Here is a 55327-nt window from a genome sequence, read left to right on the forward strand (position 1 = left end):
ACGAGCTGGATGCTTTGCGCAAGGAGTTCGACATCCTGGCGGACAAGGCCCGCCAGGCCGAGAATGCCAAGCCGAGCTGACCACCAGCATCTGAGGCGGGAGGGAGCGATTAAGCCCGCCCGCCGCCCAAGCCTTAACCTTAGCCTTTGTGCTTGTTTTTGGCCCCGCCTTGGCGCGCCTTGAAGCGCGGGTTGCTCTTGCAGATCACATAGATACGGCCACGGCGCTTGACCACCTGGCAATCACGGTGGCGCTTCTTGGCTTCTTTGAGCGAGGACAGAACTTGCATGCAGTGCTTCTCCAAAACAGGAACAGAAGCCAAAATGATAATGCATTCTCATTATCATTTCAACCCTGCATCTTTCGAGGGATGTAAAGCCCTGCATCCGCCAGCCTGGGTTCAGGATTCGCCCACGCTCCCCGTCACCGGCAACACGATGCCCGAGATATAGCTGGAGCAGACCTGCGAGGCCAGAAATACATAGGCGGGGGCGAGTTCCTCGGGCTGGGCGGGCCGGCCCATCTGGGTGTCGGCACCAAATTCGCGCAGGTCCTCGCCGCTTTTGTCGGCCGGGTTCAAAGGCGTCCAGACCGGGCCGGGGGCCACGGCATTGACGCGTATGCCGCGCTCCATCAGGTTCTGCGCCAGCGCCTTGGTAAAGGCATGGATGGCGCCCTTGGTCGCAGAGTAGTCCAGCAGCTGCTTGCTGCCCTTCAGGCCGGTGACCGATCCGGTGTTCACAATCGCGTCGCCGCGCTGCAGATACGGCATGGCGGCCTTCACCATATGGAAGTAGCCAAAGATATTGGTGCGAAAGGTCTCGTCCAGGCGCTCGGTGTTCAGGTCTTCAATATCGGCCGCATGCTGCTGGAACGCCGCATTGTTGACCAGCACATTCAGTGCACCAAACTGCTTGAGCACCTGCTTTACCGCCGTCTCGCAAAACTGCGGATCCTGCACATTGCCGGAGATTGCCAGGCTTTGCCGGCCCTCGTCCTCGATCAAACGGCAGGTCTCCTTGGCATCGTCGTGCTCATTCAAATACAGGATCGCCACATTGGCGCCTTCGCGGGCAAACAGCACCGCCACCGCGCGGCCAATGCCCGAATCCCCGCCGGTGATGACCGCCGTCTTTCCCTCCAGCTTGCCGCTGCCCTGGTAGTTTTCTGCCAGGTAGAGCGGCTGCAGATCCAGCGCTTTTTCATGCCCGGGCTTGGCCAGTTTTTTGGCGGGCATCGGCGGTGTGGGCACCTCATGCCCTGGGCCCGGTGCCGTCTTTTTGCTGCTTTTGTCGTCCTTGCTGCCCTTGGTTTTTTTCGGTGCCTTGGCTGCCTTGGCCGCCTTGTCCCGGGCATCGTTCTTGGTTTGCTGCTCTTGGATGCGCTGCTGCGCAGCCACCACTTCCTCTACCGAGCGCTTGTCCGTCTTGCGCTCTGTCGATGGTTTTTTGGTTTTGCTGGATGGGCTCATGCTGGCACTCCTTGGATATTTAAAAAAATTGAAAAATGAAACGATGGGCGCAATGGCTAAAGCGCTTTCGCTTTAGCTATTGCCATTGCCGTCGCAAACTGCTGCAACACCATGCAGCGCGGCTCTACATGCGCTTACCGGCTAACAAGCTTGTCCGACACACACGCGCTGCAGGCAGGGGTAAAAACAAGGGCAGAAAGGAGGCTGCTATGCCCACCCCTACGACTCCCCCGCAACCCCCGGTGGCGCCACCGCCACCCGATCTGCCCAAGCCCGAGCCCATTGATCCGCCCGATAGCACCTTGCCGATCGAGGAGCCCGGGAACGAGCCACCGGTCAAAGACCCGGAGCCGGTTTAGGCAGACATACCAACAGGCCAGCACACCGCAAGGTGGCTGGCCTGTTTTGCATGCCTACTTTTTCTTGGCAGCGGCATTGCGTTTGCGGGTAGCGGCCGCCTTTTTGGCCGATGCCGACCGCGCCTCGGGGCTGCGGCTAGCAGCCGCCTTTTTGGCAGCTGCCGAGCGCACGGCGGCAAGCCGCGATCCTGGCCCGGTCGCCTTGCCCCGGCCTGATCCGGAGAGCTTGCCGCCCCCCGTTTCCTTGTTCACCGTGGCCCAGGCGCGTGCAGCGGCTTCGTCTTCCGACACGCCTTTTTTCTCGTAGCTTTTCTCGATATGGCGGGCCATGCGTTTTTGCTTATCGGTATAAGCAGATTTATCTCCTTGGGGCATCACGGATCTCCTTGGGTAATGCGTTGAGGCGAGGTGGCGCGGGATGGATGGACCTTACTGCGATGGATCACCATCGGCAGGCGGCCCGCCACCACCTGGTTGGGGCTTTTTGGGGGTACTGGGTACGGGCTTTTGCGCCTGGGGCAACGCAAACGCCTTGTACATGTGCTGCATCGTGTGCATGGCATCCTCCTGATACGGGTTGAAGCTTTCAGCGTAGCGCTGCCGCCAAAGCTGCCATGTGGGAGAAATGCTTTGCTGTACCTTGTTCCGCTTCACACATGGCGTAACGGCGATGCGCGTACCTTGGCGTGCTACCGGGGCCTACACGCCAGCGCTGAGGTGCTTGCCACACTGGGCTTTTGCCAAGGGCTTGCTTGCACAGGCAGCCAGGCCCGCCACAGGAGGACGACCATGCCCCAGCCCTACGACCCCAGCCAATCCCATACCCAGCCCCCTATCCCAGGCCAGCCGCAACCCGCGCCGGGTGAGCCGGGTACGTACGAGCCCAGCCCCCTGCACCCCTACCCGGGCAACCCACAGCATCCGTATCCGAGTGAGCCGGTACACCCCTACCCCGGCAACCCCGAGCACCCCTACCCCGGCACGCAGCCAGACCCGGCGCCTGATACGACGACGAGCTAGTCAGTGTGTGGGGATGCAGCGCTTGAGGGGCTGCCGATAGAGGCTTATTTCTGCGTGGCCTGCAGCAGATCCAGCCGGCGCTGCACTTGGTCGGCCAGCGCCGTATCGCCCAGCTCTCGGGCCAGGCGTTGCTGGTTGATCAGCCAGGCCATCACTGCACGGCGCCAGCCCTGCGCAGAGGCGGTATCGACCGCCTGGGTGACGATGGCCATAGACACCGGCCCGCGCACCGCCAGCACGCCGGCAGCAACCAGGCGCGACAGCGGGTCTTCAATGGCAGCCAGCGAAGCGGCTGCCTGCTCCGGCGCCAAGGGCGCCACCGCCTGTTGCGCCTTGGGCAGCAGGGCCACATCAGCAGCAGCCAGTTGGCCAGCTAGATAGCGGGCATAGGCCTGCTCGGCATCGGCGGCATCCTGGGCCAGCGCCTCAAAGCCGGTGCAAGGGGCAGCATCCAAGGCAGCCACTTGCGCGGCGCAGCGCGCCAGCTCCAGCCGGGCCAGCAGATCGGGCCTGGCTGTGCGGGCGACCTCGTCACGTGCACGCCTCCATTCGGCATCGGCCACCCGGCTGTTGCCAGACAGATAAGCATCGGTCGCGCGCTCGGCAGCGCCTTGCTCGTTGATGGCCCAGTCAGGCGCCTTTTTGCTGCTGGCGCAGCCGCCCAGCACAGCGGCGGCCAGCAGTGCGGCGGCCAGGCGGGTGGTCATAGTCATCGTGGTGCTCATGGCAGTCGCACCTCGGCATCTTTTTTGGCAAACGGCCATTTGCGGTTCAGCTCGGTCAGCATGCCTTCCACCTTGCGCAGATTGGCCTCTACATCAGCGCGCAAATCGCCCAGCTGGTTGGTGGCATCCTTGGCATTGGCGCCCACGGCCTGGGCCTCCACCAGCACGGCATCCACCTTCTTCAAGCTGCCACGCACATCGCCCAGCACGGCATTGAGTTGTTGCACGGTGGCGCGCACCTCAGGCATCACGCCATCGGCACCAAACACCTGCTTGTCGGCATTCTTGGCCAGGCCATCCAAACGCGCCAGCAGCTGGTTGGTGCGGTCCAGGGTCTGCGATATTTTGCGGGCCTCGGCGTCGCCGCCCATCACCACGCCCAGCGCGCCACTGGGGCCGTTGAGCTTGGTGCTCAGGTCGCGCAGCTGCTCCAGGGTGCCGCCCAAGGCCGAGCCGGCCGAGGTCATCATGTTTAGGTTCTCCAGCAGCTGGCGGGCATTGCTCATCAGCTGCGGCAGCTCGGCCGTCGCATCGCCCGACAGCACGGCGCGCACGGCGCCATCCTCCAACTGCGGGTCGTCCAGAATGCCCGAGTAGGCCTTGATGGTCGTGCCGCCCACAAGGCCCTTGACCAAGGTAAACACGCTGCTGCTGCGCAACCAGTGCGCATCTTTCTCCGGCACGTTGACATGGATGCGCACGGTGCCATCGGGCGCCAGCTCGATCTTGCTGACCTTGCCGATCGCAAAGCCGGAGAAGGTCATGTCCAGACCGATGGAGACACCTTCGGAATCATCGGCTGTCAGGACCAGTGACTGCTGGGGCTCAAACACGCCGCGCGCATACATCAGGTAAAAGGCTGATCCCAGAATCAGCAGCAAGGTAAACAGCAGCAATGCCCCGGCCTTGCGCTCCAAGTGCGGCACCGGCGTCAGGCCATCCACCGCCACGCCATCCACCACGGCCGAACGCCGCGCAGAGGCGGCAGAAGACGGTGGCGCGGGGCGGTCCGCAGAGTCGTGGGGTTCGGGTATTTGCATGTACCGCGATCTTACCCGGCTGGCTGTCCGCTTCAAAACAAAGCTGCAGTGGCTTGTTTTCAAAGAGATACACAGGCTTTGCCGTCCTACAGTGCGGCGCAGACCCGCCCGCTGTTACACATAAGCCAGGCGCAAGCTCTTATACTGTACATATATACAGTTATTTGCCATGCATAAACTCGATGCCCTGTCCCTGCCGCCCACAGTCACCGCCCAGCTCTGGCGCGGTGACCACCTGGTGCGCGCGCCGATGGCAGGCATCCCCACCGGCTGGGCTGCGCTGGATGCAGAGCTGCCCGGCAAAGGCTGGCCCAGCCAGTGCCTGACCGAAGTGCTGCAGCCCCAGGCCGGCACCCTGGAATGGCGTTTGACCGGCATGGCCTTGCGCCAGCAGTGCCAGCCGCACAAACCCGTCATCGCGCTGGGCCCGCCGCTACCGCCCCATGCCAGCGGGCTGGCCCAGTGCGGCTTGGCGCCGGCGCAGCTGGTGTGGATCCACAGCAGCCGCCCGCAAGACCAGCTCTGGGCGCTGGAGCAGCTGCTCAAGGCCAATGCCGCAGCGGCCGTGCTGGCCTGGCTGCCCCAGGTGCAGCCCGAGCAGATGCGCCGCCTGCAGATCAGCGCCCAGCAGTTTGAAGGCCTGGCCTTTATTTTTCGGCCCGAGAGCAGCCGCCACCAGGCCTCGGCCGCACCGCTGCGGCTGTTGGTGCGCAGCAGCCAGCCCTGGTCGCTGCAGCTGGAGCTGCTCAAACGCCGGGGCCCCGCGCACAGCGGCCTGCTGGAGCTGCCGGCCATACCGCCCAGCCTGCAAGCGGTGCTGCCCACCCGCCTGCTGCCCGGCAACGCGCCGCTCTCGCCCACTGCCATCCCCATCCCTGCCACCGCCATCCACTTGCCAGACCATGACTCCGATCTGGGCCGCGCTGCTGCCCCATCTACCCCGCTCCGCCGCCAGCGCGCACGCCCCACCAGCTTGCAGCACTGAGGCCGCCAGCGCCATGCCATCGGCCAATGTGCCGGGCCTGGCGCTGTGGGCGCAGCAGTTCACGCCGCGCCTGGCCTGTGTGCCCTCGGACAGTGTGTTTGGCGATGCGCTGGTGCTGGAGCTGTCGGCCAGCGAGCGCCTGTTTGGCGGGCGCCAGCAACTGGCCCGGCGCCTGCTGCGCGAGAGCCGGCAGCTGGGCGTGCAGGCCATCAGCTGGGCCCCCACCAGCCTGGCCGCCATTGCGCTGGCGCGCTGCGGCATCCGCCACGGCATGGGCCATCCGCTGCCCCAGGTGCTGGCGCCCTTGCCGCTGCATGCGATCGATGCGGTGGCCCGCCATGCCGAGCTGCTGAGCCAGCTGGGCTGCCAAAGCCTGGGCGCCGTCCATGCGCTGCCCCGGGGGGCGCTGGCCCGGCGCATGGATACCGGCATCCTCAGCGCGCTCGACCAGGCCCACGGCCTGCTGCCCGACCGCTACCCCTGGATCAGCCTGCCCGCCCGCTTTGATGCCCGGCTGGAGCTGCCCATGCGCATTGACCAGGCCGATGCGCTGATGCATGGCGCACGCCACCTGCTGCTGCAGCTGTGCGGCTGGCTGGCGGCGCAGCGGGCGGGGGTGCGCAGTTTTAGGCTGGGCTGGTGCCATGATGCGATGCGCTCCCGCCATGTGGGCGATGGCGGCGAGCTGACGGTCCACACCGCCAGCACCACGCGCGATCTGCAGCACCTCTGCCGCCTGCTGCAAGAGCACTTGGCCCATGTGCAGCTGCAAGCCCCGGTCGGCGAGCTGCGCCTGCATGCCGATGCGCCCGAAGCGCTGCAAGAGCGCAGTGCCAGCCTGCTGCCCGACAAAACCGCCGATGGCGAAAGCCTGGAACAGGTGCTCGAACGCATCACCGCCCGCCTGGGCGCCGACCTGGTGCAACGCCCCTTGCTGCGGCCCGACCACCGCCCCGAATGGCAGGTGCAGTGGCTGCCCGCCCAGCCAGCACAGCCGGCCAGCAAGGCCAAGGCGGCACCACCCTCGGCACTGCCGCCGCTTCCGCAACCCAGCTTTTTGCTGCCCGCTCCCTTGCAGCTGTTGCAAGACAATCACAGCCGCCCGCTCTACCACGGGCCTTTGCAGCTGCTGCTGGGCCCGCAGCGCATCGAAGGCGGCTGGTGGCACCGCAGCCCCGGCTTTTTACCAGTGGCAGCACCTGCCACAGAAGCAGCACCCAGCGATGCAGCGGATCCCAGCATCGACACGCCGGCCCCCGCCAGCGCGCAAGACCCTGCCCCCAGCGAACAAACCGCCCACACCGCACTGCGCGATTACTGGGTCGCCCACAGCGCCCATGCCGGCCTGCTGTGGATTTTTCATACCCGGCTGTCTGCGCACAGCAGCGCCTGGTTTTTGCACGGCCGCTTTGCCTGAGCCGCGCTGCATCCTGCTTGCACCATGGCCACGCGCCCTCCCCTCCCCATCCCCGACTACGCCGAGTTGTGGTGCCTGAGCAATTTCAGCTTTCTGCGCGGCGCCAGCCACCCGCATGAGCTGGTCGAGCGCGCCCAGGCCCAGGGCTACCGCGCGCTGGCTCTGACCGATGAATGCTCGCTCGCCGGCATCGTGCGCGCCCATGTCGCAGCGCGCGACTGCGGGCTGCCGCTGGTGGTGGGCGCGCAGTTTGAGGTGCAGCCCAGCGATGCCGACGCACCTGCCTTCACCCTGGTGGCACTGGCCTGCAACCTGCACGGCTACGGCAACCTCTGCGCGCTCATCACCCAGCTGCGGCGCAAGTCGCCCAAGGGCAGCTATGCGCTGGCGCAATCGGCCATCCAGCCGCGCGCGCTACAAGACTGCCTGCTGCTGCTGGCCCCCAGCCGCCAGGCCAGCCCGGTGCACACCCAGGCCCAGGCCGCCTGGCTGCAACAGCACTTTGCCGGCCGCTGCTGGCTGGCTGTGCAACTGGACCGCAGCCTGGGCGACGAGGCCTGGCTGGCGCAGATGCGCTCAGCGGGCAGCAGCAGTGGCGTGCCGCTGGTAGCCGCCGGCAATGTACACATGCATGTGCGCTCCCGCAAGCCCGTGCAGGATGTGCTGACCGCCATCCGCATGCGCAGCCCGCTGACCGACTGCGGCTACGCGCTGCAGCCCAATGCCGAGCTGCACCTGCGCAGCCGGCTGCGGCTGGCGCAGATGTACCCGCCCGATTTGTTGGAGGCCAGCCTGGGCATTGCCGCGCGCTGCCAGTTCTCGCTGACCGAGCTGCGCTACCAGTACCCCGACGAGGTGGTGCCACCCCAGCTCACACCGGCCGCCTACCTGCGCCAGCTCACCTACGAAGGGGCCGCCCGCCGCTGGCCCCAAGGCACGCCGACACGCATACAGGCCACCTTGGAAAAAGAGCTGGCCCTGATCTCCGAGCTGCAGTACGAGCACTATTTTCTGACCGTCTACGACATCGTGCGCTTTGCCCGCAGCAAGGACATCCTCTGCCAGGGCCGGGGCTCGGCCGCCAACTCGGCCGTCTGCTTTTGCCTGCACATCACCGAGGTTGATCCGGACAAGACCCGGCTGCTGTTTGAGCGCTTCATCAGCAAAGAGCGCAACGAGCCACCCGATATCGATGTGGACTTTGAGCATGCGCGGCGCGAAGAGGTCATCCAGTACCTCTACAAAAAATACGGCCTGCACCGCGCAGGCCTCACCGCCGTGGTCATCCGCTACCGGCGCAAATCTGCGCTCCGCGATGTGGCCAAGGCGCTGGGCTTTGCACTGCCCAGCATCGAGCTGCTGGCCCGCGACCATTCACGCTGGGACGATGAACTGCTGCGCGACGCCGCGCTGGCCCAGTGCGGCCTGCAGGCCGGCGACCTGGCGGTGCGCCAGCTGCAGGAGCTGGTCGAGATCCTGCGCGATTTTCCGCGCCACCTGTCCCAGCACGTGGGCGGCTTTGTGCTCACGCGCGGCCCGCTCTCGCGCATCGTGCCGATCGAGCGCGCCAGCATGGAGAACCGCACCGTCATCCAATGGGACAAGGACGACCTCGATGCCGTCGGCCTGCTCAAGGTCGATGTGCTGGCGCTGGGCATGCTCACCGCGCTGCAAAAAATGTTGCGTTTGGTGGGCGCTCGCCAGGGCCGCAGCTTTGCGCTGGGCGATATCCCGCACGACGACCGCCCCACCTACGACATGATCTGCGCGGCCGACACCATCGGCGTCTTCCAGATCGAGAGCCGCGCCCAGATGAGCATGCTGCCGCGCCTGCGCCCGCAAAAGTTCTACGACCTGGTGATCGAAGTCGCGCTGGTGCGGCCCGGCCCCATCCAGGGCGGCATGGTCCACCCCTATCTGCGCCGCCGCCAGGGGCTGGAAGCAGTGCATTACGAAAGCGAGCTGCTGCGCCCCGCCTTGGAGCGCACCCTGGGCGTACCCATCTTCCAGGAGCAGGTGATGCAGATCGCCATTGATGCGGCCGGCTTCAGCCCCGGCGAGGCCGACCAGCTGCGCCGCTCCATGGCCGCCTGGCGCCGTACTGGCAACTTGCACAAGCACTACGACAAGATCATCAACGGCATGACTGGCAACGGCTACTCACGCGCCTTTGCCGAATCGATTTTTCAGCAGATCCAGGGCTTTTCGGAATACGGTTTTCCTGAGAGCCATGCTGCCAGCTTTGCCATCCTGGTGTACTTCAGCGCCTGGATCAAATGCCACTACCCTGCCGAATTTTTGGTGGCCATGGTCAACAGCCAACCGCTGGGCTTTTACAGCAACAGCCAGTTGGTGCAAGATGCCAAACGCCATGGCGTGCAGGTGCTGCCCGTCGATGTGATGCACAGCAACATGGACTGCACCACCGAAGCGGCCAGCGGCCCCCACCCCGCCGTGCGCCTGGGCCTGCGCCTGGTCAAGCAGCTATCACAGGCGCAAAGCGCGCGCCTGCTGCAGGCCCGCGAAGCGGCCCCCTTTGTCAGCGCGCAAGACCTCGCCCGCCGCGCCCAGCTGGACGCCCCCGCAATGAAGTACCTGGCCGCCGCCGACGCACTGGCCAGCCTCGAAGGCCACCGCCGCCACCAGCTCTGGCAGGCCTCGGCCCCGCTGCACCACAGCCCCTTGCTGCACGCCGCCCCCATCGATGAGGACGAGCTGCAACTGCCCGCCGCCAGCGAGCAGGAAGACATTCACTGGGACTACGGCGCGCTGGGCCTGAGCCTGCGCCGCCACCCCATGGCCCTGCTGCGCGAGCGCCTGCAACGCCACCGCTTCCAAACCCAGGCAGAACTGCGCGAAGCCCGCGACGGCAGCTGGGTGCGCGCCTGCGGCATCGTCACCCTGCGCCAGCAACCGCCCACCGCCAAGGGCGTCGTCTTTATCACCCTGGAGGACGAAACCGGCAACCTGCAAGTCATCTGCTGGCCCCACCTGCGCAGCGCCCAGCGCGATGCCCTGCTGCACGCCCAGTTCCTGGCCGTGCAAGGCCGCTGGCAGCGCAGCGGCGAGGTGGGCAACCTGATCGCGCACCAGCTGCGGGATGTGTCGGATTGGTATGACAGCCTGCGGATTCGGAGCCGGGATTTTCGGTGAGGGGGTGTGCTGCGAAGCAACGCCGCTGCCTTCCCGTACCCGTCGCAGATCAGTGGCCCACCACCGCCGTGTTGGATGCACGGTGGCCCGATGGAAAGCCTTGAGAGCGCGCCGACCAAGCCATTCCGAAACCGACCAGCAACAGCGCCAACACGGCCCAAGGCAGAGCACCAACCCCTTGCATTTCCAAAATGACACCACCCAGAATGCCGCCGCCGGCAATGGCGCTGTTCCAAGCCACCACATTCATGGACAAGGCCACGTCCGCGCCCTCACCAGCCGTATCGGCCAAGGCCGTCTGCAACAACGTAGCTGCGCCGCCAAAGGTGAGGCCCCAGACGGCCACCCCTGCATAGACAACCCATGCTGACGCCCCCCATAGCCCTAAAGCCAGAGCCGTCAGCGCGAAGGTCGCCAGGCTGACGAGCACCACTGCGCGCAGGCAGCGATCCACCAGCCGCCCAACAATCCAGATGCTCAGCAGTGCCGCGACGCCAAACACCAGCAGCACAAGATCCACTTGGCCGGCCAAACCGGCCAGCGCCGAAAACGGTGCCACATAGGTGTACAAAAGGTTGTGTGCCAGCATCCAGGCGATCACCACCGCCAGCACCGGGCGGACGCCTGGCGTGGTAAACACCCTGCGCAGTGGCATCGTCTCGCGGCCCGGTTGGCCTGGGTAGTCAGGCACCTTCGCCTGCACCCAGACGATCAGCGCCAAGGTCAGCAAAGACATGATGCCGAACGCCGTGCGCCAACCTACCAGCGCGCCAAGCCAGGTGCCCACTGGCACCCCCAGCGACAGTGCAATGGGCGTTCCCACCATGGCGATGGCCATCGCCCGTCCCTGTAAATGCGGCGCGACCATGCGGCGCGCATAGCCAGCCAGCAGGCTCCATGCCAATCCCGCAGCCATGCCCGCGCAAAAGCGCGAAGCGAGTGTCAGCCAGTAGTTCGAGGACAGCGCAGTCAGAGAGTTGAAGGCCAGAAAGCCGACGATCGTCAGCAGCAGCACGTTGCGCCGCCGCCAGCCACGGGTGGCGATGGTCAGCGGAATCGCTGCCAGCAGCGAGCCCAGCGCATAAGCGGTGATCATTTGCCCCGCCAACGACTGCGACACGCCAAGCCCTTCACTGATCTGCGGCAAAAGGCCTGCTGGCAACGTCTCCGTCACGATGCAGATAAACCCAGTCATCGCAAGCGCCAGCAGTGCGGATATCGGCAGGCGCTCAGCGGCTGCTGGCGGTGTGTGCGCCTCGGGTGGGGGCAAGGTCGTCTTGGTCATCGAGAGGATTCCATGTGAGAGGTTGTGGTGGGATAAAAGCTGCGCAAGGTACGCGCCCGCTGTAGAGGAGCCTGCCCCGGGCAGGTCAGGTCGATGGGTCCACCATCGCCTGCGCTCCGACTTATATATCGATTGGTATAAATGTAGCGAAACCTGAACGCACTTGTCAACGACTTTTGTATCGATTAGTATTTAAGTCCTTGTCATCAGGAGAGCGCCATGGCGCAAATGGGCCGTCCCCGCAGCTTTGATCGTGAAGAAGCCATCCACCAGGCGATGCATCTGTTTTGGGAGCATGGCTATGAAGCCACCTCGCTGACGCAGCTCAAGGCCGGCATCGGCGGAGGCATCACGGCACCCAGCTTTTATGCCGCATTCGGCTCGAAGGAGGGATTGTTCAAGGAAGTCGTGGCGCACTACCTGGCGACCCATGGACAGGTCGAATCCAGCTTGTGGGATAAAAGCCTGCCACCGCGCGAAGCCGTTGAACTGACTTTGCGCCGCTCGGCAAAAATGCAAAGCGAGCGCGGCCATCCCAAGGGCTGCCTGATGGTGGTTTCAGCCGCGGGCTGCACCGACGAACAGGATCCGATTCAAAAGATGCTGGCGCATGCACGCAAACGAACACGTGATGGGATTGCCTCTTGCGTGGAGCGCGCTATAGCGTCGGGCGAATTGCCCGCAGAGACCGACGCGCGCGCGCTGTCGATGGTGTTCGGAGGCTTTTTGGTCGGCCTGACCACGTTGGCCCGGGATGGGGTGACATCGGTCGCCCTGAACAACGCGGTGACCGAAATCATGCATGTATGGGATGCGGGCATGCACAGGGCCAAGGCGCGCTGATGGCCCACGGTGGGCGAGGATAACATCAACAGCCATGAGGCTTATAGCCTTGCAGCCGCCCGGCTCTAGCAGCAGTTCGGGTTCATATCAATGCGGGCTCGCCGTAGGCCGCATGATGATCTCGCTGGTGTCCACATCCGCCGGCTGTGAGATTGCAAAATGGATGGCCCGCGCGATCGCCGATGCGCTGATGGCCACCTTGCGAAACGCCTTCATCTCTTCGCGGCCAGCGGCATCCGTGATGGTCTCCGCCAACTCCGACTCCGTCACCCCGGGGCTGATCGTGGTCACGCGGATGTCGCTGCTTTCCTGCCGCAGGCCTTCCGAGATGGCCCATACGGCGTACTTGGTGGCGCAGTAAACGGCTGCAGTCGGAGACACCGCATGCGCACCGATGGAGGCGATGTTCACGACATGCCCAAAGCCCTGCTGGCGCATGCTGGGCAACACCGCCGCAATGCCGTGCAGGACACCGCGTATGTTCACATCGATCATCCAGTCCCACTCCTCCACCCGCAATGCGGCAAGCGGTGACAGCGGCATCACGCCAGCGTTGTTGATGATGGCGTCGATGCGCCCATGGCGCGCCAGCGCATGGTCGGCAAAGGCCTGCAGCTGCGCACGCTGGGTCACATCCAGCGCCAGCGCTTCGGCCATACTGCCTGCGTTCTGGATATCGGCCACGATCTGGCCCAGTTTGTCGACCCGGCGGGCGCCCAGCACGACGGTGGCGCCGTGCGCGGCCAGCAGCTTGGCGGTGGCCTCACCGATACCGCTGCTGGCACCGGTGATCAAAATGACTTTGTCGAGCAAGTTTTTCATGGATAACTTTCTGCACATGGCGTTGGAAAGTTCAAACTGTAGGCAGCTTGGCCTGATAAGAGAAGTGCACCAATGCTGCACAATTTGGTTAGACTTTCTAACCAATGAAAGACGAACTCCAGCTGCTCCACTGCTTTTTGGCGGTGGCCAAAGCGCAAAACTTCCGTGCTGCCGCCGACCAGCTGGGCGTGACACGCTCTGCCGTCAGCCAAGCCATGCGCAAGCTGGAAGACCAACTGGGCATCGCCCTGGTCCACCGCACCACCCGCCATGTGCGCCTGACCGAGGCCGGCCAAACGCTGCACCAGCAAATCAGCGGCCCCTTGGCTGCCGTGCAGTTAGCGCTTGAAGAAGTATCCGAAGAAGGCCCGGTGCGCGGGCTGTTGCGCGTGGCGGTCACTTCCATCGCCGAGCGCTTTCTGTCCGGCCCCTTGATCAGCGCCTTTGCCGCCGCGCACCCGCATATCACCTTGGATGTCACCGTCACCGATGACGAATCCGACATCATTGCCGGTGGCTTCGATGCCGGCCTGCGTCTCGGTGAAGTCATCGAGCAGGACATGATCGCCATCCCGCTGACGGGACCGCAACGGCAGGTGGTCGTCGCCACCCCCTCCTACCTGTCCGCGCAGGGAACGCCCCAGCACCCCAATGATCTGCTGGGCCACCGCTGCATCGGCTGGCGTGCGGGGTTGGAACTGGCCCCTTACCGCTGGGAATTCCAAGAAAACGGCCGAGACTTCAGCCTTGCGGTTGCTCCCCGTGTCACCACCAACGACATGCTGCTGATGGTGCGCACCGCACTGGCCGACGGCGGCATCACCATCGGCATGGAGGAGACCTTTGCGCCCTACCTGGAGCGCGGGGAGCTGGTCTCGGTGCTGGACAGCTATCTGCCCTACTTCCCTGGTTTTTACCTCTACTACCCCAACCGCAGAAACCAGCCGCGTAAGCTGCGGGCCTTGGTGGAGCATGTCAAAGGCTGGGAGCAGGTGGCCGGATCTTTGCCAGGGTCCACGGCAATTTGAGCGAAAAAGCGAGCCGGCGGCTTTTGGAGACAAGCAATACACCGATGAAATCGCCAAACCGCAGGCGTTTGATCTGGCCCTGGTGCATTACCGCCCAGACGCATGGGGAACCCATGTGATGGTCGGTGTGGAGAGCCATCTGTTCCTGCACCTTTCGATCCGCATTGCCAGTGCGCTCAATCAACGACCACGCAAAACTCTGGGATATCGAACCCCTGCTGAAATGTTCGATGCGTGTGTTGCGTCGACCGGTTGAATCCACAGCCGAATGCGGTCTCCGGTTAAAAGTGTCTAAGTTCTTTACCCACTTTGGGCTGAGCAAATTCGCAAAAATGCTTCGGTCCCACAGGGTTTTCATGATGCACAACTATGGCCGTCCTTCGTAACCTGAGATACGACAGAATCGTTCCGCTGTGGATCACTGACTTCCTCAGATCGTGATCGGCACAGAAATCGCATACGAATTCTGTGTTTTCCAGAGGTGCACCATGCAGCGACCCGTTCCCCTTTCGTCAAAACTGGCTGCCACGGCCGAATATGGCTTCGCTTTGAGGCAGAGCCGCCAGCCCAAATACAGTTTTGACTGGCACATTCACGACTGCGCAATGTTGCTCTGGCCCCAAATCGGTGCATTGGAAAGCTGTTGGGTATCCGCACCTGGTGCAGATACGGAATCTCTTCAGCTCGTCCGTCACACTGCACTGCTCTTGCCTGCATCAGCCGCTCACAGCACTCGCTCAAGGGCAATGCGGCAGCGCCATGGCGAGCTGTACCTCCGTCCAGAGCTGCTTGGGCAAGGAGTGACCTTCGGGATTCTCCAGCTTGATGGTGCCGCATTTGCCATGCTGGAAGCGCTTTCATCACCGACGTTGACACCAAGAGCAGGGGAGCCGCTCATCGACGCAGTAATGAAGCAGTTGAGGACGCTACGGCCTGCACAGAAAACTCTTCCTCGAGAACAGAAGCTCTCGCAGAGGATGATTGGCTTGTACTACAGCGCACTTGATGCGGAGACAGCCATGCCGACAGTCGAAACTGTGGCGCTAAAGCTAGGTGTTTCCGCGCGACAGTTGGAGCGGGCCTGCGCCGTCGAGCTGGGCGTCAGTCCAGTGATGGTGCGGCGGCGCTTGGTCGCGGCGAGAGCGCGAGAGCTACTTGCGCAAGGAATTCCCACCTCACTGGTAAGCCAACAACTCTGCTTCTCACACAGCGGGCATCTGACGCGGCTGCTGCGAGAAGTTCCCGCCTAAACCTAACAGGCAAGCTCGGCTCAAAAAGGGGTGTCGCAAAACGGTTGGGAGATGTCGTGTTCCGGTTAGTACCTCGATGGCTTGGTTCATATGATGAGCCATCCCTACCCATCGGAGTTCCCAGTGAACGATCTTTCAAACGCCCTCTCGCGCAGAAGGTCCCTAAAAGTGGCCATCGCAGCAAGCGGTGTCCTCTTCGGTGTCCTAGTCCCTGGCCTTGCGGCGGCCCAAACATGGCCCACCCGTTCTCTCACCATCGTGGTGCCATTTCCAGCCGGCGGCGGAACTGACATGGTCATACGCGGCATCCAGCCACAGTTGCAGAAGGAACTGGGCCAGCCAGTCGTGATTGACAACCGTGCAGGTGCCGGCGGCACCATAGGCTCGGCATATGTAGCCAAAGCAACGCCAGACGGATACACAGCCGGTCTTGTTACTACCAGCACCCATGCGGTTAGCGTTAGCGTCTATCCAAACCTGCCTTACAACCCGCAGCGCGATTTCGTCTATGCAGGCTTTATTGGCACATCGCCCTATGTGCTGGCAACCAATGCGTCAGTGAAGAGCTCCGACGTGAAATCTCTGGTGGCAAACCTCCAGAAAAATCCTCAGCGGTACAGTTTTGCCTCCGTTGGTGCAGGAACGGTTTCGCATCTCCTGGGTGAGCAGTTCAAGGCCTATGCCGGGGTGCCGCTCGTGCATGTCCCTTACCGAGGTGCAGCGCCTGCCTACACCGACCTCTTGGGTGACCAGGTCCAACTGATGTTCGACAATCCCACGGGCCTTGCTCCCTATATCAAGAGTGGCAAACTGACCGCTGTAGCCACCACCGCCCATAACGCACTGCTGACTGGCATTCCCACCTTCCAAGAGCAGGGTATCCCAAACTTCACGCAGTCACTTTGGTACGGCGTTGCCTTTCCAAAAGGAACACCTTCACCCATTGTTGAACGCTTCAACCAAGCCCTTAACAAGATTCTGACGGACCGCGCGGTTGCTGCAGATTTTGCATCCAAGGGTATTAATGTTCGTCCGAGCACTCCCGCCGAGCTTCAGGCCACAGTAGTAGCCGATATTCCCTATTGGGGGCGGATTGCACAAGCAGTTGGAGCCAAAATTGACTGAGCGCACGTCGACTTTTCCTGAGCCACCTCTGCCAGCATTGGGCGTGCTGAACACAGTCAACGTCTTCGTCGGTGGTCCGGGCGGTGGCAATCCTGTTCCCTTTGTGGCCGACGCATCCGCAATGACCTCCGACGAGATGCTCGCCATCGCAAAATCAACGGGTCATGAGTCCGCCTTCGTACTGGCCCCTGTTGCAAGTGGTGCAAGTTGGCGAATGCGTTTTTTTGTGCCAAAGCACGAAATGGAGATGTGTGGCCATGCAACCGTAGGCACCCTATGGGCGTTGAGGCAATGGGGCCTGTGGGATGGAGCCACTATCTGCGTTGAAACGCTCAGCGGCCTGGTTGACGCGATCTGGGATGCCGGCGTGTCTCGCGTCTGGATTTCTCAGCCTGCGGTGCAGCGAGAAACCTTGACAGAAGAACAACGCAGAGGCATTGCCGAGGTGTTGGGTTTGCCGCCAGGACTCGTCCCGGTAATGACTAATGCCTCAACTAGCCGTATTAAGACTCTTATTGAGATGCCGGATGTCGCCTCTCTAAACGCGATCAGTCCAGACTTTACGGCCATGGAAGCTCTTTGTGCATCCATAGGCTCGACAGGGCTCTATCCCTTCGCCATGGCTGGGCACGACGATGAGGGACAACCGATCGTGGCTGCGCGCCAGTTTCCCAAATCCTCCGGATATCCAGAAGATGCAGCAACAGGAATCGCGGCTGCCGCTCTGTGGGGCCACTTGGCTGCAACTGGCGCAGTGTCCGTTGGGACTTCCAGCTCTCCCGTTATGTGCACGATCCGTCAAGGGGAAGCAATGGGGCGACCCTCTGCCATAGAGGTGCGTGCTCGGTTTAGTGGAGCGACCAGCACGGCGGGTTGCTGGCTCAGTGGTCTCGTGACTTGGGATTCGCTCTGATGAACGCTAACTCACCTGAGGAGAGGCTTGCACAAGCAGGCCTTGCTCTGCCGCCGCCGCCTCAACCACGCGGCAACTACGCTCCCTTTCATTTGCATCCCTTACGGGGTGGCGACTACCAACTCACATTCAGTGGGCAGACATGTCGCGTCAACGGTGTCGCCATTGCTGGAATGTGTACGCCAGCTGAGTCGATTGAGCCCGCTCGCGAAGCAGCTAAGACGGCCATGCTCAATCTCTTGGCCGCTGTTTCAGTAGCTTGCGATGGTGCGTTGCCTGCAAGGCTTGTTGTCACGCGCCTTCGAGGCTTCATACGCTCATCGGTCGAATTCACAGCCCACACGCGTGTCCTTGACGCCGCATCTGAAATGTTGACCATTGCATGGCCCGAAGTCGCTCGCCCGGCTAGAACTGCGGTGGGCGTGTCAAGTCTTCCGGACGGCGCATTCATCGAGATTGAAATGGATGCCATCCTTCCTTTTGACGATCAATCGGAATGTAGGTCGACGGCGCCTGGCTGAAGCTCATCGCCCCGCCCTTGTGCCAAAAGCGAGGGCTGAGCGATAGCTTCACCGCGCAAGCATTCTCTGAAATTTTTCGGCCCATACGCTTATGTGTACAACACGGGCTCTGGGTGAAACCGCCAAAGTGCCCTTCGCCGTGGCCCGACGCCGCCCCTCAAAGACCGAGTTCCGACAGTCCCGGATGGTCGTCGGGACGGAGTCAAAGTGGCCAGTGGAATTGGCATATGGCCGCCTGGCCCAGCAAAAAGCTGCATGGGCCAGGTCAGGCTGAACACAACCCTATTCAGAGCCGTTAGCACTCAAAAGTCGGCATACGCCAATGAAGCGCCCTCCTCCACTCAATCCAGCGCAATCTGCGTCTTGGCCGCCACATCCTTCCAGCGTGCCACTTCCGCCTCGGTATGCCGGCCCAGCGCCTGGCCGCTGTACTGCTCGGGCGGCAGCAGCTGGATGGCCTGGCTGACGAGCTTGTCGGTGTATTCCTTGTCGCCCATGACTTTCAGGTAGGCCGTCTGAAACTTGTCCAGCGCTTCTGGTGGCGTGCCTTTGGGCGCGTAGATGCCGTACCAGGTGCTGGCCTCAAAGCCTGGCAAGGCGGTCTCGTCCAAGGTCGGCACATCCTTGAGCTGCGGCAAGCGCTGCCTGGAGGTGACGGCCAGGGGGCGCAGTTTGGCGTCCTTGAGCTGTGGCAGGGCCGTGTTGGTCTGGTCGAACATGCCATCGACCTGGCCGCCGATGACATCGAGCAATGCCGGGCCCGCGCCCTTGTAGGGCACCAGGGTGACCTTGATACCGGCCGAGGTCGCAAACAAGGCAGCGATCAGGTGGGAGCTGGAGCCAATGCCTGCGTTGCTGATGTAGAGCTTGTACGGGTGGGCCTTACCCCATTCGACCAGGGCCTTGATGTCCTTGGCCGGGTGTTCCTTGCGTACCATCAGCACCAAGGGCGTATCCGGAAAACGGAACACCGGCGCGAAATCCTTCACCGGGTCGTAGCTGAGCTTTTTGTACAGCGCGGGCGCCGCGCCCATATAGCCCATGTGGCCGACCAGCATGGTGTAACCATCGGGCTTGGCGCGCGCGGCCTTGGCCGATCCCACCGTACCACCCGCGCCCGGTGCGTTGTCGATGATGATGGGCTGGCCCACCTCCCGCGCCACCCGCTCGGCCACGCTGCGGGCCAGCGCATCGGTGGGGCCACCGGCGGCAAACGGCACGATCCAGGTGATGGGTTTGGACGGGTAGCCCTGCGCCCCGGCCCCGGCCGCAGCGCTGATGAGGGCAAGCGCCGCCATACCGTTCTTGATCAACGATGTCATTTTTGTCTCCTTGTCGTTAGAAAAATCAGGGCGCTGGATGGGGCCGCGCCAAGGCCTTGGCATCCACATGCCGGTCGTAGTCTTCGCCGCTGAGCAGGCCCAGCGCCAGGGCCACCTCACGCGGGGGCCGGCCGGTGGCCAGGCTCTCGCGCACAATGCGTGCGACCTGGTCGTAACCCAGCACGGGGTTGAGGGCGGTCACCACCAGCAACGAGCTGCCCACATTCGCCGCCAGCCGCTCTTCGTTCAAACCCAGGCCATCGACCAGGCGGGTCGCAAAGACGCGCGCCGCATCGCTCAGCACCCGGATCGACTGCAGCAGGTTATGGATGAGCACGGGCTTGGCCACGTTCAGCTCAAACAGCCCGGAGGCATTGGCCATGGTGATGGTGCTGTGGTTGCCCATCACCTGCAGGCAGGCCTGCACCAACGCTTCGGCAATGGTGGGGTTGCGCTTGCCGGGCATGATCGATGAGGTCAAGCCATCGTCGGGAATGTGCAGCTCGCCCAGGCCGCAGCGCGGGCCCGATCCCAGCAGGCGCAGGTCGTTGGCGATCTTGACCAGCGAGCTGGCCAGGGTGTTGAGCGCGCCCGAGGCCTCCACCAGCGCGTCGTGCACGGCCATGCCTTCAAACTTGCTGGGGTTGGGCACAAAGGCCAGCCCGGTCAGGCTCTGCAGTTCCTCGCAAAAGGCGGCATCAAAACCCGGCGGCGCATTGAGGCCGGTGCCCGCTGCCGTGCCGCCCTGGGGCAGCACCAGCAGGCGCGGCAATGTCGCCCGCACCCGCTCCATGCCCCGCGCCAGCTGCCGGGCATAGGCGTCAAAGGCCTGGTCCACCATCATCGGCACGGCATCCATCAGATGGGTGCGCGCGATCTTGACCACGCCCGCAAAGGCCTGCGCCCTGCCGGCCAGGCTGGCCTGCAGCACCGCCAGCGCTGGCAGCAGGCGCTGCTCCAGATCCCGCACCGTGGCGATGTGCATCACCGTCGGAAAGCTGTCATTCGATGACTGCGAGGCATTGACATGGTCGTTCGGGTGTACCGGCGCCTTGCTGCCGCGCGGCTCGCCCAGCAGCTCGTTGGCGCGGTTGGCGATGACCTCGTTGGCATTCATATTGGTCTGGGTGCCCGAGCCCGTCTGCCAGACCGTCAGCGGAAAATCCGCATCATGCGCACCGTCGCGCAGCAGCGCTGCCGCCTGCACGATGGCGTCGGCAAGCCGCGCATCCAGCGCGCCGCAGCGCTGGTTGGCTTTGGCGGCGGCCATCTTCTGCAGGCCAAACGCCTGGATCAGGCAGCTGGGAAAGCGCTCGGTGCCGATGGCAAAAACGCCCAGCGCGCGCTGCGTCTGGGCCCCCCAGTAACGCGCGGCGGGCACCTCCACCGGCCCAAAGGCGTCATGCTCGATACGGCTGTCGTTCATGCTGTGTCTCCAGTGGGCATGCCAGCGGTGCATGCCTGGGGTTCAGTGGGCTCAGCCTGCGCTGGGGCTGCGTTGCAGGGCGGGGCTGGCAGCGCTGTCGTGGGCGTCGGCTGCCAGCAGGTTGCCGTCATCCATCGCCTCGTCGGCCGCCTGGGTTTGCGGGAAGCGTTCGGGGTACAGATGGCGCTCGGCAGCCTGCGCATCGAAGGTGCCCGACCACTTGGCCACCACCACCGTCGCCACGCTGTTGCCCAGGGTGTTGCAGGTGGCAATCGCCATCGACAGGAAGCGGTACACGCCAAAGATCACGGCCAGGCCTTCCACAGGCAGGATGCCGGTGGAGGTGACGGTGGCCGCAAACACCACGAACGAGCCGCCCGACACGGTGGCCGCGCCCTTCGAGGTGAGCAGCATCAGCAGCAGGATGCCGATCTGGTGGTCCAGGCTCAAGGGCACGCCGTAGGCATGCGAGATAAACATCACGCCCATGGCCATGAACAGCGAGGTGCCGTCCAGGTTGAAGGCATAACCGGTGGGCAGCACCAGGCCCACGGTCTGCTTGGCGCAGCCCAGGCGCTCCAGCTTGATCAGCAGGCGCGGCAGTGCGCTCTCGGACGAGGCCGTGCCCAGCACGATCAGGATCTCATCCTTGATGTAGCGTACAAAGCGCCAGAGGCTAAAGCCGGCAATGCGCGCCACCAGCCCCATCACCACGGCGATGAACAGCGCCACCAGCACATAAAAGCCCAGCACAAACTGCGCCAGTGCAATCAGCACCGCCGTGCCATTGCTGCCGACCGAGTAGGCCACCGCCCCAAAAGTGCCGATGGGCGCGAGCTTCATCACCAGGTTGATGAAGGCGAACAGCACTTCGGAGATGCCATCGAGCGCGGCATTGATGGGCTTGCGGCGCGCATCGGGGATGGCCAGGATGCCAATGCCCACCATGACGGCCAGCACCACCACCTGCAGCAGCTCGCCCTTGGCAAAGGCGCCCACAAAGTTGTCCGGCACGATGTGCGCCATGAACTCCAGAAAGCCCTGGGGCGCCGCCGCCTTGGCCACCGGCGCAGCCGTGCTGGCCGTCACATGGGCCATGCCCTTGCCGATCTCGATCAGATTGCCCGCCAGCAGGCCCACCACCAGCGCGATGGTGGACACGATCTCAAAATAGACAATCGCGCGCCAGCCCACGCGGCCCGCGCTTTTGACATCGCCGGCCGAGGCAATGCCGTGCACGATGGTCAAAAACACCAGCGGCGCCACGCCGGCCTTGATCAGCGACAGAAACATGTCGCCCAGCAGCTTGAGCTTGGAGGCAAAGGCCGGGAACACAAAGCCCACGGCAATGCCCAGCAAGAGGGATACCAGCACCTGCATGCCGAGCTTGCGGTACCAGGGCAGTTTGCGCACAGGCGCCAGAGATTGGGAATTTGTCATTGTTGTCTCCTCCACCTCAGGTTCAGGCCTGCACCTGCGCCGACAGTTCCAGCGCGCGGTCCACCATCTGTGGCGCCAGGCCCAGGTAGTTGGTCGGATCGGTCAGGCGGTCGATGGTGGCGCGGTCAAAGTGCTGGGTCACCTCGGGCAGCGCGGCCAGTGCCTCGGCCAGGGTGCCGCCCTTGTCGTTGACGGTGCGGCATGCGTCGTACACCACATCGTGCGCCTGCTGGCGGCCAATGTACGGTGCCATGCCCATCATCACGGCCTCGGCCACGATCAGGCCTCGGCTGATGCCCAGGTTGTGCTTCATGCGGTCCTCATCGACGATCAGGCCGCCCAGCGCAAACTTGGCTTGGTGCAGCGCACCGGAGCTGAGGATGAAGCTCTCGGGGATGGCAATCCATTCCGCATGCCAGGGGCCGGTGGCGCGTTCAAAGTCTTGCACCATCGCATCCACCATCAGGCCGGCATGCTGGCGCACGGCCTTGGAGGCGGCCAGCATCAGCTCGCTGGAGATGGGGTTGCGCTTTTGCGGCATGGTGCTGCTGGCGCCACGGCCCTTGACGAAGGGCTCATACACCTCGGCGAACTCGGTGGAGGCCATGATCATGATGTCCAGCGCAATCTTGCCCAGCGAGCCGGTGATGAGCGCCAGCAGGTTGATGGTCTCGGCAAAGCCATCGCGGGCCACATGCCAGGTAGTGGCCGGCACGCCCAGGCCCAGCTCCTCAGCCAGTGCCTTCTGGATCGCAAAGCCCTGCTCGCCCACCGAGGCCAAGGTGCCGGCAGCGCCCGCGAACTCAACCACCGCCACACGCGGGCGGAGCTCGGCCAGGCGCTGCTGGTGGCGGTCAAACATGGCCAGCCAGATGGCGACCTTGTAGCCGAAGGTCACCGGTAGCGCCTGCTGCAGGTGGGTGCGGCCCGCCATCGGCGTGTCGCGGTGCTTCTTGGCCAGGGTGGCAAGGATGGCGCGCAGCTCGCGCACATCGGCATCGATGCTGTCGATTGCATCGCGCACCTGCAGTGCCACGGCGCTGTCCATGATGTCCTGCGTGGTGGCGCCCCAGTGCACATAGCGGCCGGCTTCGCCGCACATCGCCACCAGCTGGTGCACCAGCGGCAGGATGGGGTAGCCCACAATGTCGGTCTCATGGCGCATGTGGTCAAAGTCGATGCGCGAGAGCTGCGATTCGCGCGCGATCACCTCGGCGGCATCGGCAGGGATCACGCCCACCCGCGCCTCGGCCTTGGCCAGGGCCACCTCCACATCGATATAGCGCTGGATCAGGGCCTGGTCCGAGAAGATGTCGCGCATCTTCTGGGTGCCAAAGGCGTCACGGAACAGGATGGAGTCGACGACCGTGCTAGAGAGAGGAAGGGAGGTGGCGCTCATGGTACGTGCTGTAGTGCGTTAGAGTAGATGACATGCTATGTCCGGACCAATTATGTCCGGACATATAAACTATAAATATGTTCGGACATATCCATTACAGGGTATACCCTTGACTCCATGAATGACGCCACTGCCCGCAAACTGAACTTCAGCGATATCGCCAACCACCTGACCGATGCCATCACCTCGGGGCATTTCGCGGTGGGGGCGCTGCTGCCCACCGAGCTGGAGCTGTGCGAGCACTACAGCACTAGCCGCCACACCGTGCGGGCGGCGCTGGCAGCGCTGCAGGAGCGCGGTCTGGTATCGCGTAAGAAGAACGTGGGCACACGCGTGGAGGCCTCCAAGCCCAAGAGCCCGTTCCGCCCTACCCTGGCCTCGGTGGATGATCTGGTGCAGTTCGGCGCCGAGCATTTGCGCCAGGTGCAGCGCATTGAAGAAACCGTGGCCAGCGCCAGCCTGGCGCAGGAGCTGGAATGCCCGCCCGGCGCGCGCTGGCTGTGCATCGCCAGCCTGCGTCTGGAAGGCGACCGCCAGGCCCCGCCCATTGGCTGGACCGATGTCTATGTGGATCCGCAGTATCAGGACATTGGCGAGCTGGTGCGTGCCACCCCCGGCGTGCTGATCAGCAGCCTGATCGAGGAGCGCTATGGCCGGCAGATTGCAGAAATCCGCCAGGACATCCAGGCCGTGCAGATCGACGATGCCGCGCTCGCCAAGGTGCTGGAAGTACCGCTGGGCGCCCCGGCGCTGAAGATTGTGCGGCGCTACCTGGATTTGGACGGCGAGCTGTTCGAGGCCAGTGTCACCACCCACCCGGCCGAGCGCTTTCGGGTGTCGATGCGGCTGCAGCGGATGAAGTAGGCAGCGGCGTGCGCCAGGGCGGCACTCCGCTGCCGCACGCCTGGCATCAGCGGCTCAGGGCCGTCTCATGCAGGTAGTGCCAACGCACGGCCCCATCGGCGCAATCCACAATCGCCGTGGCCCAGCGCGCCGTGGCGCTGCCGTTCAGATGGTGCGTCTCCTGGTAACGCAGCGCCACGCTGCTGGCGGCCTGCCAGACAGTGGTCACCTCGCTGATCTCAATCCGCAGCCCGGGCCTGCCGCCAGCGGCCTGCTGGAGCATAGCGGCCACCTGCGGCAGCCGAACCACGGCACCCGCGGTGGTCACCATGCTGAAGCCTTCCGCAAACACGGGCATTAGCTGGCCAATAGCATCTCGCGCCATGCCCGGCTCGCCGGCAAAAATGGTTTGGATCAGTGCGTGCACGTCGTGAACGCTGCGCTCGGCAGCCTGGGTGTAGGTCTTATTCATGGTGGGTATTTTCTGCAGGCAAGCTGCGCAGTTGAAGAAGGGGAAGCAGGCCCAGCAAGGCGGCGATGGCAAATGTGAGGTGGTAGGCCTGGGGTGCCGGCCAGCGCTGGGCGAGGCCATTGAAGACCATCAGCAGCAGCGCCGCGCCCACGCTGAAGGCCATTTGGCGGTTGATGTTCCACAGCACACTGGCCTTGTGGGTTTGGGCGCCGTCAAAATCCATCAGCGCCGTGGTCTGCGCTCTGTTGGCACCCAGCCCGCCGCCCATGCCCATCAGCGCATAGGCCAGGATGAGGACCGGCAGATCCTGGGTGGAATCCACCGCCGCCAGCGCTGCAATGCCCAGGCTGTGCAGCAGCATCGCCAGCAGAAACAAGCGCCCGGCCCCCACCCGGTTGTACAGGCGCCCGCACAGCAGCATGGCCGCCAGGGCCCCTGCGGCATACACCACCATGAAGCGCCCGGTTTGCGCGGCACCCATCTGGAGCAGGTCTTGCAGATAAAAGATATTGAGCAGGTTCACCCCGGTAAAAATGCCGGGGATGGCGTAGTACACCCAGATCGACAGCGCGAGCCGGGGGCTTTGGAGCAAACGCAAATCCACGATGGCATCGGCCACCTGGCGGAAATGCCTGGCATAGAGGCCGGAAAACCCCAGCGCAGCGCCCAAGCAAGCCAGTGCCACCATGCCTGCTTGGCCAGCCCCATAGAGCGACATGCCCAGCAAGGCACTGGCCAGCGCGGCGCTGATCAGCAGCAGGCCCAGCAGGTCGGGCCTTGTCTGCGTTGGCGAAGGCTCCTCGCGCAACCACAGCCATGACAAGGCAGCCGCCGCCAGCGCCAGCGGAATATTGGCGTGGAACACCCAGCGCCAGGAGGCCTGGTCCACGATCCAGCCGCCCAGGCTGGGAGACAGCGCGGGCGCCAGCAGGGCCACCGCCATCACCAGGGTCGAGATACGGGCGCGCTCGCTGCCTTGGAAGCGGTTGAAGGTCATCGCCTGGCCCACGGGGATCAGCAGGCCGCCCGCCATGCCCTGCACAAAGCGCCAACCCACCATCTGGCCAAAGCTGCTAGCCTCGCCGCAGGCCCACACGGCCCCCGCAAACACCAGCATCGATGCGGCCAGCAAACGCCGTGCGCCCCAGCGGCTTGCCAGCCAGGGGCTGAGCGGAATGACCAGGGTCAGCCCCAGGATGTAGGCATTCGCGACCCAGGCGCTGGCCGCGCTGCCGATCTGGAATGCGGCGGCCATGCGCGGCAAGGCCACGGCAGGCATGAAGATGTTGATGCAGTCAATGAAAAATCCCAGCAAGAATACGGAGGCAATGCGGTAGCGGTACGTCATCTTGGATCCCTTTGGCCCAGGATGGTAGGCAGCGCTGCACGGCCCGTCGATACCGCTATGCTTGAATCTTTGTTTGGCCAGATTGAACAATGAACCGCATCGCCCTCTCCACCCAGCTCCACCGCGTGCAGACCTTTCTGGCCGTTGTCGAGCTGGGCTCCTACACCAAGGCGGCCGATTACTTGTCCATCAGCAAGGCCATGGCCAGCCTGCATGTCAAAGCCCTGGAAGAGGCCCTGGCCGTCACGCTGCTGCTGCGCAGCACCCGCAGCATTGCGCTGACCGAAGCGGGCCAGGACTTCTACGATGAGTTCAAGGAGCTGGTTGGCCAGCTGGAAAACAAGTTTGAAATGGCCATGCAGGGGCGCAAGCGCATCGCCGGCACCCTGCGCCTGAGCACCACGGGCGAATATGGCGAACGCTTCATCCTGCCGCTGGTGGCCAGGTTTGTGCAGCAGTACCCTGCCATCTCCATCCGCTACGACACCAACTCCTCGCTCAGCGACCTGATTGCCGAAAAGCTGGACCTGGTGGTGCGCCTGGGCAGCCTGGCCGATTCCGACTTCAAGAGCCGCAAGCTGGACGACTATGACATCCTGTTGGTTGCCTCGCCCGCCTTGCTCAAAAAGCATCCAGTGCGGCAGCCTGCGGATCTGGCCCAACTCCCCTGGATTGCCAACAGCAACCTCCAAAGCCCCACGCAATGGACCCTGCGCGGCCCCCAGAACAAGAGCACTGAGGTCAAGGGCAGCGCCGCCCACCATGCCAACACCTCCGCCGCCATCCGCCTGATGGCGCTGTCGTCGATGGGTGTTGCCGTGCTACCCGCCTGGCTGATCGAGCAGGACCTGCACAGCGGCGCCCTGCAACAGCTGCTGCCAGGCTACAGCCTGCCACGCCAGTCGATCAGCGCAGTCTTCCCCAACAGCAGCCACCTGCCGCACAAGACCCGCGCCTTTATCGACTTTCTCAGCAAGAACCTGGGGCCCTCTGCCAAACGCCCTGCGCTGGTCTGAACGCGGTCCCGGACGATCCGCGTCCTTCCCGCTTCGCTCATCCGCATGAAAAAGCCCTCCGAAGAGGGCTGTGCAATCAGGCCAGGTTGCGCTTTCTGCTCAGGAACCCGGCCACACCCATGGTCAGCATCGACAGCAGGCCGATACCCCAGCCAGCCAGGCCTGGGACAGCGGTGGCTGTGCCGGGGTTGGGCGGCGTGACCTTGGCAGGAATGTGCAAGGTCACGGTGACTGGATCGGCCGTGCAGGCGGGCGTGGGCGTCGACGTGTCGCAGACCCGGTACTGGAAAGTCACATCGCCGGAATACACACCGTCAGGGGTATAGAGAATCAGCTCGGGATGGCTGGGGTCGGGGATGCTCAGCGCACCGTACTGCGGAGCGCTCAGCAACTGGACCGATGCCTTGTTGATGGTCGTGCCGCCGCCGTCCACATAGTCATTGGTGGTGACATCGGGAATGGCAAAGGCATCCGAAATATTGGGCAGCGTGTGCTCATCATCAACGCCCTTGACGACTTCGGTCGCGGGCACTTGAGAGGCGGTTACCAGGATATTGTCGAACCCGGCATACGAGTTGTCCGAATCCAGTGCCCAGACGACACCCAGACGCTGGGTAGCGCTGCTAAAACCCATTTCGGCCATGTCCAGCGCGTAGTGCATGGCATGCCAGTCATACGACAGGCCATCGGCCGAGATGCTGGAAAACGAAAACACCTCTGTACGTACAGGGGTGGCGGGCACCCCATTGATATTCACGATGGCATCTGATGCCGCGTTGTTCACCAAGCCCAGCGTTTCGCCAGCTTCAAGCCGGAAAAAGCGGAATTTGACGCTGTAATCTTTGTTCGGGCGATTGACCCACAGCTTGTTGTAGAAGTCCGTCGGGCTCGCCGGATCTGCACCCGCCAATTGCACGGCAAGCCCAGACCAATCCATGGACAGATCCATGAACTGCTGACCTTGCGTGGGGAAAACCAGGCCAATCGTTTCGATATAGCGGTAATCACCAGATTGGCGAACCATGCCACCGGTGAACTTGTTGGCAGGCCGCAGGTCATCGGCATAACCCGTGCCCTGCCAAGCGGGTGAATGCGTTGCGTTGTCCGTGGCGTTATTGATGGACTTGGTGCACAGGCGATCAGCGGTATTGATCTGGCTGTAGATGAAGCCATTGGCCACATCGTCATAGTTTTGGGAGAAGGTGCCGTAGCTGCCACTCGAAGGGGTTCCACCGCCATCCCGGCAAATTTCTGCGGCCAGTTGCGCAGCATTGGGCGTTTCAAAATCGTTCTGATACACCGTAATCAGCCCCTGGGCAAACAGGCTGGAAGTGGCAAGCAACATGGCCGAGGAAACAACGATGTTCCTGGCACTCCGCTGACAAGTCATATAACGTCCTTGGCAATGATGTTAGACACGATCAATACATTCGATCGAGCTAATAAAGCAAAAGTCGAAGTCTATTTAGCAAAGCGCGACGAAACGCATGATGAAGGTCAAAGAAGGTGAATCAATGACGGTTAGCTACGGTTTGTCGCGCGAAGTGCACATGTGACATAGTGTAAATGTATTTATTTGTTTCTACCCCCGCTTGGCGGTGTGCCGGACCAATGAATACACACCAAAAAAAATGCACCACCGGCCCTTCAAGGCCCGTGGTGCATGACTGGAAAAAACAGCGCTTAGAACTTGTAGTTCAAGCTCACATTCACCGTCCGTGGCTCACCCCAGGTGTAGGTGCTGTACCAGTTGAAGATGGTGTAGTACTTCTTGTCAAACAGGTTCTTCACGCTGAGCGAGGCGGAGAGCTGTTTGTTGAAGTCGTAGCGGGCCATGGCGTCCCAGACCCAGTAGTTGGGCACGGTATGCACGGCATTGCCACCGGTGGGCACACTGATGGTGCCCCAGGTCTTGTCCTGCCAGCGGGCGCCGCCGCCGACGGTCAAACCGCTGAGGCTGCCGGCCATTTTGTAGCTGGTGTACAGGTTGAACTGGTTGGAGGGCGTGAGGGTGGAGACGCGCTCGCCGTCCTTGCGGGCAATGCTGTGTGAGTAGCCGGCCTGGATCTGCCAGGCAGGGGTGATCTGGCCGGAGACCTCGGCTTCCCAGCCTCGGGTTTTCACGCCTTGGATGGCGCGGTAGGCGGGGTTGCCGCTGGGGGTGATGCCGCCGCTTTCCACGGCAAAGTTGTCCTGCAGGGTTTGGAAGACGGCGGCGCTGGCGTTGAGGCGGCCGCCCAGGAACGATGCCTTGGCGCCCAGTTCATAGTTTTTGCCTTCCAGCGGATCCAGGGTGCGGCCTTGCTCGGTCTGGTAGGACTGCGGTTTGAAGATGCCGCTGTAGCTGGCGTAGACCGAGTAGTTCTGGTTCAGGTCATAGACGGCACCCAGGTACGGGGTGAAGGCATTCTTTTCATCTTGCTCCTGCACCCGGTTTTTGTAGTTGGAGAAGCGCCCGCCGGTGATCAGCTTCAGGTCGTCGCGCAGGTTCCAGCGGGCCGTCGTGTAGATGCCGCTCTCATGCGTGGTTTCGTCGTCCGTGTAGTCGGGCTTGCTATTCCAGATGGGGGCGGGCACATTGCCGTTCCACTGGTAGTAGTTGCTGACCGAGCCATCAAAGCCGCTGTTGTCGTTGTAGTAGCCGTCGTTCTTCCAACGGCTTTTGGCCATGCTGCCGCCGACCACCAGCTCGTGCTGGCGGCCCAGCAGCGAGAAGGGGCCGCTGGCGTACAGGTCTGCCGCATCGCTGGTGGTGCGGCCAATGTACTGGCCGCGCCACATGCTCACGCCGCTGCCAGTCACTGGATCGGGGTTGCCACCCGCTGCTGCGCCCAGGTTGGCGTTGTAGCCGTTGATCTGGTGGTTGAGCTGCAGCTTGGTCACCCAGCCGCTGGCAAAGTTGTGCTCCAGGGTGGCAAAGGTGGTGCGCGTGTACTGGTCCCAATGGCTCCAGTCGGCACCGTTGTTGAACGAGCGCGGCATGGCGTTGAAGTTACCCTTGGCATCGAGCAAGGGGATACCGCCCCAGGTCGATGCGGTGGGCTTGTTGTCCTGGCGGTCGGCACCCACCGTCAGCAGGGTTTGGGGTGTCAGGTCCATCTCGACAATGCCGTACAGCACGCCCGTCTTGCGCTCGTAGCGGTCCAGCTGCGAATGCTTGTCCTGGTAGGTCGCCACACCGCGCGCGCGGATGCTGCCGCTCTCATTGAGCGCACCGCTGACGTCCAGCTCACCCCGGTAGTTCTGGTAGCTGCCCGCGCTGATCGTGGCATGGCCGCTGAACTCCTTGGTCGGCTTTTTGCGCACCAGGTTGATGGTGGCGCCCGGGTCACCGCTGCCGGTGAGCAGGCCGGTGGCGCCCTTGAGCACTTCCACCCGGTCGTAGATCGACATATCGGTCAGCGTATTGCCAGCAGAGTAGGCCGAGTTGCGCGACATCGGGATGCCATCGTACTGGAAGTTCTGGATCGCAAAGCCGCGCGCATAGTACTCCGTGCGCTCGCTGTCATAGGTCACGATGCTCACGCCCGGCGTGTGGTTGATGACATCGTCGATGGAATGGAGCTGAAAATCGTCCATCACTTGGCGGGTGACAACGCTGACGGACTGCGGCGTCTCGCGCGGCGTCAGCACCAGGCGGGTTGCCGTTGCAATCGCCCCCGGGGTGTACGAGCCCGAGCCTTCGGTGATCTCGCCGAGCTGATTGGTACGCACCGTCACCTCGGACAGCGTGACTTCGGCACCGGTTGCGGATGCTGCCGATGGTGTAGCGGCTGGCGCTGGGGCGGCTGCCTGTACCGTCAACACGCCGCCCTCCACCCGCCCTTGCAAGCCTGAGCCCTGCAGCAATGCCGTCAACGCCTGCGACACATCCTGCGCGCCGTGTAGCGCCGGCGCCTGGCGGCTCTGCGCGGCTTCGGGCGCTGCGCTAAAGCTGAGGTTCGCTTGGCGGGCAAATTGCGTCAGCGCGCTGGCCATCGGTTGCGCAGGAATATCAAAGCTGGCGGTTTGCGCCATCGATGCCTGCAGATGCAAGGCCAGACCCAGGCAGACAGCCGCATGCGCCAGCACGGTACGGCGGGGCTTAAAGGTGAAGGAAGACATGAAAGGTGTTCTCGTCCGATAAATAGCAATGACAGGACGAGACAGCACCGCTTGTTGCGTGCTGCACGCTGAAAGCAAGCCACCAGAGCGAAGCGCATGCGGCGCTGTCACCGTCCGATGGATTTCTGCGTGGATGGCGTGGGCTGGTCAGCGCCGGAAATCCTCAAAGCCTTGCAGCGACTGCCCCGCTTGGATTAAGGACAGCAGCCTGCAAAAGGCGGTCCCCATGGTACTTATCAAATACGAATCAGTCTCATACTCAATATCATTTTGTGACGTATTAGCAACAGTTCTGTGACATTGCAGGCCGATCCCATCGCTGATGCGCGGAGCAGCAGGCCGCGGCCTAGCAAGCGCCAGCCACCGTGTGCTGACAAAGCAAGCGCCCCAGCGATGCCGCTGCCATAATGGCCCGCCATGACCATCGCCCTCAGCACCCTGCTCATCTACGCCAAAGACATGCAACGCACGGCGCGCTTTTATGTCGATCATTTTGGCTATGCCTCTGACTGCAAGGTGGTCGACGGCCTGATCAGCCTCCAGCCCCTGCACGGCGGCGCGGAGATCCTGATCCACCAGGCCGCCAAGAGCCTGAAGTTTGGCTCTGCGGTGCTCAAGCTCAGCTTTAGCGTGGCCGACGTTGAGCAGTTTGTGGCACAGGCCGCCGCCAAGGGGCTGGCATTTGGCAGCCTGCACCAGGCCAATGGCTATGCCTTCGCCAACACCAAGGACCCGGACGGCAATTCCATCAGCGTGTCGAGCCGCCAGTACCGGACGAGCTGAGCAACAGGTCAAACGATCGGCATCGTCACCGGCAAGCGGCGCAATTCCAGGCCAAGGGTTTGGCTAGAATCCCCCCTCTTTGCCCGTGAGCAGCACAGCGGGCCACAACCCGGCAAAGGATGGAGATGCGCTATCTGGTGGTAGGCACAAGTGGTGCAGGCAAATCAACCCTTGCCCAAGCGCTGGCAGAGCTGACGGCGTCCCGCTATATCGAGCTGGACGCGCTGTACTGGGGGCCGGACTGGCAGGCCGTGCCGACGGAGCAATTCCGGCAACGGGTGGCGCAGGCCACGCAAGGCGAGCACTGGGTGGCCGATGGCAACTACAGCGATGTGCGCGACATCCTCTGGCCGCAAGCCAGCCATGTGCTGTGGCTCAACTACAGCCGCTTTACCGTTTTCTCGCGCCTGCTGTGGCGCACGCTCCGGCACAGCATCACGCGCCAGCGCCTGTCGCACGGCAACCGGGAGTCGCTGGCGATGGCCTTGTTCTCCAAGGATTCGATCCTGCTGTGGGCCTGGACCACCTATGCCAAAAACCAGCGCAAGTTTGCAGCGCTGCGCGACGACCCTGCGTTTGCGCATCTGCAGTGGGTAGAGATCCGCAAGCCTTCGCAAGCAGCAAAGGCGCTTCAGGCCATCGCAGCATCACCAAACCGGTAACACAGCACCGCACCGCCTTACTGCAGTCCCAAGAACTTGAACGGTTCCGCCGGCTGGAACGACCCCGTCGCATCGCCCGCAAATGCATGGTTCTGGTTGGGCCCCAGATCGAGCTTCATCACCTTGCCCGCGTCAGCGCTGAAGTTCAGCGCCTTCAGGTCCACCCAGAAGGTATTGGGCGTCAGGGCCGATTCAAAAAAGTAGAGCTTGCGCTTGTGGTCAAACACCGTGCGCCAGCGCGTCGATGAGATATTGGGCTCGCCGGGCGTCGTCAGGCCATAGGGCACGGAGACATTGCGGATGACGCTGAACACACTGGCCAGCGCCTTATTGGGCGCCTGGTCCTGCGGCACGGCATTGATATAGAAGGCAGCGCGGGCATAGCGGTCAGCCGCGCGGTTGGTGCCCGGCAGCATGACGGTGCCGCCAATCTGCTGCCAGTAGCTGTTCAGCGCCAGCTGCTGGTCAAAAATGGGGGAGTTGGTCATCACCTGGTACTGGCGGCTGTGGTGGATGACCTGGCGGCCGCCGATGTATTCGACGATAGCGCTGTCGCCGCTCGCATCCGACATCGACAGGTGCAAGGTGGTGAGCCGGTCTTCGCCGGGCACGCTGTCCGAGACGATGGTGAAGGGTTGCTGCTCCAGCACCTTCACGGCCTCGGCCACAGTGGCAAAGTTATCCAGCACATACTGCGCCCAGGCGGCAATCGTCAGGCCGGGCTTGCTCTTGTCATCAAACTTGGGGTACTCCGATTCCACCAACCACAGCAGGTTGGCGCTCAGGCCCGCCTCGTTGACGCCATCGGTCGTCGAGATGTCATAGCCCGAGGTCACCACGCTGCCGTAGCGCGATGTCCAGCGCAGTGAGTTGGGCCCTGCCTGGCCCGTGCGCTCCATGCCGCGTGGCAGCACCCAGAGGTTGCTGGTGATATCGCTCTTCCAGTCCATCGAGCGCGCGGTAATCACCTGGTCATTCGCGCCCAGGTAGACCACGCGTGTGCAGGCCATGGCGCTGCTGAGGGCGCTGAGGCCCAGCACGCTCGCCAACATGGCCGCAGCCAGCTTGCGCGCAGGCAGCAGATTCTTCTTGTTCGTCATTGGTCTCTCCCTCCCATCGGTTGGTTTGGCTTTTTTAGGACAAGCCCGCAGGCCGCGCCTACCGCATCGGGCAGGAGCGACCCTGCTGCTGGTTTACTGCGCGCTGGCCTTCCAGGTTCCGTTGGGCTGCTTGCAGAACCAGAACTGCCATTCCTCCTTGAGCTTGCCGGAGGGGCGGCTGGCTTCCACATTCAGCAGGCGGCAGGTGTCGGCCTTCTGGGTCTGGCTGGTTTGCAGCGGGGTCAGGGCCATCTGTACTTGGCGCGAGCGCGGGCCCTGGCTGCTGGTCCACTGCGTGGTGCTCTTGTCGGCGGCGTTGTTCAGCACATCGCCCACGGCCTTGCGCAGCGCAGGCACATCCTTGGCGGGCACGCTGGCGGTGATGGTCTGGTTCAAAAACGACAGCGGTGCGGCAGAAGCGGCAAAGGCCAGGCCACCCAACATGGTGGCCAGCACGGCGGAAGACAGGTGGCGTGCAGCAGGCTTTTTCATGGTGTCATATCCTCTCGTTGAATTTTTCGGTGCGATCAGGTGCGCCGCTTCTGGTCTGCCCGGCAGACATGCATAGCGGACGTCGCCCGGACCGCGTTATCAGCGAGTTGATCATATTCCATATAGTCTGATCAACCCACCCTATGACACCGACTTCCATCCCTGGCCACAGGCCCCAAGCAGGACCGCTCCATGCCCCGCGAAAACATCAATGACTTGCTGGCCTTTGTTGCGGTGGCGCGGGAAGGCAGCTTTACCAAGGCCGCTGCGCAACTGGGCGTGTCGCAGTCAGCGCTGAGCCACACCATCCGGGGCCTGGAGGCCCGCATGGGCGTGCGCCTGCTCAGCCGCACCACACGCAGCGTCTCACCCACTGAAGCGGGCAGTTACCTGCTGGCCCGCATCGGCCCGGGCTTTGACGAGATTGAATCGGGCGTCGCCGCGCTCAGCGATTTTCGGGATACACCACGAGGCCATGTCCGCATCACCACGGCCGAGCATGCGGCCAACACCGTGCTCTGGCCCAAGCTCGCGCCGGTGATGCAGCGCTACCCCGATATCTCCATCGAGATCAATGTCGACTACGGCCTGGGTGACATCGTCGCGCAGCGCTTTGACATGGGCATACGCCTGGGCGACCAGGTCGCCAAGGACATGATCGCGGTGCGCATCGGGCCCGATTGGCGCATGGCGATTGTGGCAACGCCCCACTACCTGGAACGCATGCCCGCACCCCAAACGCCGCAGGACCTGGCCGCCCACCAGTGCATCACCATGCGCCTGCCCACCCATGGCGGGCTGATGGCCTGGGAGCTGGAGAAAGACGGCGCTGCGGTGCAGGTGCGCGTGCAAGGCCAGTGGGTGTTCAACGGCAGCCGCGCCATGCTGCGCGCTGCGCTGGCTGGATTTGGTCTGACCTATGTGCCCGAAGACATGGCAGCCCCCCATCTTGCGCAGGGTGAGCTGGTACGGGTTATGGATGACTGGTGCCAGCCCTTCAGCGGCTACCACCTGTACTACCCGCACCGGCGTGGCATGTCGCCTGCGATGCGTGTGGTGGTGGATGCCTTGCGCCACAGCGAGGTTCCTGCCTTGCCTACAGTGTTGTAGAAGTGAGCAAATGCAAGAGAATCGACGCAAATGATAATCATTTTCATATAGAATCGCATTTTTCAGGCGCCAGCAATAACAAAACCATGCCATAAGGGCCTGCTGCAAACCTCGTTCTGAGGGCTCTGCAGCGGACCCCTCAGCCTGCATCATCCGCATGCAGCACAGGTCAGTAGCCAGCAGTCTTTCCTTCCCCTCTTGCTTTAACTGGCTGGACCCTATGGCTTCTCGCACCTCTTCCCAGGCGCAGCGTATCTCTGCGCGCGCCACTTCCACTTTCCAACCCCGTTACCTGGCCGCCGCTGTCGCCGCGCTGGTATCCGCCGGCGCCCTGGCACAGCAGGCTGCCCCAGACCAGGCGGTGCTACTGGCACAGGCCGAATCGACGATGCCCCAAGTGACGGTGCAGGCCAAGGCAGAAAAGGCCCCCGGCACGATCACCGTGATCTCCGGCGAGGAGCTGGAAAAAGCCAACAGCATGGCCGACATCTCGCGCTACCAGCCTCTGGTGTCGGCCCCCGGCACGGCATCGGGCACCAGTCGCAACCGCAGCAGCTTTGACCGCTCGGGCACCACGGGCTACAACATTCGCGGTATCGAAGGCAATCGCATCGGCATGGATGTGGACGGCATTGAGATGCCTGACGCCAGCACCCGCCCCTACGTCAGCCGCGCCGGCAACAACAGCTTTGGCATTGGCCGTGACTTTATCGACCCCGAGATGTTCTCCTCGGTCGGTATCCAGTCGGGCACTACCACGGCCCGGCGCGCAGCCGGTGGCATTGGCGGCGCTGTCAGCTTCAAGACCAAGTCGGCCAGCGACTTTCTGCGCAATGGCAATAACAGCTACTTTGGTGGCAAGCTCGGCTTTGACTCTGCCGACCACTCCTGGAACGAAAGCATCACCGCAGCGGGCAAATCCGGCAGTCTGGATGGCCTGATCGCCTTCTCGCGCCGCGATGGCAAGGAGACCCAGAACAACAGCGCCCTGGGCATCAAGGCATCGCTGGAAGACTGGCATTCCAACGCACTGCTGATGAAAGGCGGCCTGCAGATCGATGCCGAGAACCGCCTGGAGCTGTCTGCCGACCTGTACCGCCGCAGCAACCAGAGCCAGTTCTATGGCTGGAGCACCGACAACAGTTCCATCACGCAAAACAATAGGCAGGACAGCGACACCAGCCGCAACACGCTGCAGCTGTCGCACCTGTGGACGCCCACCGACGCCTTTGTGGATCAACTGGACACGCGCCTGTTCTTCCAGAACACCGATACCAAGGACGTGACCGACACCACCACCTTGGCGAGCGGCGCCGTCACGCGCAACCTGTCGCAAAACAAGACCAAGGCCTGGGGCCTCTCGACCACCGGCGACAAGCGCATCGACCGCCACCGCTTGAGCTTTGGCTTCAATGCACAGACGCAGAGCCAGGAGCGCCCCTGGGACGTGGCTGGCTACATGAAGCCGCAGCCCGACACCGACACCACGCGCCTGGGCGCCTTCATCCAGGATGACATTGGTTTTGACGTCGGCGGCAAGCGCCTGGGCGTGATCCCGGCGCTGCGCGTTGACCGTGTCAAGGTGGAACCCAAGCACCTGGGCGATTTTGCCGAAGGTGCGTTGACCGAAGACGCCGCCTCCAAGCTGTACAGCAACCTCAGCAGCACCATCTGGAGCCCGAGCCTGGGTGTTACCTATGAGCTGACACCCAAGTTCATCGCCTACGGCCAGTACAAGCGCAGTGGCCGTGCACCGACGGCTGGCGAAGTGTTCGGCTCTTGGAACATGGACCAGAGCTACGCCGGTTCTGCCCAGTACGCGCTGATCGGCAACAGCAACCTCAAGCAAGAGACCAGCAACGCCTTTGAGCTGGGCGTCAAGGGATCGCCCACCGACGGCGTGCTGTTCAATGCATCGACCTTCTACACGCGCTACAAGGACTTCATCGGCTACACCCGCTACACCCGCGCCAGCGCGCCCGACAAGTTCAGCAACGTACCCGCACACATCGGCACCATCTACCAGGCCGAGAACCGCGACGAAGCGACCATCTACGGCCTGGAAATGAGCGCCCGTCTGGACCACGGCCAGTGGGCCCCCGCCGTCAAGGGCCTCTACTCGACCTGGGCGCTGGGCCTCGCCCATGGCACTTCCAAGTCCAATTATGCGGGTGACAAGGATGTGGCGCTGGATACCGTCCAGCCGCGCAAGGCCGTCATCGGCGTGGGCTATGACGCACCGATGCGCGCCTGGGGCGTCAACATGACTGGAACCTTTGTGGCCGGCAAGCAGGCGCAGGCCACCAACCGCGAGAGCTATTCCAATGCCGGCACTGAAATTGCCGACTCCAGCATCGAGCAGTTCCGCGTGCCCGGTTATGCGCTGTTCGATCTGTCGGGCTACTGGCAGATCAACAAGAATGCCCGCTTGAACGTCGGCATCTATAACCTGGCAGACAAGCGCTACTGGGATTACGCCAGCAGCCGCAGCCTGCAGCCATCCGTCGCCAAAGACCAGCGCGACATCCAACTGCTGACCAACCCCGGTCGCACCTACGCCGTTTCGTTGAACGTCAATTTCTAAGCTTTTTTCCCACTACGAAAGGACCCCAGCATGAACCGCTTTTCCGCCGCCATGACCGCAGTCGCAGCCGCCGCGCTGCTGACGGCCTGCGCCAGCAACGACAGCAAGACCGCAGCCCCCGCCGCTGCTGCCAAGACCGAAGCCAAGGGCCCCGCCACCCCCGTGGGCGGCCACGGCCACAATGCCTTTATCGGCGGCTATGACGCCAATCGCGACGGCGTTGTCACCCGCGAGGAATACGACACGCTGCGCAAACAGCGCTTTGTCGCCGCCGACACCAACAAGGATGGCTGGCTGAGCGAGGCCGAATACGTGGCCGAGTTTGAAGGGCGACTCAAGGCCCAATACGCCGCCGCAGGCAAGAAGCCCGACCAGCAGTACGAAGGCAGCATCAAGCAGGCCCATGTGCGCTTCCACATCCTCGACACCAACAAGGATGGCAAGCTGAGCATCGAAGAGGAAATCGACATCGCCAACAAGACCTTCAAGAACGCCGACCGCAACGGCGACGGCGTGGTCAATGCAGCCGACATGGCAGGCCAGTAAGCCATGCAAGCGCGCCATCTGTTTGCTGCGCTTGCCGCTACGTTCAGCCTGAACGTCGCCCAGGCCCACATGCCCTTTTTGCTGCCCAGCGTGTTTGATGTGCAGCCCAAGTCCACCATCAGTGTGGATGCGGGCTTTGCAGAAAAACTCTTCCTGTCCGAAGTGCAATTTGGCGAAACGCCGTTCAGCATCACCACGCCCTCGGGCACCGTGCTGCCGTTTGGCGATGTGCACCAGTTCAAGACCCGCACGGTGGCGGAGCAAAAGCTGCCCGACGAGAAAGGTAGCTACCGCCTCTCCAGCGGCCCGCGCCTGGGCGCCATCTTCCGCAGCTGGGAAGTGAATGGCAAAACCACCGTCGTGCGCGACCCCAAGGCCGTCATGCCCGAAGGTGGCGTGATGAAGGTGCACTACCAGTCGCTGTCGGTCTCCGATGCCTATGTCACTGCCGGTGCGCCCACCCCCATCAAGCCTTATGGCAAGGGGCTGGAGATCGTGCCCAGCACGCACCCCAGCGATGTGTTCGCCGCAGAGAAATTCAACTTTGCAGTGCACTTTGATGGCAAGCCGCTGGCAGACCACAAGATCAGCATCTACCGCTCGCCGATGGACCTGCAAGGCCAGAACAGCGTGGATGAGCTCAGCACCGACGCGCAGGGCGACATCAGCTGGACCCCGAGCAAACCGGGCATCTACATGGCCCTGGTACGCCATCGCGCCCCAGCCCCCGAAGGCGCTGCCGCGCCGACCTATGGCTACAACTACACGCTGACCTTCCGGGTACTGGCGCAGTAGTGTTGCTCAGGGCTGCGGCACGCGAAGGGCTTGCTCCGTCCCGAGCAAGCTCCCCGCAGGGCCACGGCCCGCTTTTCATCGCCCATCACCAGCGGGCATCCGCCCTCCCCGGCGGGCGCTGCGGCGCGAACACCTCGACCAGATGGTCCACCAGGGCCTTGGTCTTGGCGGGCAGATGGGCCCCGCCATGGAACTGCACATAGATATCAGCGGGCGGCAGCCGCCATTCCGGCAGCACCGGCAGAAGCTGGCCCCCGCGCAGCAGGGGGCCGACCTCCCACGCGGAGCGCATCAAGATGCCGTGCCCCGCCATCGCCCAGGCCGTGGCCGATTCCCCATCGTTGGCACTCAGCGGCCCCCGCACCTTCACGGTTTCCGTCTGCGCCCCATTGCGCAGATGCCAGGTGCCAAACGCCTCATCGCCCTCGCGGATGAAAAGGCAGGCGTGGCACGTCAAATCTTGCGGTGAGGATGGCACGCCCATCGCCTGCAGATAGCGCGGCGAGGCACAAAGCACACGGCGGTTGCGAGCCAGCACCCGCGCCGTCCAGCGGGAATCCGGCATATCACCCATCCGGACCACCAGGTCAAAACGGTCCTCCAGCAGGTCGGCAGGCCGGTCGCTCAGTTGCAGCTGCACCTCCACTTCAGGAAAGCGCTGTGCGAATGTCCCCAGCGCTGGCGCAATATGCCGACGGCCAAAGCCGAAGGTGGCATTGACCCGCAACAGGCCCTGCGGCACGGCAGCAGCCCCGCCAATGGCGCGTTCCAGCGACCCGAGTTCGGAGAGCAGGCGCGCACCCTCCACCAGGTAGCGCTCGCCCTCAGGCGTCAAGCTCATGCGGCGGGTGGTTCTTTGCATCAGCCGGGCACCCAGCCGCGCTTCCAGTGCCGCAAGGCGCTTGCTGACGGCCGGACCGGTGATACCCAGCTGCTGGGCCGCACTGCGCATGCTGCCCTCTTTGCTGAGCAGCGCAAAAAAGGCGATGTCAGAAAATCCATCCATTCGTAACTCCAGCGACCGAAAGTCATGCTTTGCCGCGCATTGTATATTTCCGCCTCAGCTGTGAGACTCGGAGCCATCGCGTACACAGAGCCCCCCCCATGCACCGCACCCTTTACCGCAAGCTGGTCGACGCCCATACCGTCACCCAGCTCGACGCGCAGAACGTCCTGCTGTTCTGCGACCTGCACTTGATGAACGAGTACACCAGCCCCCAGGCCTTTGCCGGCCTGGACGAGCAAGGCCGCCAGGTGCTGGTGCCCGGCCAGAACATGGCCGTGGTCAGCCACGTTATTCCCACCGACCCGGGTGCTATCCGCATCATCCGCGATGCCGCGCCTGCCCTCCAGGCCAGCAACCTGCGCAAGAACTGCGACCAGCATGGCATCCCTCTGTTCGACACCCAGGATGCGCTGCAAGGCATCGAGCATGTGGTGGCGCCTGAGCACGGCATGGTCCGGCCTGGCATGGTGGTCATTTGCGGCGATTCGCACACGACCACCTACGGTGCGCTGGGCGCGCTGGGCTTTGGCATCGGCACCTCGGAGGTCGAGCATGTGCTGGCCACGCAGACCTTGGTGTACCGGCTGGCCAAGGACATGCGCATCCAGGTCGATGGCCTGCTGCCACTGGGCACCACCGCCAAGGACCTGATCCTCATGGTCATCGGCCATATCGGCGCCCAGGGTGCCCGGGGCCATGTCATCGAGTTCTGCGGCACGGCATTCGACGCCATGTCGATCGAAGCCCGCTTTACCGTGTGCAACATGGCCGTCGAGGCAGGCGCCCGTGGCGCCTTGATCGCGCCAGACCAGAAGGCCGCAGACTATGTGCTGGCGCGCTCTGCAGACTTGATCGGCCCCCTCCAGCAGGTCGCCTTGCAGCACTGGGCCAGCCTGCGCAGCGATGCAGGCGCGGTGTTTGATGTGGAGCACCATTTTGACGCCAGCGCCGTCCCCCCGCATGTGACCTGGGGCACCAGCCCGGACCAGGTGGCACCCATTGGTGGCGCGGTTCCCGATCCCGAGACGCAGGCCGCTGGGCCTCTGCGCCGCAGTACCGAGCAGGCACTGCGTTACACCGGGCTGGCCGCAGGCACGCCGCTGGAAGGCATCGCCATCCAGCATGTCTTCATCGGCTCCTGCACCAACGCCCGCATTGAAGACCTGCGGGCCGTGGCCGAGGTGGTGCGCGGGCGCCAGGTGGCCCAAGGGGTTCGTGCCATGGTGGTGCCGGGCTCCGGCGCGGTCAAACAACAGGCCGAAGCGGAAGGCATTGCCCGCCTGCTGCTGGATGCCGGCTTTGAATGGCGCGAGCCGGGCTGCTCCATGTGCCTGGCGATGAACGGCGACATCCTGGCCGACGGTGTGCGCTGCGCCTCCACCACCAACCGCAACTTTGAGGGACGCCAGGGACGCGGCGCCATCACCCACCTGATGAGCCCTGCGATGGCGGCCGCCGCCGCCATCACCGGCACCATTACCGACGTTCGACGTCTGGAGACCCCGCATGCGTGAGCAACACATCCTGAGCGGCAAGATGGCCGCTCTGGCCATCGAGAACCTGGACACCGACCAGATCATGCCCAAGCAGTTTCTGCACGGCATCGACAAGGCCGGGCTGGACAAGGGCCTGCTGTACGACCTGCGCTTTGATGCCGCAGGCCACCCGCGCCCTGACTTTGTGTTGAACCGGCCCGAGCGCGCCGATGTGGAGATCCTGGTGGCCGGCGCCAATTTTGGCTGCGGTTCCAGCCGCGAGCATGCCGTCTGGGGCCTGCAGCAGTACGGCATCCAGGCGATCATCGCGCCCAGCTTTGGAGAAATCTTCTACTCGAACGCGATGAACAACCAGTTGCTGCTGGTCATGCTCCCCGAGGCAGACATCGCCCAACTCATGGCCGATGCCGACCGCCTGGAGACCGCGCATGTCCATATCGACCTGCAGGCGCTCCGGGTCAAGAGCCAGAGCGTGGATGCCGCCTTCAGCCTGTCGGAGCGCCACCACCGCATGCAGCTGGAACGCAGAGACATGATCGGCCTGTCGCTGACGTACCAGGCTGACATCACGCACTTTGCGCAGCGCCACTGGGAGGCCTATCCTTGGCTCAAAGACGTGGCCCTGCGCACCCGCCAACAATTGGGTGCGACGCCACGCGCCCAGCAACCGGTCCGCTTTGGAGGAAAAGCCTGATGTTCGAGCGTTTTGACACCCGCGATGTAGCCGTGAACGGCACCGTGATCCGTTGCCGCGTCGGGGGCAGCGGCCCCGCACTGCTGCTGCTGCACGGCCACCCGCAGAGCCATGTGATGTGGCACCGGGTAGCACCGACATTGGCCGAAAAATTCAGCATCGTCTGCGCCGACCTGCGCGGCTATGGCGACTCGGCCCGCCCCGGGGCCAGCCTGCACCATGCCGCCTACAGCAAACGCACGATGGCCCAGGACATGGCCGATCTGATGACCAGCCTGGGCCACCAGCAGTTCCGCCTCGCCGCCCATGACCGAGGCGCCCGTGTGGCCCACCGCCTGCTGCTGGACCACCCTGGCCGGGTGCAACGCGCCATGCTGCTCGATATCGCGCCGACCTTGGCCATGTACGAGCAGACCACGGAAGCCTTCGCCAAAGCCTACTGGCACTGGTTCTTCCTCATCCAGCCCGCACCGCTGCCAGAGCGGCTAATTGACTCTGACCCCGCCGCCTACATCCGCGATGTGATGGGACGCCGCCACGCGGGCCTGGCCGCCTTCGCGCCAGACGCCCTGCAAGAGTACCTGCGCTGCATCGCCATCCCAGGCACCGCCACCGCCATCTGCGAGGACTACCGCGCATCCGCCGGCATCGACCTGGAGCACGACCGTGCCGACAGGGCCAACCGCCACCAGGTGACGACCTCGCTGCGCGTGTTATGGGGCGCAGAAGGCGCCGTGGGGCGCTGCTTCCCGGTGCTGGACCTGTGGCGCGAGGCGGCTACTGACGTCAGCGGCAAGGCGCTCGACTGCGGCCACTACATTGCCGAAGAACAGCCGGCCAAGCTGCTGGAGGAGATGGGGAAGTTTTTTGCCATCTGATGGGCGGTGATGGAAGTGGTCATCTCGAGGCTCGCTGAGCGCATCAGCAGGCCTTCTTGGGATGCGAGGGACGATCACTGATCGGCTGCTTTGGAGCCCAGCGCATGGTGACCTCTACTGACCGGTCTGCGACTGTCGCAGACGGCGTCCTTGCATGCAACGCTGCGGAACGCCATTCGCCAACGCGCAGACCGTCTGCGATTCATTGCTCATCCTCAGGTCTCAGCTCTGAATACGTCCAAGGCAGGCTGACGAGAAGTGCCTTGGCATCTACGTCAAACTCTTGCCTGTAGTGGTGCTGGTGTGGAAACGGAATACGCGGATCACCCAGCTCGAAACCCAGTGCGTTGAGCCTTTCCTGGTACCGCCCGATCGGCCCGTAAGCAAAGATTTGATCGTGGCGGTCCCAGACAATAGTCGCCCTTTCTTCCACCGAATAGGCCCAAATATCAAATCGCGCATCGCCGCTTAGAAACGCGCCGAATCTGCCGATGAAATCTTGAAATTCCTCCAGCGAAAGTACTGGACTTTGGTAGCGGCCTTCCGCCCCTTCACCTCGCGACGTGTGAAGAACAAAGAGCAGAAGATAAGGCGGTGAGAGACTGGCCACGAGCGTCGTGAACGGCAAGGCATCACCAGCGGGAACGCCTGCTATAAAACGCTCCGTGGAGTCCACTGATGAAACTGCATACACCGGTCCCTGCGAGAACGGAGCCCAACCATGGGCCAGGAAATGGGAAAGTTTGTGCATCTGCGATAACCACTTGAATGTCGTCCTCTATTTCACACAACCACGGCCAGAGCAGACCATCGGATTCGACTCATCCAGGCCGAATCGAGAAATCCTACCAGCAGAGCCCATGGTGACGCTCACTAGATATACGGCCCATTCAGGGACCTGACTCTTTCCACCGGAGGTGCAGGCCTGGAAGCCTAAAGACCATTGCGTTGCTGGCCAAGTGGCGAAACTCCCCTTCACGCCAGCCTGATGGATGTCCAATGGAGCATGCAGAAAAGGAAGATGCCGTGCGCTGGGCATTGGAGATGTGCCGGTGTATACCTGAACGAACAGGGTGACTGCCTATAACAAATTCACTAGCTACGACTCGACTGCAAAAGACGCCTTGCGTCTCATCTCCATTTGCGAGGGATACGCAAAGGGAACCTATCCGGGAGAGGCGTATTTTCCCGGTCCCCGCATTAGTCAACAAGCTTGCCTACGAAGTCAAGCAGTGCGCGTGTTTTCCTAGGTACGTAACGCCGGGACGGATAGTAGGCGTACAAAGGGAATCTATAGTCGGACCACGTCGGAAACACTGGCACTAGCTGACCAGCACTCACGTATTCCTCCGTTCCAAGCTCAAAAAGCTGAGCTATTCCAAGCCCAGCCAGGCAGGTGCTGTAGACCGTTCCTGGGTCATTGACGGTCAACATGCCTTTGGGCTGCACCAGCAATTTTTTTCGTCGTTGCTGAAATTCCCAGGGGAATGGCTTACCTGTCACTGGCTCTCGGAACAATATGCACTTGTGGTGATGCAACTCCAGATCGCGTGGATCTGTGGGATGCCCAAATCGCTGCAGGTATTGTGGTGATGCCATTGCCAGCACTCTGGTGTCAAACAGCTTTCTCGCCACAAGCGATGATGTCTGAGGGTGACCAAAACGAAGCGCCACATCAAAGCCGTCTGCCACCAGATCCCCCAGCTCATCCTTGCTACGCAGCTCGATCTCCAGCTCAGGGCAACTGTCCATGAAGTCCCCCAAACGGGGCGCAAGAATGAACCTTGCAAAAAGGGGATCTACATTGACACGCAACTTCCCCCGCACTTGCTGTGCATCCCCTGCAGCGCTCCCGGTCGCCTCTGCCAGAGCACCAATGAGCGGCATCACTTCTTCATAGAAGCGACGTCCTTCATCGGTCAAGCGTACCTGACGTGTAGTGCGCTCAAAAACACGGATACCCAACCTGGCTTCAAGACGTGCGACCGCCCTGCTGACACCGGACTGAGACAAATCCACCAGCTCAGCCGCTTTGCCGAAGCTACCGGTGTCGACAACGGCAGCCATCACATCCAGCCCTTCCAAGAGCTGTGTACTGAACGCACTCATATATGACTACCACGCATAAATATTGTGATTCTCATGCTATCGCAATTCAAGGCTTGGTGGCTCAGAATTCCCCCATCGCCAGAGACATCTGATCTGGCAGAGACGAGCGGTCAGCAGCCCTGTTCCAGATAGCTCGTCGCAGAAGGAGAAATTTATGTCGAGAATTTTCATCACCGGATCCTCCGACGGTCTGGGCCAGATGGCCGCACAACTTCTGGTTGAGGGCGGTCATCAAGTGGTCTTGCATGCCCGAAACAAGGAACGCGCAGTGCATGCGATGGCACAGGTTCCGGGAGCCCAGGCCGTGCTGTCTGCCGATCTTTCGAGCATTGAGGAAACCAAGGCGCTTGCGCAAAAATTGAATGATGCAGGCCATTTCGATGCAGTGATACATAACGCAGCTGTGGGCTTTAGCGAGCCTCGACGCGTAGCAACTATTGATGGCCTACCGCATGTGTTTGCGGTGAACACACTAGCTCCCTACATCCTCACTGCGCTTATGCATGCGCCCAAAAGGTTGGTTTACATCAGCTCAAGCTTGCATTTAAGTGGTGATCCATCGCTGGGAGATCTGGCGTGGGAAAGCCGGCGCTGGGGCGGCACACAGGCTTATTCGGACTCCAAGCTGCATATTGTGTTGCTGGCATTTGCCGTCGCTCGCCACTGGCCTGGCGTGCTTTCGAACTGCGTCGAACCAGGTTGGGTTGCAACCAAGATGGGAGGGCCTGATGCCACGGATGACCTTGACCTGGCATATCGCACTCAGGCATGGCTCGCCATCGGGACCTCTGCTTCGCATCAAGTAACCGGCGATTACCTCTATCACCAGCAATCGGCACAAGCCCTGCGTGCCGCCTTCGATCCCGCTCTGCAAGACCGCCTTTTGCAAGCCTGTGCCCAGTTGAGCGGCGTCGCGCTTCCATCTCACTGAGAGCCGCTAGCACGATCCAGCAAACCGAAGGCGTCCCCAACTGGGCGTCCCCGACTAGGCGTCCCCGACCAGGCATCAAGCCGCAGCTCATACAGGCTTATGGCAAGGCTTGAGTCGGCCGGCCAGGCAAAGGACGCATCAAGGCTGGTGTCAGCAGCTCGAAAGCGACGCAGGTCCAAACCAGCCACGTGATGGTTCCACACGGGTAAGGCGCAGCTATGTCCAAAAAGCGGACTTCTTTCTCAATCCTCCTCAGTTAATCGTTTCAACGGAGATCATTCATGCACTCACACACCACTGAATCCAGTACCGACCCATCGGCCCATCAAGACAGATCTCCTCATCAAAGCAGCGGCATTTCCAAGGCGAGGGCTGCCGCTGCAGTGCTCGCTTTGAGCCTGGGTTGCTTTACCTTTGTAAGCACCGAACTGATGCCTGTCGGCGTATTGCCGATGATGGCGGAAGGACTGCATGTATCTCTTGGCGCTGCAGGCTATCTCATCACCATCTTTGCCTTCATGGTCGCGCTCACGGCCGCTCCGCTCACCAGCCTGTTGGGCGGTCTCAACCGGAAAGTGCTGATGGCAGGGTTGTTGGCCGTGTGCTGCATCGGTAACTTGGTCACGTTCCTCGCACCAGGCTACTTTGTCGTCTTTCTGGGGCGCATTCTCGTCGCAGCCGCCATTGGCGTTTTCTGGTCGACGGCAGTCGTGACCGCAGTGCATATGGTGTCGTCTCGCAATGCCGTGAGGGCCACCTCGATCGTATTCGGAGGTGTCTCGCTCGCTGCCGTTCTGGGTATTCCCGCAGGCACCATGCTGGGAGATATGTACAGCTGGCGCGCCGTTTTCGCCGCACTCTCGGTGCTGAGCCTATTGGTGTTCACCATCGTTGCCTGGTCAGTTCCTGCCGTTCGTATCTCTAAAACAGCCAAGCGTGGCGCAATGTCTTCGGTACTCAAAAGCGGCCCACTGCTTGCCGTGTTCGGTATTACGGCGCTGGTGGTAACTGGCAACTTCCTGGCCTACACCTATGTCACACCTTATCTGGAGCAGATTGCGGGTCAGAGCCCCGCACATATCAGTATGCTGCTGCTCGTCTATGGTGTGGCAGGCGTGGTCACCAACTTTTCCATAGGCCCTTTCGCATCCAGCGCTCCGCGCACTAGCCTTGGCCTGGTTACGGCGCTCTTCACACTGAGCTTGGCATGTACCAACTCAGCCTCGGGCAGTACCACGGCCATTTTCATTGCACTGGCAGCTTGGGGTGCCGCATACGGAGCATTGCCGGTACTGCTGCAAACCTTGGTGTTCAAGGAAGCATCACGCATTCCCGGAGCGGCCGATGCAGCAACCGCCATCAATGTGTCCGTCTTCAACGCAGCCATTGGTCTCGGCTCGTTACTGGGCGGCATGCTGATTAACCTGGCAGGGCCTCACCCTATTCCCTATCTGTCGGCCTGCTTTGGTTTGGCCGGATTGATCGCCATTGTTGTGAGCCGCGAAGGCAAGGCACGTCATCGTTGAGTTCAGTCATCGTCAGTTAGAAAAAAATGAGTCATATAACCGTTTTGGGCTTGGGCGCAATGGGATCGCGAATGTCTGCCCAATTGCTTGCAGCCGGGCATGCGCTAACCGTTTGGAATCGGTCCCCCCACGCCGTGCAAGCACTGATAGACGCGGGGGCTCGCCATGCCGCCTCACCAGCAGAGGCAGCCAGTGGCGCAGAGGTGGTGATTGCCATGCTGCGTGACGATGAGGCATCGCGGCAGGTTTGGCTCGATGCAAACACCGGCGCACTTGCAGGCATGGTGCCGACGGCCATCGCTATCGATAGCTCCACCCTCACGCCTGGGTGGGTCCGAGAACTTGGCCGCCGTATGCAAGAGCGTGGCATCTCCTTTTTGGAGGCACCCGTCTCAGGCTCACGTGCGCAGGCAGATGCAGGCCAACTGACTTACCTGGTTGGCGGTGATGCACCGACGCTTGCCCGCTGCCTGCCCATTCTTCAGACGCTGGGATCCGGTGTAGAACATGTGGGTGCACTTGGCCATGGAGCCCTTGCAAAACTGGCCACCAATGCCATGCTCGGCATTCAGGTGACCGGTCTGGCAGAAGCCATTGCCATGCTGGAGCGCCAGCAAGCCAATACGTCTGAAGTCCTGAACGCCATGGCAAAGACCTCCGTCTGGGCTCCTGTATTTACCTATCTCTCCAGCACGATGGTGCAGCGGCAGTTTGAACCTCAGTTCCCTGTGGAACTGATGGAAAAGGATTTTGGCTACACCTTGCGGGAAGCTGGCTCAAACGCCAATGCACCGACACTCGCGGCTGCCCACGCGGTCTTCCAACGGGCCCGTGCACAAGGTCTGGGTTTAGAAAACATGACCAGCGTCGTGCAACTGTTTCGCGCAGAAAAATGATGGGAGTCGTAGCGAGACGCGTATCCAGTCGCTTGGGCCGAGGAGCCCGCTGAGGGTATCGGCGGGCCTTCTTAGTTTTGGCTAGAGCGTTGTCTCAGGCCGCGGTGCCACCAATAGCGGTCACCAAGAAGTGCGGCCTGACAGACGCTTAAGCAATCGCCAGCCCAACCTCTCTGAGTCGCGCACGCAGATCATCAACGCCGACAAAATGGATGGCATTCATTCCCGCACGCCTGGCCGCTTCCACATTCCGCAGGCTGTCATCAATGAAGAGGGTAGATGTGGGGATCAAGCCGAATCGTTGGATGGTGAGTTCAAAAATATCGGCTTGAGGCTTTACCAGCCGCTCGTGACCGGAGACAACAATACCCTCGAACCAGTTGAGAAAGTCAAACCGCGCTTGTGCGATGGGAAAGGTTTCGGTGGACCAGTTGGTCAGTGCCAGCAAGCGCAGATGGCCTTGGCCTAGCTCCCTCAATAGGTCCACCACCTCGTCGTTTGCACCAGGCATCATTTCCTCCCAGCGATCGTAGAAGGCACGGATGTTCGCCTCCTGGGACGGATGCCTTTCAATGGCCTCTGCAATGCCTTCACGCCATGGCCGGCCCTGGTCCTGACGCTCGTTCCAATCAGGGCTGCACACCTCTGCCAAGAAGGCTTCCATAGCTGCGACGTCGGGACCAAAAATCTTTCGGTACAAGTGCCTCGGGTCCCATTGGATCAGCACATTGCCGAGGTCAAAAATGACGGTATCTATCTGCAGTCCGTTCATGGAATCGCTCAAAGTAGTAGAACCGCTGCACCTTACACCAAACGATGGTTCTTGTTGCCGCTTGCGTGGGGCTTGGTAACTGCTGCTCAACGCATTGCGACTCAACAGATGACTGCGCTCGAGCGCAATCCCTTTCCGTAGAACCCGCAGGCTCACCACCCCAGCCCCCCATTCATGAGCCTCACTCATGGCAGCATGCGGCGCAGGGGGCTCGATCAAAAGCACTTCGCTCTTTAGCATTCAAACCATAGACAACCCGGCCGCGCGAGCGGCCCATCTTTGGAGTTTGATATGCCCATCTACCGCCATACCGCCCACGCCACGCACATCGCTGCGGCCACCCGCTCCGCTGCCCACAACATGCGCCGCACCGAACAGGAGTCCGTATGAGCAAGCGATTGATAGCAGCCGGCGCCTCCATGCTGATCAGCACTGGCATCGCCCAAGCCCAGGGCATCCACATCAGCCCCGCCGGCACACCGGCCACGATGATCGGCGCGGCGGAGAACTTCAGCGGCCATGTCGCGGTAGACATCAAGGCGGCGGGCGACAGCGCGCAGCAAGGCAGTGTGGGCATGGTGGACTTTGCACCGGGGGCCCGCACCGCCTGGCACACCCACCCTGTCGGGCAACTGCTGGTGGTGACGGATGGCAAGGGCTGGATACAGCAAGACGGCCAGACCCGGCAGAACATCCAGGCCGGCGATGTCGTCTGGATCGACGCCGATGTGCGCCACTGGCATGGGGCCGCCGCAACTACCGGCATGCGCCATATGGCGGTGACCTATCTCAAGAACGGCAAGAACGCCGACTGGAAGGAGCTCGTCAGCGATGCGCAATACAACCCCCGCTAAATATATGCAGCAGCTGGTGTGCGCGGCTGGCCTGGTGCTGATGGCCGGCGAATCATCGGCACAGAACACGGCAACTAGCCCGGCTGCCAACAGCGCACAGGCCTGCACGCCCCACGGTAAAACCCAAGCACCCTCACAGGTGCTGAGCGCCCAGCAGCAGGCCATCTTGCCGATTGCAGCGTTTGCGGCAGCAGGTGATATGGCGCGTCTCACGCCCAGCCTGCAGGCCGGGTTGGAGGCGGGCCTGAGCGTCAGCGATATCCGCGAAGTGCTGGTGCAGCTCTATGCCTATGCCGGCTTTCCGCGCAGCCTCAATGCGCTGAACGCCTTCATGCAGCTGCTGCAGCAGCGAGAAAAAAGCGGCATCGTCGATGCACCCGGCTGCGTCCCCAGCAAGCCCATTGTCCAAGGCGATGCGCTGCGCGCTGCTGGCCGTGCCAACCAGACCCAGCTGGTTGGCGCCCCGGTGCAGGGGCCTTTGTTTGACTTTGCGCCTGCCATTGGCGAGTACCTGCAGTCGCACCTGTTTGGCGCCATCTTTGAGCGCGACAACCTCGACTGGCACAGCCGCGAGCTGGCCACGGTCGGCATGCTGTCGGCGCTACCAGGGGCCGAATCGCAGCTGCAATCGCATATGCGCATGAGCCTGAATGTGGGGCTGAGCGCCGCGCAGCTGAAGCAGGCCGTGCAGGTGCTGGATGCGCGGGTGGACAAGACCAGCAGCGAGCGTGCCAGCTCGGCGCTGGCCAAGACCCTGGCAGCGTCAACCACTCCCGAGCGCTAACCCGCTAACGCCCAGGCGCGCTACTCCCCCTGCGCCTGCGCGCCCTGCCCCCAGCCACCGCCCAGCGCCTTGTACAAGGCCACGCTGGCGCGCAGGCGCTCTTGCTGCAGCTGTACCGCCAAGTCTTGGGCTTGGTACAGCGAGCGCTGGGTATCGAGCAGCACCAGCTGCGTCTCAGCGCCGGCGCGGTAGCGGGCCTCCGCCAAGGCCAGTGCCCTGCGGGCCTGGCGCAGTTCTTCTTGCTGCGCCAGCGCCTGCTGCTGCACACCGGCAACGGCATTCAAGGCGGTCTGCACATCGCTGAAGGCCTGGACGATGCTCTGGCGGTAGGCCAGCAGCAGCTCCTCGCGCTGGGCCATCACCAGGTCGCGGTTGGCGGCCAGGCGGCCCGCATCAAAAATGGGGGCGGCCAAGCCTGCGGCCAGCGAGTACAGCGGGTTGTCCAGCACGCGGTGCAACTGCCGGCCTTGTGCGCCCAGCTCGGCCGTCAAGGTCAGGCGGGGCAGCATGGCGGCACGTGCGGCCTCCAGGTCGGCATCAGCCGCCTGCAAGCGGGCCTCGGCGCGGGCAATATCGGGCCGGCGGGTGACCAGCGCAATGGGCTCGCCCTGGTCGATGCGGGGCACCTGCAAGGCCAGCACACTGCTTTGGCTGACGGCAGGGCCTTGCGCCTGGCCCAGCAGCAAGGCCAGGCTGCGCTGGGCATCGGCCTGCTGCTGGTCCAGGGCCGCCAGCGCCCGGCGCTGTGCCGCCACCAGGCCGCGTTGCTGCGCCAGCTCCAGCGATGTGGCCGCGCCAAAACTGGCCTTGGATTCGACCAGCGCCAGCAGGCGCTCAGCGGTTTGCAGATTGCGCTGGGCAATATCGCCGCGCTCACGCAGGCCCACGTTCAGCAGCCAGGCATCTGCGACTGCGGCGGTGACCGACAGGCGCACCGTGTCATGGTCAAAACTGCTGGCGCGCAGCGCAGCGCCCGCCGCATCGCGCTGCGACTGCAGACGCCCCCAGAGATCCAACTCATAACTGGCGGCCAGGCCGACGGACAAATTACGCCCCGTCGTCTCGGCATGGCCGCCCAGCCGCCCTTGGTGCCCGGCCTGGGCCGTGGCATTGACCGTAGGCAATAGCTCGGCCCCGGCATAGCGGGCGCTGGCCTGTGCCTGCTGCACCCGCGCCATCGCGGCGGCCACATCCAGGCTGTGCTGCTGGGCATCGGCCACCAGCGCATCCAGCTCCGTGCTGCCAAAGCTGCGCCACCAGCCCTGGCTGACGGCATCGCCTTGGGCCGCGTCACTGCGCTGCCATTGGGCCGGTACATCCAGCGCTTGCAGTGGCGACTGCTGCACCTGCGGCGGCGCCGATACACAGCCGGCCAGCGCCAGGGCCGCTGCCAGCGCGCTGGCGATTGGGAAGATCTGCATACTCACTCTCCTGCCAGGGCCCGTACTGGGTCCAGGCGCGCGGCCGTCTTGGCCGGCATATAACCAAACACCAGACCGGTGACCACCGCGCAGGCAAAGGCACCGGCCATGGCCCGGATGGAAAACACCACCGGCACACCGGCCAGCACCAGCACGGCGCCTACCAGCGCACCCACCACCAGGCCGACGGTGCCACCGGACAGGGTCACCAGGCTAGCCTCGGTCAAAAACTGGCGCAGGATATCGCTCTGCCGCGCACCCACTGCCATGCGGATGCCGATCTCCCGCGTGCGCTCGCGCACCGTCATCAACATCACATTCATCACTCCAATGCCGCCGACCACCAGCGACACCGCCGCAATCAGCCCCAGCATCACCGCCATGCTCTGGCGCGTGGCCGCCTCGGCCTGGATGCGTGCGGCGGCATTGCCAATACCAAAGTCCTCGCGGCCGCCATGGCGTGCCAGCAGCACGCGGTGCATGGCCGCCTCGGCCTCGTTGACCACCTCGGAAGACATGGCCTCGACCACCACATAGTCCGGCTGGGTCTGCGCCTGGTAGACGCGCGCCCGGCCCGACTGGTAGGGGATGAAGACCATGTCGTCATAGTTCTGCGCGCCCGAATCCGCACCGCGCTCGCTCATCACACCAATCACCTCGAAGGCCGAGGTGCCGATGATCAGCTGCCGCCCCAGCGGGTTGGGCGTATCGGGGAAGAAGTGCTGGTGCGCCTTGTGGCCCAGCACCACCAGGGGCGCCAGATCGCGGTCCTCGGTATCCGTGTAGTAGCGGCCCAGCTTGGGCTTCCAATGGTGGACCAGCGGCATCTCCTCGCTGGCGGCAAACACATAGATCTGCTTGTCGGCACTGCCATAGCGCACGGTGATCGGGTCGCCAATCACCGGCATCACACGCCGTATCTCAGGCAGCTCGCGCAAGGCGTCCAGGTCTTCCTCTGTTATTTGGCCTGCCGGCCCGCCGGTCGCTGGCGGCTTGCTGCCCATGTAGAGAATCGCCGTGCCCATGGTGCCCATCTGCTCAACCACCTTGCGCCGCGCGCCTTCGCCAATGGCCAGCATCACGATCACCGAGACCACGCCAATCACAATGCCCAGCAAGGTCAAGCTGGTGCGCACCCGGTTAAGGCGCATGCCCCGCCAGGCTGAGCGTGCGGCCTCCAGCAGCTCGGCCACCAGCGGCGCGGCGGAGGCACTGCCACCCATGGGCACAGGCGCCAGCTGCATGCGCGTGCCATCGTTTGCCGCAGGGGTTGCCGTCGTTGCGGGCTGGCTCGCGGTGTCGCCCACAATGCGGCCATCACTGATCTCGATGACCCGCTCGGCCTGCGCCGCCACATCGCGGTCGTGGGTGATCAGGATGATGGTGTGGCCGGCAGCGGCCAGCTCGCGCAGCAGTGCCATCACCTCGGCACCGCTGTGCGAGTCGAGCGCGCCGGTGGGTTCGTCGGCCAGGATGATGTGGCCGCCATTCATCAGCGCACGCGCAATCGACACGCGCTGCTGCTGCCCGCCCGAGAGCTGGTTGGGCCGGTTGCCCAGGCGCTCGCCCAGGCCCAGACGCTGCAGCAACGCATGGGCGCGTTGCACCCGCTCCTCCTTCGGCAGGCCGGAGTAGATGGCCGGCATCTCCACGTTCTCGGAGGCGCTTTCGCTGGCAATCAGGTGGTAGCCCTGGAAGACAAAGCCAAAGGCCTCGCGCCGCAACCAGGCCAGCGCGTCCGAGTCGAACTGCGCCACATCCTGGCCCTGGAAGTGGTAGCTGCCGTCGCTGGGCCGGTCCAGGCAGCCCAGGATGTTCATCAAGGTGGACTTGCCCGAGCCCGAGCTGCCCACCACAGCCACAAATTCACCCGCGTAAATATCCAGGTCAATGCCATGCAGCACGGTCACCAGCGGCTGGCCGCTGGCGGGGTCGCCATAGTGTTTGCGAATGCCCCGCAGTGCGATCAGTGGCTGGTTTGCGTCAACCGGGCCGCTCACCATTGCAGCCACCTGGGGCCACGCTCCAGCGCGGTCTCGCCGATGACGACCTTCTCCCCTTCAGCCAGGCCTTCCAGCACTTCCACCTGGTGGCGGCTGCGTATGCCTACCTTTACGCTGCGGGTCTGGGGTTGGCCGTTGGCATCCAGCACCCGGGCCACATGGGCGCCTTCGCGGGCCTTGTCTTCCTCCACCGCCGTCAGCGCCACCGCCAGCGCCTGGCTGGCACTGGCGCTGACAAACACCACCTGCGCCGTCATCTGCGGCATCAGCTCAGCGTCGTCATTGCCCACGTCAAACAGCACGGTATAGGCCACGGCCTTGGTGGCGGGTGCCGGCGTTTGCGCATTGCCGGCAGGCTGGGCCTGGCTGGCGGCGGGCGCGGGCAACACCTGGCGCACCTGGCCCTTCCAGCGCCGGGGCTTGGTCTGGCCGGCGCCCCCCAAGGTGGTGAAGTAGACCGGCATGCCCTCCTTGACTCGGCGCACATCGGCTTCGGACACCTCGGTCCAGACCGTCATCGCCGACAGATCGGCAATGCGCAGGATATTGGGCGTCTGG

The 55327-nt window shown here is 63.0% G+C and carries 53 protein-coding genes (2 of these 53 running past the window's edge); 28 read left to right on the top strand and 25 right to left on the bottom strand.

Going from position 1 to position 55327, the window contains the following annotated elements:
• Positions 1-80 carry the 3' portion of a low affinity iron permease family protein gene (locus tag HS961_RS18165; RefSeq protein WP_182324393.1) on the top strand. The gene continues 313 nt to the left of window position 1, outside the view, so only the last 80 of its 393 coding nucleotides appear in the window; its start codon lies beyond the left edge, outside the window; the stop codon is at positions 78-80.
• Positions 81-139: 59 nt separating this feature from the next.
• On the opposite strand, the gene ykgO is transcribed toward HS961_RS18165, so the two are convergent.
• Positions 140-289 carry a type B 50S ribosomal protein L36 gene (gene ykgO, locus HS961_RS18170; protein ID WP_021028544.1) on the bottom strand — a complete coding sequence of 50 codons (150 nt, stop codon included), beginning with the start codon at positions 287-289 and terminating at the stop codon, positions 140-142.
• A 111-nt stretch (positions 290-400) separates the two neighbouring features.
• The gene (locus HS961_RS18175) at positions 401-1471 is read right to left on the bottom strand and encodes an SDR family oxidoreductase (RefSeq protein ID WP_182324395.1); all 1071 of its coding nucleotides are present in this window, start codon (positions 1469-1471) and stop codon (positions 401-403) included.
• A 209-nt stretch (positions 1472-1680) separates the two neighbouring features.
• Here HS961_RS18175 and HS961_RS18180 point away from each other — a divergent pair, with 209 nt between their 5' ends.
• Positions 1681-1830 carry a hypothetical protein gene (locus HS961_RS18180; RefSeq protein ID WP_182324397.1) on the top strand — a complete coding sequence of 50 codons (150 nt, stop codon included), beginning with the start codon at positions 1681-1683 and terminating at the stop codon, positions 1828-1830.
• A gap of 54 nt (positions 1831-1884) precedes the next feature.
• Here HS961_RS18180 and HS961_RS18185 read toward each other — a convergent pair whose 3' ends face one another.
• On the bottom strand, positions 1885-2205 hold the full coding sequence (locus HS961_RS18185) for a plasmid stabilization protein (RefSeq protein ID WP_182324399.1): 321 nt from the start codon (positions 2203-2205) through the stop codon (positions 1885-1887).
• Between the two features lie 54 nt (positions 2206-2259).
• The gene (locus HS961_RS23735; RefSeq protein WP_272956275.1) at positions 2260-2388 is read right to left on the bottom strand and encodes a hypothetical protein; all 129 of its coding nucleotides are present in this window, start codon (positions 2386-2388) and stop codon (positions 2260-2262) included.
• 231 nt (positions 2389-2619) lie between these two features.
• Between HS961_RS23735 and HS961_RS18190 the strand changes: the two genes are divergently transcribed.
• Complete coding sequence (locus tag HS961_RS18190) at positions 2620-2850, top strand: hypothetical protein (protein WP_182324401.1); 231 nt, start codon at positions 2620-2622, stop codon at positions 2848-2850.
• Positions 2851-2894: 44 nt separating this feature from the next.
• Here the strand turns inward: HS961_RS18190 and HS961_RS18195 are convergent, their stop codons facing one another.
• A complete protein-coding gene (locus HS961_RS18195; RefSeq protein ID WP_182324403.1) occupies positions 2895-3563 on the bottom strand; it encodes a hypothetical protein in 669 nt (222 codons plus the stop codon).
• A gap of 8 nt (positions 3564-3571) precedes the next feature.
• Positions 3572-4615 carry an MlaD family protein gene (locus HS961_RS18200; protein ID WP_182324405.1) on the bottom strand — a complete coding sequence of 348 codons (1044 nt, stop codon included), beginning with the start codon at positions 4613-4615 and terminating at the stop codon, positions 3572-3574.
• A gap of 169 nt (positions 4616-4784) precedes the next feature.
• On the opposite strand from HS961_RS18200, the gene imuA reads away from it, so the two are divergent.
• From imuA to HS961_RS18215, 3 genes are read left to right on the top strand one after another with little or no spacing between them, the layout of a single operon-like run.
• Positions 4785-5600: a translesion DNA synthesis-associated protein ImuA gene (gene imuA, locus HS961_RS18205; RefSeq protein ID WP_182324407.1), complete on the top strand. Its 816-nt coding sequence runs from the start codon at positions 4785-4787 to the stop codon at positions 5598-5600.
• Positions 5518-7017, top strand: coding sequence for a Y-family DNA polymerase (locus HS961_RS18210; protein ID WP_182324409.1), 1500 nt, complete (start codon positions 5518-5520; stop codon positions 7015-7017). Before imuA ends, HS961_RS18210 begins: the two co-directional genes overlap by 83 nt.
• 24 nt (positions 7018-7041) lie before the next feature.
• A complete protein-coding gene (locus HS961_RS18215) occupies positions 7042-10170 on the top strand; it encodes an error-prone DNA polymerase (protein ID WP_182324411.1) in 3129 nt (1042 codons plus the stop codon).
• 49 nt (positions 10171-10219) lie between these two features.
• Here the strand turns inward: HS961_RS18215 and HS961_RS18220 are convergent, their stop codons facing one another.
• Positions 10220-11455: an MFS transporter gene (locus HS961_RS18220; RefSeq protein WP_182324413.1), complete on the bottom strand. Its 1236-nt coding sequence runs from the start codon at positions 11453-11455 to the stop codon at positions 10220-10222.
• Between the two features lie 219 nt (positions 11456-11674).
• On the opposite strand from HS961_RS18220, the gene HS961_RS18225 reads away from it, so the two are divergent.
• Positions 11675-12298: a TetR/AcrR family transcriptional regulator gene (locus HS961_RS18225; RefSeq protein ID WP_182324415.1), complete on the top strand. Its 624-nt coding sequence runs from the start codon at positions 11675-11677 to the stop codon at positions 12296-12298.
• 87 nt (positions 12299-12385) lie between these two features.
• On the opposite strand, the gene HS961_RS18230 is transcribed toward HS961_RS18225, so the two are convergent.
• Entirely contained in the window at positions 12386-13120 is a 735-nt protein-coding gene (locus tag HS961_RS18230; RefSeq protein WP_182324417.1) for an SDR family oxidoreductase, read from the bottom strand.
• A gap of 104 nt (positions 13121-13224) precedes the next feature.
• On the opposite strand from HS961_RS18230, the gene HS961_RS18235 reads away from it, so the two are divergent.
• The 5 genes from HS961_RS18235 to HS961_RS18255 all read left to right on the top strand — a co-directional run bounded on the left by HS961_RS18235 (position 13225) and on the right by HS961_RS18255 (position 17957).
• On the top strand, positions 13225-14148 hold the full coding sequence (locus HS961_RS18235; RefSeq protein ID WP_182324419.1) for a LysR family transcriptional regulator: 924 nt from the start codon (positions 13225-13227) through the stop codon (positions 14146-14148).
• A gap of 488 nt (positions 14149-14636) precedes the next feature.
• Positions 14637-15398 (top strand): helix-turn-helix domain-containing protein, encoded by a 762-nt coding sequence (locus HS961_RS18240; RefSeq protein ID WP_182324421.1) that lies wholly within the window; start codon positions 14637-14639, stop codon positions 15396-15398.
• Between the two features lie 123 nt (positions 15399-15521).
• Entirely contained in the window at positions 15522-16523 is a 1002-nt protein-coding gene (locus tag HS961_RS18245) for a tripartite tricarboxylate transporter substrate binding protein (protein WP_327012004.1), read from the top strand.
• On the top strand, positions 16516-17436 hold the full coding sequence (locus HS961_RS18250) for a PhzF family phenazine biosynthesis protein (protein WP_182324425.1): 921 nt from the start codon (positions 16516-16518) through the stop codon (positions 17434-17436). The genes HS961_RS18245 and HS961_RS18250 overlap by 8 nt, the downstream gene beginning before the upstream one ends.
• Positions 17437-17609: 173 nt before the next feature.
• Positions 17610-17957 (top strand): RidA family protein, encoded by a 348-nt coding sequence (locus tag HS961_RS18255; RefSeq protein ID WP_412101663.1) that lies wholly within the window; start codon positions 17610-17612, stop codon positions 17955-17957.
• Between the two features lie 341 nt (positions 17958-18298).
• On the opposite strand, the gene HS961_RS18260 is transcribed toward HS961_RS18255, so the two are convergent.
• Genes HS961_RS18260 through HS961_RS18275 form a run of 4 tightly spaced genes read right to left on the bottom strand, consistent with a single transcriptional unit; the run spans position 18299 to position 23544 of the window.
• Complete coding sequence (locus HS961_RS18260; protein WP_182324429.1) at positions 18299-19279, bottom strand: tripartite tricarboxylate transporter substrate binding protein BugD; 981 nt, start codon at positions 19277-19279, stop codon at positions 18299-18301.
• 25 nt (positions 19280-19304) lie between these two features.
• Entirely contained in the window at positions 19305-20705 is a 1401-nt protein-coding gene (locus HS961_RS18265) for a class II fumarate hydratase (protein WP_182324431.1), read from the bottom strand.
• A gap of 51 nt (positions 20706-20756) precedes the next feature.
• Positions 20757-22145: a cation:dicarboxylate symporter family transporter gene (locus HS961_RS18270; RefSeq protein WP_182324433.1), complete on the bottom strand. Its 1389-nt coding sequence runs from the start codon at positions 22143-22145 to the stop codon at positions 20757-20759.
• A 22-nt stretch (positions 22146-22167) separates the two neighbouring features.
• A complete protein-coding gene (locus tag HS961_RS18275) occupies positions 22168-23544 on the bottom strand; it encodes a class-II fumarase/aspartase family protein (RefSeq protein ID WP_182324435.1) in 1377 nt (458 codons plus the stop codon).
• Positions 23545-23661: 117 nt separating this feature from the next.
• Here HS961_RS18275 and HS961_RS18280 point away from each other — a divergent pair, with 117 nt between their 5' ends.
• The gene (locus HS961_RS18280; RefSeq protein WP_182324437.1) at positions 23662-24408 is read left to right on the top strand and encodes a GntR family transcriptional regulator; all 747 of its coding nucleotides are present in this window, start codon (positions 23662-23664) and stop codon (positions 24406-24408) included.
• Between the two features lie 46 nt (positions 24409-24454).
• Here the strand turns inward: HS961_RS18280 and HS961_RS18285 are convergent, their stop codons facing one another.
• On the bottom strand, positions 24455-24859 hold the full coding sequence (locus HS961_RS18285; protein WP_182324439.1) for a DUF4440 domain-containing protein: 405 nt from the start codon (positions 24857-24859) through the stop codon (positions 24455-24457).
• Complete coding sequence (locus HS961_RS18290) at positions 24852-26207, bottom strand: MFS transporter (protein ID WP_182324440.1); 1356 nt, start codon at positions 26205-26207, stop codon at positions 24852-24854. The genes HS961_RS18285 and HS961_RS18290 overlap by 8 nt, the downstream gene beginning before the upstream one ends.
• Positions 26208-26296: 89 nt before the next feature.
• Between HS961_RS18290 and HS961_RS18295 the strand changes: the two genes are divergently transcribed.
• Complete coding sequence (locus HS961_RS18295) at positions 26297-27223, top strand: LysR family transcriptional regulator (protein ID WP_182324441.1); 927 nt, start codon at positions 26297-26299, stop codon at positions 27221-27223.
• 76 nt (positions 27224-27299) lie between these two features.
• On the opposite strand, the gene HS961_RS18300 is transcribed toward HS961_RS18295, so the two are convergent.
• Together HS961_RS18300 and HS961_RS18305 are read right to left on the bottom strand one after the other, a co-directional pair.
• Positions 27300-28568 carry an Ig-like domain-containing protein gene (locus HS961_RS18300; RefSeq protein ID WP_182324442.1) on the bottom strand — a complete coding sequence of 423 codons (1269 nt, stop codon included), beginning with the start codon at positions 28566-28568 and terminating at the stop codon, positions 27300-27302.
• A 338-nt stretch (positions 28569-28906) separates the two neighbouring features.
• The gene (locus tag HS961_RS18305; protein ID WP_182324443.1) at positions 28907-31327 is read right to left on the bottom strand and encodes a TonB-dependent siderophore receptor; all 2421 of its coding nucleotides are present in this window, start codon (positions 31325-31327) and stop codon (positions 28907-28909) included.
• 417 nt (positions 31328-31744) lie between these two features.
• On the opposite strand from HS961_RS18305, the gene HS961_RS18310 reads away from it, so the two are divergent.
• Both HS961_RS18310 and HS961_RS18315 read left to right on the top strand, forming a co-directional pair.
• Positions 31745-32110, top strand: a complete 366-nt coding sequence (locus tag HS961_RS18310; RefSeq protein ID WP_182324444.1) for a VOC family protein — start codon at positions 31745-31747, stop codon at positions 32108-32110.
• A gap of 125 nt (positions 32111-32235) precedes the next feature.
• Complete coding sequence (locus HS961_RS18315) at positions 32236-32772, top strand: ATP-binding cassette domain-containing protein (RefSeq protein WP_182324445.1); 537 nt, start codon at positions 32236-32238, stop codon at positions 32770-32772.
• A 17-nt stretch (positions 32773-32789) separates the two neighbouring features.
• Here HS961_RS18315 and HS961_RS18320 read toward each other — a convergent pair whose 3' ends face one another.
• Together HS961_RS18320 and HS961_RS18325 are read right to left on the bottom strand one after the other, a co-directional pair.
• The gene (locus HS961_RS18320; protein ID WP_182328328.1) at positions 32790-33824 is read right to left on the bottom strand and encodes a linear amide C-N hydrolase; all 1035 of its coding nucleotides are present in this window, start codon (positions 33822-33824) and stop codon (positions 32790-32792) included.
• 141 nt (positions 33825-33965) lie between these two features.
• Entirely contained in the window at positions 33966-34364 is a 399-nt protein-coding gene (locus HS961_RS18325; protein ID WP_238347652.1) for a hypothetical protein, read from the bottom strand.
• Between the two features lie 192 nt (positions 34365-34556).
• On the opposite strand from HS961_RS18325, the gene HS961_RS18330 reads away from it, so the two are divergent.
• From HS961_RS18330 to HS961_RS18345, 4 genes are all read left to right on the top strand, one after another.
• Positions 34557-35474 (top strand): LysR family transcriptional regulator, encoded by a 918-nt coding sequence (locus HS961_RS18330; RefSeq protein WP_182324447.1) that lies wholly within the window; start codon positions 34557-34559, stop codon positions 35472-35474.
• 220 nt (positions 35475-35694) lie between these two features.
• Entirely contained in the window at positions 35695-38058 is a 2364-nt protein-coding gene (locus HS961_RS18335) for a TonB-dependent hemoglobin/transferrin/lactoferrin family receptor (RefSeq protein ID WP_182324448.1), read from the top strand.
• A 30-nt stretch (positions 38059-38088) separates the two neighbouring features.
• On the top strand, positions 38089-38604 hold the full coding sequence (locus tag HS961_RS18340) for an EF-hand domain-containing protein (protein ID WP_182324450.1): 516 nt from the start codon (positions 38089-38091) through the stop codon (positions 38602-38604).
• Between the two features lie 3 nt (positions 38605-38607).
• Complete coding sequence (locus tag HS961_RS18345) at positions 38608-39399, top strand: DUF4198 domain-containing protein (protein WP_182324452.1); 792 nt, start codon at positions 38608-38610, stop codon at positions 39397-39399.
• Positions 39400-39484: 85 nt separating this feature from the next.
• Here HS961_RS18345 and HS961_RS18350 read toward each other — a convergent pair whose 3' ends face one another.
• Complete coding sequence (locus HS961_RS18350; RefSeq protein WP_182324454.1) at positions 39485-40405, bottom strand: LysR family transcriptional regulator; 921 nt, start codon at positions 40403-40405, stop codon at positions 39485-39487.
• 98 nt (positions 40406-40503) lie between these two features.
• Here HS961_RS18350 and leuC point away from each other — a divergent pair, with 98 nt between their 5' ends.
• From leuC to HS961_RS18365, 3 genes are read left to right on the top strand one after another with little or no spacing between them, the layout of a single operon-like run.
• Positions 40504-41919 (top strand): 3-isopropylmalate dehydratase large subunit, encoded by a 1416-nt coding sequence (gene leuC / locus HS961_RS18355; protein WP_182324456.1) that lies wholly within the window; start codon positions 40504-40506, stop codon positions 41917-41919.
• Positions 41912-42595, top strand: a complete 684-nt coding sequence (leuD, locus tag HS961_RS18360) for a 3-isopropylmalate dehydratase small subunit (protein WP_182324458.1) — start codon at positions 41912-41914, stop codon at positions 42593-42595. The genes leuC and leuD overlap by 8 nt, the downstream gene beginning before the upstream one ends.
• Positions 42595-43473, top strand: a complete 879-nt coding sequence (locus tag HS961_RS18365; RefSeq protein ID WP_182324460.1) for an alpha/beta fold hydrolase — start codon at positions 42595-42597, stop codon at positions 43471-43473. The genes leuD and HS961_RS18365 overlap by 1 nt, the downstream gene beginning before the upstream one ends.
• 202 nt (positions 43474-43675) lie before the next feature.
• On the opposite strand, the gene HS961_RS18370 is transcribed toward HS961_RS18365, so the two are convergent.
• Together HS961_RS18370 and HS961_RS18375 are read right to left on the bottom strand one after the other, a co-directional pair.
• Positions 43676-44224: a hypothetical protein gene (locus HS961_RS18370; protein ID WP_182324462.1), complete on the bottom strand. Its 549-nt coding sequence runs from the start codon at positions 44222-44224 to the stop codon at positions 43676-43678.
• A 449-nt stretch (positions 44225-44673) separates the two neighbouring features.
• Complete coding sequence (locus HS961_RS18375; protein ID WP_182324464.1) at positions 44674-45582, bottom strand: LysR family transcriptional regulator; 909 nt, start codon at positions 45580-45582, stop codon at positions 44674-44676.
• Positions 45583-45736: 154 nt separating this feature from the next.
• Between HS961_RS18375 and HS961_RS18380 the strand changes: the two genes are divergently transcribed.
• From HS961_RS18380 to HS961_RS18390, 3 genes are all read left to right on the top strand, one after another.
• Complete coding sequence (locus tag HS961_RS18380) at positions 45737-46513, top strand: SDR family NAD(P)-dependent oxidoreductase (protein ID WP_182324466.1); 777 nt, start codon at positions 45737-45739, stop codon at positions 46511-46513.
• Positions 46514-46794: 281 nt separating this feature from the next.
• Positions 46795-48039: an MFS transporter gene (locus tag HS961_RS18385; RefSeq protein ID WP_202883126.1), complete on the top strand. Its 1245-nt coding sequence runs from the start codon at positions 46795-46797 to the stop codon at positions 48037-48039.
• Positions 48040-48065: 26 nt separating this feature from the next.
• Positions 48066-48935, top strand: a complete 870-nt coding sequence (locus HS961_RS18390) for an NAD(P)-dependent oxidoreductase (protein WP_182324468.1) — start codon at positions 48066-48068, stop codon at positions 48933-48935.
• Between the two features lie 148 nt (positions 48936-49083).
• Here HS961_RS18390 and HS961_RS18395 read toward each other — a convergent pair whose 3' ends face one another.
• Entirely contained in the window at positions 49084-49707 is a 624-nt protein-coding gene (locus tag HS961_RS18395) for an HAD family hydrolase (protein WP_182324470.1), read from the bottom strand.
• A 386-nt stretch (positions 49708-50093) separates the two neighbouring features.
• Between HS961_RS18395 and HS961_RS18400 the strand changes: the two genes are divergently transcribed.
• Both HS961_RS18400 and HS961_RS18405 read left to right on the top strand, forming a co-directional pair.
• A complete protein-coding gene (locus HS961_RS18400; RefSeq protein ID WP_182324472.1) occupies positions 50094-50561 on the top strand; it encodes a cupin domain-containing protein in 468 nt (155 codons plus the stop codon).
• Entirely contained in the window at positions 50539-51345 is an 807-nt protein-coding gene (locus HS961_RS18405) for a carboxymuconolactone decarboxylase family protein (protein ID WP_182324474.1), read from the top strand. The genes HS961_RS18400 and HS961_RS18405 overlap by 23 nt, the downstream gene beginning before the upstream one ends.
• Before the next feature lie 20 nt (positions 51346-51365).
• Here the strand turns inward: HS961_RS18405 and HS961_RS18410 are convergent, their stop codons facing one another.
• The 3 genes in view from HS961_RS18410 to HS961_RS18420 are tightly spaced (at most 2 nt apart) and all read right to left on the bottom strand, a layout consistent with a single transcriptional unit that may run on beyond the window.
• Positions 51366-52766, bottom strand: a complete 1401-nt coding sequence (locus tag HS961_RS18410; RefSeq protein WP_182324476.1) for an efflux transporter outer membrane subunit — start codon at positions 52764-52766, stop codon at positions 51366-51368.
• A 2-nt stretch (positions 52767-52768) separates the two neighbouring features.
• Positions 52769-54769, bottom strand: a complete 2001-nt coding sequence (locus HS961_RS18415; protein WP_182328331.1) for an ABC transporter permease — start codon at positions 54767-54769, stop codon at positions 52769-52771.
• Positions 54763-55327 carry the 3' end of an efflux RND transporter periplasmic adaptor subunit gene (locus HS961_RS18420; protein ID WP_182324479.1) on the bottom strand. 614 nt of this gene lie beyond the right edge of the window, so 565 of the gene's 1179 nt are visible here — the last part of the coding sequence; its start codon lies beyond the right edge, outside the window; the stop codon is at positions 54763-54765. The genes HS961_RS18415 and HS961_RS18420 overlap by 7 nt, the downstream gene beginning before the upstream one ends.

It is taken from the genome of Comamonas piscis, from assembly GCF_014109725.1.
Lineage (GTDB): Bacteria > Pseudomonadota > Gammaproteobacteria > Burkholderiales > Burkholderiaceae_C > Comamonas > Comamonas piscis.

Excerpts from the sequence above, each read along its gene's own strand:
- ykgO (WP_021028544.1), bottom strand. The coding sequence starts at position 289 with ATGCAAGTTCTGTCCTCGCTCAAAGAAGCCAAGAAGCGCCACCGTGAT.
- HS961_RS18175 (WP_182324395.1), bottom strand. The coding sequence starts at position 1,471 with ATGAGCCCATCCAGCAAAACCAAAAAACCATCGACAGAGCGCAAGACG.
- HS961_RS18180 (WP_182324397.1), top strand. The coding sequence starts at position 1,681 with ATGCCCACCCCTACGACTCCCCCGCAACCCCCGGTGGCGCCACCGCCA.
- HS961_RS18185 (WP_182324399.1), bottom strand. The coding sequence starts at position 2,205 with ATGCCCCAAGGAGATAAATCTGCTTATACCGATAAGCAAAAACGCATG.
- HS961_RS23735 (WP_272956275.1), bottom strand. The coding sequence starts at position 2,388 with ATGCACACGATGCAGCACATGTACAAGGCGTTTGCGTTGCCCCAGGCG.
- HS961_RS18190 (WP_182324401.1), top strand. The coding sequence starts at position 2,620 with ATGCCCCAGCCCTACGACCCCAGCCAATCCCATACCCAGCCCCCTATC.
- HS961_RS18195 (WP_182324403.1), bottom strand. The coding sequence starts at position 3,563 with ATGACTATGACCACCCGCCTGGCCGCCGCACTGCTGGCCGCCGCTGTG.
- HS961_RS18200 (WP_182324405.1), bottom strand. The coding sequence starts at position 4,615 with ATGCAAATACCCGAACCCCACGACTCTGCGGACCGCCCCGCGCCACCG.
- imuA (WP_182324407.1), top strand. The coding sequence starts at position 4,785 with ATGCATAAACTCGATGCCCTGTCCCTGCCGCCCACAGTCACCGCCCAG.
- HS961_RS18210 (WP_182324409.1), top strand. The coding sequence starts at position 5,518 with ATGACTCCGATCTGGGCCGCGCTGCTGCCCCATCTACCCCGCTCCGCC.
- HS961_RS18215 (WP_182324411.1), top strand. The coding sequence starts at position 7,042 with ATGGCCACGCGCCCTCCCCTCCCCATCCCCGACTACGCCGAGTTGTGG.
- HS961_RS18220 (WP_182324413.1), bottom strand. The coding sequence starts at position 11,455 with ATGACCAAGACGACCTTGCCCCCACCCGAGGCGCACACACCGCCAGCA.
- HS961_RS18225 (WP_182324415.1), top strand. The coding sequence starts at position 11,675 with ATGGCGCAAATGGGCCGTCCCCGCAGCTTTGATCGTGAAGAAGCCATC.
- HS961_RS18230 (WP_182324417.1), bottom strand. The coding sequence starts at position 13,120 with ATGAAAAACTTGCTCGACAAAGTCATTTTGATCACCGGTGCCAGCAGC.
- HS961_RS18235 (WP_182324419.1), top strand. The coding sequence starts at position 13,225 with ATGAAAGACGAACTCCAGCTGCTCCACTGCTTTTTGGCGGTGGCCAAA.
- HS961_RS18240 (WP_182324421.1), top strand. The coding sequence starts at position 14,637 with ATGCAGCGACCCGTTCCCCTTTCGTCAAAACTGGCTGCCACGGCCGAA.
- HS961_RS18255 (WP_412101663.1), top strand. The coding sequence starts at position 17,610 with ATGTGTACGCCAGCTGAGTCGATTGAGCCCGCTCGCGAAGCAGCTAAG.
- HS961_RS18260 (WP_182324429.1), bottom strand. The coding sequence starts at position 19,279 with ATGACATCGTTGATCAAGAACGGTATGGCGGCGCTTGCCCTCATCAGC.
- HS961_RS18265 (WP_182324431.1), bottom strand. The coding sequence starts at position 20,705 with ATGAACGACAGCCGTATCGAGCATGACGCCTTTGGGCCGGTGGAGGTG.
- HS961_RS18270 (WP_182324433.1), bottom strand. The coding sequence starts at position 22,145 with ATGACAAATTCCCAATCTCTGGCGCCTGTGCGCAAACTGCCCTGGTAC.
- HS961_RS18275 (WP_182324435.1), bottom strand. The coding sequence starts at position 23,544 with ATGAGCGCCACCTCCCTTCCTCTCTCTAGCACGGTCGTCGACTCCATC.
- HS961_RS18280 (WP_182324437.1), top strand. The coding sequence starts at position 23,662 with ATGAATGACGCCACTGCCCGCAAACTGAACTTCAGCGATATCGCCAAC.
- HS961_RS18285 (WP_182324439.1), bottom strand. The coding sequence starts at position 24,859 with ATGAATAAGACCTACACCCAGGCTGCCGAGCGCAGCGTTCACGACGTG.
- HS961_RS18290 (WP_182324440.1), bottom strand. The coding sequence starts at position 26,207 with ATGACGTACCGCTACCGCATTGCCTCCGTATTCTTGCTGGGATTTTTC.
- HS961_RS18295 (WP_182324441.1), top strand. The coding sequence starts at position 26,297 with ATGAACCGCATCGCCCTCTCCACCCAGCTCCACCGCGTGCAGACCTTT.
- HS961_RS18300 (WP_182324442.1), bottom strand. The coding sequence starts at position 28,568 with ATGTTGCTTGCCACTTCCAGCCTGTTTGCCCAGGGGCTGATTACGGTG.
- HS961_RS18305 (WP_182324443.1), bottom strand. The coding sequence starts at position 31,327 with ATGTCTTCCTTCACCTTTAAGCCCCGCCGTACCGTGCTGGCGCATGCG.
- HS961_RS18310 (WP_182324444.1), top strand. The coding sequence starts at position 31,745 with ATGACCATCGCCCTCAGCACCCTGCTCATCTACGCCAAAGACATGCAA.
- HS961_RS18315 (WP_182324445.1), top strand. The coding sequence starts at position 32,236 with ATGCGCTATCTGGTGGTAGGCACAAGTGGTGCAGGCAAATCAACCCTT.
- HS961_RS18320 (WP_182328328.1), bottom strand. The coding sequence starts at position 33,824 with ATGTTGGCGAGCGTGCTGGGCCTCAGCGCCCTCAGCAGCGCCATGGCC.
- HS961_RS18325 (WP_238347652.1), bottom strand. The coding sequence starts at position 34,364 with ATGAAAAAGCCTGCTGCACGCCACCTGTCTTCCGCCGTGCTGGCCACC.
- HS961_RS18330 (WP_182324447.1), top strand. The coding sequence starts at position 34,557 with ATGCCCCGCGAAAACATCAATGACTTGCTGGCCTTTGTTGCGGTGGCG.
- HS961_RS18335 (WP_182324448.1), top strand. The coding sequence starts at position 35,695 with ATGGCTTCTCGCACCTCTTCCCAGGCGCAGCGTATCTCTGCGCGCGCC.
- HS961_RS18340 (WP_182324450.1), top strand. The coding sequence starts at position 38,089 with ATGAACCGCTTTTCCGCCGCCATGACCGCAGTCGCAGCCGCCGCGCTG.
- HS961_RS18345 (WP_182324452.1), top strand. The coding sequence starts at position 38,608 with ATGCAAGCGCGCCATCTGTTTGCTGCGCTTGCCGCTACGTTCAGCCTG.
- HS961_RS18350 (WP_182324454.1), bottom strand. The coding sequence starts at position 40,405 with ATGGATGGATTTTCTGACATCGCCTTTTTTGCGCTGCTCAGCAAAGAG.
- leuC (WP_182324456.1), top strand. The coding sequence starts at position 40,504 with ATGCACCGCACCCTTTACCGCAAGCTGGTCGACGCCCATACCGTCACC.
- leuD (WP_182324458.1), top strand. The coding sequence starts at position 41,912 with ATGCGTGAGCAACACATCCTGAGCGGCAAGATGGCCGCTCTGGCCATC.
- HS961_RS18365 (WP_182324460.1), top strand. The coding sequence starts at position 42,595 with ATGTTCGAGCGTTTTGACACCCGCGATGTAGCCGTGAACGGCACCGTG.
- HS961_RS18370 (WP_182324462.1), bottom strand. The coding sequence starts at position 44,224 with ATGCACAAACTTTCCCATTTCCTGGCCCATGGTTGGGCTCCGTTCTCG.
- HS961_RS18375 (WP_182324464.1), bottom strand. The coding sequence starts at position 45,582 with ATGAGTGCGTTCAGTACACAGCTCTTGGAAGGGCTGGATGTGATGGCT.
- HS961_RS18380 (WP_182324466.1), top strand. The coding sequence starts at position 45,737 with ATGTCGAGAATTTTCATCACCGGATCCTCCGACGGTCTGGGCCAGATG.
- HS961_RS18385 (WP_202883126.1), top strand. The coding sequence starts at position 46,795 with ATGCACTCACACACCACTGAATCCAGTACCGACCCATCGGCCCATCAA.
- HS961_RS18390 (WP_182324468.1), top strand. The coding sequence starts at position 48,066 with ATGAGTCATATAACCGTTTTGGGCTTGGGCGCAATGGGATCGCGAATG.
- HS961_RS18395 (WP_182324470.1), bottom strand. The coding sequence starts at position 49,707 with ATGAACGGACTGCAGATAGATACCGTCATTTTTGACCTCGGCAATGTG.
- HS961_RS18400 (WP_182324472.1), top strand. The coding sequence starts at position 50,094 with ATGAGCAAGCGATTGATAGCAGCCGGCGCCTCCATGCTGATCAGCACT.
- HS961_RS18405 (WP_182324474.1), top strand. The coding sequence starts at position 50,539 with ATGCGCAATACAACCCCCGCTAAATATATGCAGCAGCTGGTGTGCGCG.
- HS961_RS18410 (WP_182324476.1), bottom strand. The coding sequence starts at position 52,766 with ATGCAGATCTTCCCAATCGCCAGCGCGCTGGCAGCGGCCCTGGCGCTG.
- HS961_RS18415 (WP_182328331.1), bottom strand. The coding sequence starts at position 54,769 with ATGGTGAGCGGCCCGGTTGACGCAAACCAGCCACTGATCGCACTGCGG.